The organism is Sphingomonas sp. CFBP 13603 (genome assembly GCF_014892665.1).
Classification (GTDB): Bacteria; Pseudomonadota; Alphaproteobacteria; order Sphingomonadales; family Sphingomonadaceae; genus Sphingomonas.
On the sequence record NZ_JADBIA010000004.1, the window covers coordinates 230,686 to 287,696 of the forward strand.

General features: G+C 65.3%; 54 protein-coding genes, 1 riboswitch and 1 other annotated feature (2 of these 56 only partly in view). Of the genes, 21 read left to right on the top strand and 33 right to left on the bottom strand.

Annotation, left to right across the window (positions count from 1 at the left end):
• A protein-coding gene (locus tag IFR23_RS08785) for a hypothetical protein (protein WP_107962443.1) crosses the window boundary here: on the top strand, window positions 1-317 show its 3' portion. The gene continues 22 nt to the left of window position 1, outside the view; only the last 317 of its 339 coding nucleotides appear in the window; its start codon lies beyond the left edge, outside the window; the stop codon is at window positions 315-317.
• Between the two features lie 22 nt (window positions 318-339).
• Here IFR23_RS08785 and IFR23_RS08790 read toward each other — a convergent pair whose 3' ends face one another.
• The gene (locus IFR23_RS08790; RefSeq protein WP_192975540.1) at window positions 340-1,824 is read right to left on the bottom strand and encodes a SulP family inorganic anion transporter; all 1,485 of its coding nucleotides are present in this window, start codon (window positions 1,822-1,824) and stop codon (window positions 340-342) included.
• Window positions 1,825-1,895: 71 nt separating this feature from the next.
• Window positions 1,896-1,951, bottom strand: a sequence feature (sul1 is cis-regulatory element that is thought to sense ions involved in sulfur or methionine metabolism; They are found in Alphaproteobacteria).
• Between the two features lie 117 nt (window positions 1,952-2,068).
• Window positions 2,069-2,464, bottom strand: coding sequence for a DUF488 domain-containing protein (locus IFR23_RS08795; RefSeq protein ID WP_244655537.1), 396 nt, complete (start codon window positions 2,462-2,464; stop codon window positions 2,069-2,071).
• 106 nt (window positions 2,465-2,570) lie between these two features.
• Here IFR23_RS08795 and trmFO point away from each other — a divergent pair, with 106 nt between their 5' ends.
• On the top strand, window positions 2,571-3,938 hold the full coding sequence (gene trmFO / locus IFR23_RS08800) for a methylenetetrahydrofolate--tRNA-(uracil(54)-C(5))-methyltransferase (FADH(2)-oxidizing) TrmFO (RefSeq protein ID WP_192975542.1): 1,368 nt from the start codon (window positions 2,571-2,573) through the stop codon (window positions 3,936-3,938).
• Here trmFO and IFR23_RS08805 read toward each other — a convergent pair.
• Both IFR23_RS08805 and IFR23_RS08810 read right to left on the bottom strand, forming a co-directional pair.
• Window positions 3,874-4,341 carry an EF-hand domain-containing protein gene (locus tag IFR23_RS08805; RefSeq protein WP_192975543.1) on the bottom strand — a complete coding sequence of 156 codons (468 nt, stop codon included), beginning with the start codon at window positions 4,339-4,341 and terminating at the stop codon, window positions 3,874-3,876. The two genes, trmFO and IFR23_RS08805, sit on opposite strands and share 65 nt — an antisense overlap.
• A 63-nt stretch (window positions 4,342-4,404) precedes the next feature.
• Entirely contained in the window at window positions 4,405-5,061 is a 657-nt protein-coding gene (locus IFR23_RS08810; RefSeq protein ID WP_192975544.1) for a squalene/phytoene synthase family protein, read from the bottom strand.
• A 151-nt stretch (window positions 5,062-5,212) separates the two neighbouring features.
• Here IFR23_RS08810 and IFR23_RS08815 point away from each other — a divergent pair, with 151 nt between their 5' ends.
• The 3 genes from IFR23_RS08815 to IFR23_RS08825 are packed head-to-tail and all read left to right on the top strand — an operon-like array spanning window position 5,213 to window position 8,525.
• Window positions 5,213-7,147 carry a TadE/TadG family type IV pilus assembly protein gene (locus IFR23_RS08815; protein WP_244655538.1) on the top strand — a complete coding sequence of 645 codons (1,935 nt, stop codon included), beginning with the start codon at window positions 5,213-5,215 and terminating at the stop codon, window positions 7,145-7,147.
• Window positions 7,148-7,158: 11 nt separating this feature from the next.
• A complete protein-coding gene (locus IFR23_RS08820) occupies window positions 7,159-7,743 on the top strand; it encodes a TadE/TadG family type IV pilus assembly protein (protein WP_107962447.1) in 585 nt (194 codons plus the stop codon).
• 20 nt (window positions 7,744-7,763) lie between these two features.
• Window positions 7,764-8,525 (top strand): TadE/TadG family type IV pilus assembly protein, encoded by a 762-nt coding sequence (locus IFR23_RS08825; protein WP_244655539.1) that lies wholly within the window; start codon window positions 7,764-7,766, stop codon window positions 8,523-8,525.
• A 39-nt stretch (window positions 8,526-8,564) separates the two neighbouring features.
• Here IFR23_RS08825 and IFR23_RS08830 read toward each other — a convergent pair whose 3' ends face one another.
• A complete protein-coding gene (locus tag IFR23_RS08830; protein ID WP_192975546.1) occupies window positions 8,565-9,995 on the bottom strand; it encodes a pyruvate dehydrogenase complex E1 component subunit beta in 1,431 nt (476 codons plus the stop codon).
• Window positions 9,995-11,047 carry a pyruvate dehydrogenase (acetyl-transferring) E1 component subunit alpha gene (gene pdhA / locus IFR23_RS08835; protein ID WP_056481968.1) on the bottom strand — a complete coding sequence of 351 codons (1,053 nt, stop codon included), beginning with the start codon at window positions 11,045-11,047 and terminating at the stop codon, window positions 9,995-9,997. The genes IFR23_RS08830 and pdhA overlap by 1 nt, the downstream gene beginning before the upstream one ends.
• Window positions 11,048-11,326: 279 nt before the next feature.
• On the opposite strand from pdhA, the gene IFR23_RS08840 reads away from it, so the two are divergent.
• The 3 genes from IFR23_RS08840 to IFR23_RS08850 are packed head-to-tail and all read left to right on the top strand — an operon-like array spanning window position 11,327 to window position 14,915.
• Window positions 11,327-12,679, top strand: a complete 1,353-nt coding sequence (locus IFR23_RS08840; protein ID WP_192975547.1) for an MFS transporter — start codon at window positions 11,327-11,329, stop codon at window positions 12,677-12,679.
• On the top strand, window positions 12,676-13,596 hold the full coding sequence (gene cysK, locus IFR23_RS08845; protein ID WP_192975548.1) for a cysteine synthase A: 921 nt from the start codon (window positions 12,676-12,678) through the stop codon (window positions 13,594-13,596). Before IFR23_RS08840 ends, cysK begins: the two co-directional genes overlap by 4 nt.
• Window positions 13,593-14,915 carry a cell wall hydrolase gene (locus IFR23_RS08850; RefSeq protein ID WP_342344907.1) on the top strand — a complete coding sequence of 441 codons (1,323 nt, stop codon included), beginning with the start codon at window positions 13,593-13,595 and terminating at the stop codon, window positions 14,913-14,915. Before cysK ends, IFR23_RS08850 begins: the two co-directional genes overlap by 4 nt.
• 205 nt (window positions 14,916-15,120) lie before the next feature.
• Here the strand turns inward: IFR23_RS08850 and IFR23_RS08855 are convergent, their stop codons facing one another.
• The 4 genes from IFR23_RS08855 to hisI are packed head-to-tail and all read right to left on the bottom strand — an operon-like array spanning window position 15,121 to window position 18,256.
• Window positions 15,121-16,923 (bottom strand): acyl-CoA dehydrogenase C-terminal domain-containing protein, encoded by a 1,803-nt coding sequence (locus IFR23_RS08855; protein ID WP_192975549.1) that lies wholly within the window; start codon window positions 16,921-16,923, stop codon window positions 15,121-15,123.
• A 3-nt stretch (window positions 16,924-16,926) separates the two neighbouring features.
• A complete protein-coding gene (locus tag IFR23_RS08860) occupies window positions 16,927-17,379 on the bottom strand; it encodes a MerR family transcriptional regulator (RefSeq protein ID WP_192975550.1) in 453 nt (150 codons plus the stop codon).
• Window positions 17,380-17,411: 32 nt separating this feature from the next.
• Entirely contained in the window at window positions 17,412-17,897 is a 486-nt protein-coding gene (locus IFR23_RS08865) for a hypothetical protein (protein WP_192975551.1), read from the bottom strand.
• Entirely contained in the window at window positions 17,894-18,256 is a 363-nt protein-coding gene (gene hisI, locus IFR23_RS08870) for a phosphoribosyl-AMP cyclohydrolase (protein WP_192144636.1), read from the bottom strand. Before hisI ends, IFR23_RS08865 begins: the two co-directional genes overlap by 4 nt.
• Before the next feature lie 120 nt (window positions 18,257-18,376).
• Here hisI and purF point away from each other — a divergent pair, with 120 nt between their 5' ends.
• Complete coding sequence (gene purF, locus IFR23_RS08875) at window positions 18,377-19,834, top strand: amidophosphoribosyltransferase (RefSeq protein ID WP_192975552.1); 1,458 nt, start codon at window positions 18,377-18,379, stop codon at window positions 19,832-19,834.
• Window positions 19,835-19,850: 16 nt separating this feature from the next.
• Window positions 19,851-20,561 carry an SDR family NAD(P)-dependent oxidoreductase gene (locus IFR23_RS08880; protein ID WP_192975553.1) on the top strand — a complete coding sequence of 237 codons (711 nt, stop codon included), beginning with the start codon at window positions 19,851-19,853 and terminating at the stop codon, window positions 20,559-20,561.
• Window positions 20,562-20,642: 81 nt separating this feature from the next.
• Here IFR23_RS08880 and IFR23_RS08885 read toward each other — a convergent pair whose 3' ends face one another.
• The 3 genes from IFR23_RS08885 to IFR23_RS08895 form a co-directional block, all read right to left on the bottom strand.
• The gene (locus IFR23_RS08885; protein WP_192975554.1) at window positions 20,643-21,887 is read right to left on the bottom strand and encodes an SAM-dependent methyltransferase; all 1,245 of its coding nucleotides are present in this window, start codon (window positions 21,885-21,887) and stop codon (window positions 20,643-20,645) included.
• Between the two features lie 124 nt (window positions 21,888-22,011).
• Complete coding sequence (locus tag IFR23_RS08890) at window positions 22,012-23,373, bottom strand: cryptochrome/photolyase family protein (RefSeq protein WP_192975555.1); 1,362 nt, start codon at window positions 23,371-23,373, stop codon at window positions 22,012-22,014.
• 33 nt (window positions 23,374-23,406) lie between these two features.
• The gene (locus IFR23_RS08895) at window positions 23,407-24,309 is read right to left on the bottom strand and encodes a histone deacetylase family protein (protein ID WP_192975556.1); all 903 of its coding nucleotides are present in this window, start codon (window positions 24,307-24,309) and stop codon (window positions 23,407-23,409) included.
• A gap of 74 nt (window positions 24,310-24,383) precedes the next feature.
• Between IFR23_RS08895 and IFR23_RS08900 the strand changes: the two genes are divergently transcribed.
• From IFR23_RS08900 to IFR23_RS08920, 5 genes are all read left to right on the top strand, one after another.
• Entirely contained in the window at window positions 24,384-24,878 is a 495-nt protein-coding gene (locus tag IFR23_RS08900) for an RNA pyrophosphohydrolase (protein ID WP_192975557.1), read from the top strand.
• 39 nt (window positions 24,879-24,917) lie between these two features.
• The gene (locus tag IFR23_RS08905) at window positions 24,918-25,820 is read left to right on the top strand and encodes a DUF481 domain-containing protein (protein WP_342344909.1); all 903 of its coding nucleotides are present in this window, start codon (window positions 24,918-24,920) and stop codon (window positions 25,818-25,820) included.
• Window positions 25,821-25,860: 40 nt separating this feature from the next.
• Window positions 25,861-27,066, top strand: coding sequence for a hydrolase (locus IFR23_RS08910; RefSeq protein ID WP_192975558.1), 1,206 nt, complete (start codon window positions 25,861-25,863; stop codon window positions 27,064-27,066).
• Complete coding sequence (locus IFR23_RS08915) at window positions 27,063-28,079, top strand: arginine N-succinyltransferase (protein WP_192975559.1); 1,017 nt, start codon at window positions 27,063-27,065, stop codon at window positions 28,077-28,079. The genes IFR23_RS08910 and IFR23_RS08915 overlap by 4 nt, the downstream gene beginning before the upstream one ends.
• 95 nt (window positions 28,080-28,174) lie before the next feature.
• Complete coding sequence (locus tag IFR23_RS08920) at window positions 28,175-28,393, top strand: hypothetical protein (RefSeq protein ID WP_192975560.1); 219 nt, start codon at window positions 28,175-28,177, stop codon at window positions 28,391-28,393.
• An 8-nt stretch (window positions 28,394-28,401) separates the two neighbouring features.
• On the opposite strand, the gene IFR23_RS08925 is transcribed toward IFR23_RS08920, so the two are convergent.
• The 3 genes from IFR23_RS08925 to cobU form a co-directional block, all read right to left on the bottom strand.
• Window positions 28,402-29,283, bottom strand: coding sequence for a Crp/Fnr family transcriptional regulator (locus tag IFR23_RS08925; RefSeq protein ID WP_244655540.1), 882 nt, complete (start codon window positions 29,281-29,283; stop codon window positions 28,402-28,404).
• A gap of 294 nt (window positions 29,284-29,577) precedes the next feature.
• Complete coding sequence (locus tag IFR23_RS08930) at window positions 29,578-29,811, bottom strand: hypothetical protein (RefSeq protein WP_192975561.1); 234 nt, start codon at window positions 29,809-29,811, stop codon at window positions 29,578-29,580.
• Between the two features lie 102 nt (window positions 29,812-29,913).
• Entirely contained in the window at window positions 29,914-30,471 is a 558-nt protein-coding gene (cobU, locus tag IFR23_RS08935; RefSeq protein ID WP_192975562.1) for a bifunctional adenosylcobinamide kinase/adenosylcobinamide-phosphate guanylyltransferase, read from the bottom strand.
• Window positions 30,472-30,551: 80 nt separating this feature from the next.
• Between cobU and IFR23_RS08940 the strand changes: the two genes are divergently transcribed.
• Genes IFR23_RS08940 through IFR23_RS08950 form a run of 3 tightly spaced genes read left to right on the top strand, consistent with a single transcriptional unit; the run spans window position 30,552 to window position 33,929 of the window.
• Entirely contained in the window at window positions 30,552-31,538 is a 987-nt protein-coding gene (locus IFR23_RS08940) for a threonine-phosphate decarboxylase (protein WP_342344910.1), read from the top strand.
• Window positions 31,531-32,469, top strand: coding sequence for an adenosylcobinamide-phosphate synthase CbiB (gene cbiB / locus IFR23_RS08945; RefSeq protein ID WP_192975563.1), 939 nt, complete (start codon window positions 31,531-31,533; stop codon window positions 32,467-32,469). The genes IFR23_RS08940 and cbiB overlap by 8 nt, the downstream gene beginning before the upstream one ends.
• Entirely contained in the window at window positions 32,457-33,929 is a 1,473-nt protein-coding gene (locus IFR23_RS08950; RefSeq protein WP_192975564.1) for a cobyric acid synthase, read from the top strand. Before cbiB ends, IFR23_RS08950 begins: the two co-directional genes overlap by 13 nt.
• Here IFR23_RS08950 and cobS read toward each other — a convergent pair.
• The 5 genes from cobS to cobO form a co-directional block, all read right to left on the bottom strand.
• Complete coding sequence (gene cobS / locus IFR23_RS08955; protein WP_192975565.1) at window positions 33,891-34,622, bottom strand: adenosylcobinamide-GDP ribazoletransferase; 732 nt, start codon at window positions 34,620-34,622, stop codon at window positions 33,891-33,893. The genes IFR23_RS08950 and cobS overlap by 39 nt on opposite strands.
• Window positions 34,619-35,191, bottom strand: coding sequence for a histidine phosphatase family protein (locus tag IFR23_RS08960; protein WP_446740897.1), 573 nt, complete (start codon window positions 35,189-35,191; stop codon window positions 34,619-34,621). The genes cobS and IFR23_RS08960 overlap by 4 nt, the downstream gene beginning before the upstream one ends.
• On the bottom strand, window positions 35,188-36,201 hold the full coding sequence (gene cobT / locus IFR23_RS08965; RefSeq protein WP_192975566.1) for a nicotinate-nucleotide--dimethylbenzimidazole phosphoribosyltransferase: 1,014 nt from the start codon (window positions 36,199-36,201) through the stop codon (window positions 35,188-35,190). The genes IFR23_RS08960 and cobT overlap by 4 nt, the downstream gene beginning before the upstream one ends.
• Entirely contained in the window at window positions 36,198-36,605 is a 408-nt protein-coding gene (locus IFR23_RS08970) for a DUF1636 domain-containing protein (protein ID WP_121903134.1), read from the bottom strand. The genes cobT and IFR23_RS08970 overlap by 4 nt, the downstream gene beginning before the upstream one ends.
• Window positions 36,606-36,776: 171 nt before the next feature.
• A riboswitch (cobalamin riboswitch) is annotated at window positions 36,777-36,970 on the bottom strand.
• A gap of 191 nt (window positions 36,971-37,161) precedes the next feature.
• Complete coding sequence (gene cobO, locus IFR23_RS08975) at window positions 37,162-37,761, bottom strand: cob(I)yrinic acid a,c-diamide adenosyltransferase (RefSeq protein ID WP_446740898.1); 600 nt, start codon at window positions 37,759-37,761, stop codon at window positions 37,162-37,164.
• A gap of 60 nt (window positions 37,762-37,821) precedes the next feature.
• Here cobO and IFR23_RS08980 point away from each other — a divergent pair, with 60 nt between their 5' ends.
• Window positions 37,822-39,438: an NAD(P)/FAD-dependent oxidoreductase gene (locus tag IFR23_RS08980; protein ID WP_192975568.1), complete on the top strand. Its 1,617-nt coding sequence runs from the start codon at window positions 37,822-37,824 to the stop codon at window positions 39,436-39,438.
• A 363-nt stretch (window positions 39,439-39,801) separates the two neighbouring features.
• Here the strand turns inward: IFR23_RS08980 and IFR23_RS08985 are convergent, their stop codons facing one another.
• From IFR23_RS08985 to IFR23_RS09020, 8 genes are all read right to left on the bottom strand, one after another.
• Complete coding sequence (locus tag IFR23_RS08985; protein WP_244655541.1) at window positions 39,802-40,479, bottom strand: peptidylprolyl isomerase; 678 nt, start codon at window positions 40,477-40,479, stop codon at window positions 39,802-39,804.
• Between the two features lie 394 nt (window positions 40,480-40,873).
• Window positions 40,874-41,179 carry a UBP-type zinc finger domain-containing protein gene (locus IFR23_RS08990; protein ID WP_192975570.1) on the bottom strand — a complete coding sequence of 102 codons (306 nt, stop codon included), beginning with the start codon at window positions 41,177-41,179 and terminating at the stop codon, window positions 40,874-40,876.
• Window positions 41,176-42,834, bottom strand: a complete 1,659-nt coding sequence (locus tag IFR23_RS08995) for an FAD-dependent oxidoreductase (RefSeq protein WP_192975571.1) — start codon at window positions 42,832-42,834, stop codon at window positions 41,176-41,178. The genes IFR23_RS08990 and IFR23_RS08995 overlap by 4 nt, the downstream gene beginning before the upstream one ends.
• Complete coding sequence (locus tag IFR23_RS09000; protein ID WP_192975706.1) at window positions 42,831-44,213, bottom strand: FAD-containing oxidoreductase; 1,383 nt, start codon at window positions 44,211-44,213, stop codon at window positions 42,831-42,833. Before IFR23_RS09000 ends, IFR23_RS08995 begins: the two co-directional genes overlap by 4 nt.
• Complete coding sequence (locus IFR23_RS09005; protein WP_192975572.1) at window positions 44,210-44,689, bottom strand: DUF4126 domain-containing protein; 480 nt, start codon at window positions 44,687-44,689, stop codon at window positions 44,210-44,212. The genes IFR23_RS09000 and IFR23_RS09005 overlap by 4 nt, the downstream gene beginning before the upstream one ends.
• A gap of 170 nt (window positions 44,690-44,859) precedes the next feature.
• The gene (locus tag IFR23_RS09010; RefSeq protein ID WP_107962488.1) at window positions 44,860-45,378 is read right to left on the bottom strand and encodes a RidA family protein; all 519 of its coding nucleotides are present in this window, start codon (window positions 45,376-45,378) and stop codon (window positions 44,860-44,862) included.
• 53 nt (window positions 45,379-45,431) lie between these two features.
• A complete protein-coding gene (locus tag IFR23_RS09015; RefSeq protein ID WP_192975573.1) occupies window positions 45,432-47,999 on the bottom strand; it encodes a TonB-dependent receptor plug domain-containing protein in 2,568 nt (855 codons plus the stop codon).
• Between the two features lie 262 nt (window positions 48,000-48,261).
• Window positions 48,262-49,914 carry a flavin monoamine oxidase family protein gene (locus tag IFR23_RS09020; RefSeq protein ID WP_192975574.1) on the bottom strand — a complete coding sequence of 551 codons (1,653 nt, stop codon included), beginning with the start codon at window positions 49,912-49,914 and terminating at the stop codon, window positions 48,262-48,264.
• Between the two features lie 530 nt (window positions 49,915-50,444).
• On the opposite strand from IFR23_RS09020, the gene htpG reads away from it, so the two are divergent.
• Window positions 50,445-52,265, top strand: a complete 1,821-nt coding sequence (gene htpG, locus IFR23_RS09025; RefSeq protein WP_244655566.1) for a molecular chaperone HtpG — start codon at window positions 50,445-50,447, stop codon at window positions 52,263-52,265.
• 251 nt (window positions 52,266-52,516) lie between these two features.
• Here htpG and IFR23_RS09030 read toward each other — a convergent pair whose 3' ends face one another.
• The 3 genes from IFR23_RS09030 to modA are packed head-to-tail and all read right to left on the bottom strand — an operon-like array spanning window position 52,517 to window position 54,557.
• Entirely contained in the window at window positions 52,517-53,116 is a 600-nt protein-coding gene (locus IFR23_RS09030; protein WP_192975576.1) for an ATP-binding cassette domain-containing protein, read from the bottom strand.
• Window positions 53,106-53,795, bottom strand: a complete 690-nt coding sequence (gene modB / locus IFR23_RS09035) for a molybdate ABC transporter permease subunit (protein ID WP_192975577.1) — start codon at window positions 53,793-53,795, stop codon at window positions 53,106-53,108. The genes IFR23_RS09030 and modB overlap by 11 nt, the downstream gene beginning before the upstream one ends.
• Window positions 53,796-54,557 carry a molybdate ABC transporter substrate-binding protein gene (modA, locus tag IFR23_RS09040; RefSeq protein ID WP_192975578.1) on the bottom strand — a complete coding sequence of 254 codons (762 nt, stop codon included), beginning with the start codon at window positions 54,555-54,557 and terminating at the stop codon, window positions 53,796-53,798.
• Between the two features lie 113 nt (window positions 54,558-54,670).
• Here modA and IFR23_RS09045 point away from each other — a divergent pair, with 113 nt between their 5' ends.
• Entirely contained in the window at window positions 54,671-55,963 is a 1,293-nt protein-coding gene (locus IFR23_RS09045) for an alginate export family protein (protein ID WP_192975579.1), read from the top strand.
• Here IFR23_RS09045 and IFR23_RS09050 read toward each other — a convergent pair.
• A protein-coding gene (locus IFR23_RS09050; RefSeq protein WP_192975580.1) for a polysaccharide deacetylase family protein crosses the window boundary here: on the bottom strand, window positions 55,960-57,011 show its 3' portion. The gene runs 2,317 nt beyond the window's last position; only the last 1,052 of its 3,369 coding nucleotides appear in the window; the start codon falls outside the window, past its right edge; its stop codon occupies window positions 55,960-55,962. The genes IFR23_RS09045 and IFR23_RS09050 overlap by 4 nt on opposite strands.

The following is a 57,011-nucleotide window of genomic DNA, read 5'->3' on the forward strand; positions in this document are numbered from 1 at the left end:
GAACCGCCATTGCCGGCGGTCTGCTCGCCGCCATGGCGCTGGCCGGCTGCTCGCGCTCCGAACCGGAGCAGCCGCCGACGGACACCAACATGGTCGAGGACACCGGCGTGACCGAGTCCGAGGCAGCGGCGCCGGCTCCAGTCGAAGCCGCTCCCGTCGAGGCGGCACCGCCTGCCCCGGCCGTGGTCGAGCCGCCGCGTGAAAAGCCGGTCGCGCCGGACGAGCAGATGCTCGATGACGCCGACGCTACCGGCATGACGTCACGCGTGACGCGCGACGAAGCGCCGACCGAGAACGAGGACGCGCCTCAGCAGTGAGGGGATCGGATCCGGTCGGCGGTCATCCTCCGATCGGATCCGCTACGCCGGGCGCGTGACGATCGACGAGCATCTCGCTCGCGCGGTTGAGCCCGATGACTTCGACGATCCTGCCGTTGCTGCGGAGCTTGGCGACCACGTCCTCCAGCGCGCCGACGGCCGTCACATCCCACAGATGCGCACCGGTCAAGTCGATGCGGATGACGCGTGCGGTGTCGCGCAGGTCGAAATTCTCGGTGAACATGTCGGCACTGGCGAAGAAAATCTGCCCACGAACCCGGTAGATACGCGTGTCGCTTGCGACGTCGTGTTCGGTAGCGACGTCCGTCAGGCGCCCGACCTTCCATGCGAAGAACACGCCGCTCAGCAATACGCCGACGCCGACGCCCAGCGACAGGTCATGCGTCACGACGGTGACGACGACGGTCGCGACCATCACCACGCTCGATACCTTGGGATGACGCACCACGTCGTTGAGTGAGCCCCAGGAGAAGGTGCTGATCGACACCATGATCATGATCGCGACCAGCGCCGCGACGGGCACCTGCGCAACCCATGGCCTGAGCGGCACCATTACGACCAGCAGGAACACGCCGGCGACGAGCGTCGACAGCCGTCCTCGCCCGCCATAGCGGACGTTGCCGACAGTCTGGCCGATCATCCCGCAACCGGCGATCCCGCCGAATGCGCCCGCGGCGATGTTGGCGAGCCCCAGCCCGGTGCACTCGCGCGCCTTCGAACTGATCGTCTCAGTCAATTCGTCGACCACGCTTGCGGTCATCATCGATTCGAGCAACCCGACCGCGGCCATTGCGAGCGCATAGGGGGCGACGATCCGCAACGTATCCCAGGTGAAGGGCACGTCCGGCAGGCCGAACGACGGCAAGGTCGACGGCAACCGCCCGAGATCGCCGACCGTCTTCAGGGGCATCGGCACCCACATCGCGATCGCAGTGAGCACGACGATACAGATCAGCGGCGACGGGATGGCGTTCGAGATGCGCGGCATGAGGTAGATGATCGCGAGACCGCCGGCGATCATGGCATAGGCCTGCCAACTGACGCCGACCATCTGCGGCACCTGCGCGGAGAAGATCAGGATCGCGAGCGCGTTGACGAACCCGGTGCGGACCGACTTCGAGACGAACCGCATCAGCACGTCGAGCTTGGCGAGCCCGAACGCGATCTGGAGCAGACCTGCGAGCATCGTCGCGACCAGCAGGTATTGCAGGCCTTGGGCGTGGACCAGCGCAGCGGCGACCAGCGCGACGGAGCCGGCGGCGCCGGAGATCATCGCGGGGCGCCCGCCCGCAAAGGCGATGACGATGCCGATCACGAACGACGCGAACAGGCCGACTTCAGGGTCTATGCCCGCGACGAACGAGAAGGCGATGACCTCGGGAATCAGCGCGAAGGTGCCGACCATCCCGGCGAGGATGTCGCGGCGCGCGGCGGTTGCGCCGCTGAACCATTCGGCTCGGTAACGAGAAAAAGATAAGGATGTCATGGATGTATCCGCATAGGACGCACGAACCGCGGCGCTGTCTTGGCAGGCGGTTCACTTCAGAGGCGTCGTTGCGTTGTCCGGCGGATCGGCGGCCGGAATAGCCACCCGGAATTGCACCGGGTCCAGGCGAATGGGTGATCGTTAGCGGTGCGTGAGGCTCAATGCAACATTCGGCCATGAACCCCCGCGCGTCATCCTGACGAAAGTCAGGATGACGGAGCGTTTGCAGCGAGTTTGACCTCTCTTAAGTAAACAGATCCACCACTTCGGCCCCCTCGCCTACCGCCTGCAGCAGCAAGGTCCGGTGGCAATGGCACGGGTCGCGCTCATAACACAGCAGCGCGCTCGGCTTCTCGGCCGCCAGCCCGAGCATGATCGCTGCGGCCGCCTGCGCCTCGGGAAGCTCGAGCTGTTCGTCATAGACAGCTGTCAGGGTCGCGACGTCGCCCTTCTTGGCCGCATCGCGTCCGCGCTTCGGCGTTCCCAGCGCCTTTAGATGCACGTAATCGATCTCGACCTCGCGCAGCGACGCGGCGAGTGAGGTCTTGGAGAACCCTGGTCGCCGCGACAGCGGGAGAGCGCGGACATCGATCACTCGCTCCACCCCCGCCGCCTTCAACGCCGCGAGAAAATCGGCCATCGTCGTGGCCTCATAACCAATCGTGAAGATCTTCGTCGGGTTTGTCATGCAGGCGAAGTGGTATTGCGGGCCTGACACGGCAAGCGTCCGACGCTATCTGACCCGAATGACCCACGATATACATGTCATCGGCGGCGGGCTCGCCGGTTCCGAAGCCGCCTGGCAACTCGCCGAAGCCGGCCTCAAGGTCCGCCTGTCCGAAATGCGCGGCAGCGGCGAAGAGACGCCCGCGCACCAGACCGACGGCCTCGCCGAACTCGTCTGCTCGAACAGTTTTCGGTCGGACGATGCCGAAGCCAACGCGGTCGGGCTGCTCCATCAGGAACTGCGCACGCTCGGCTCGCTGATCATGCGGCAGGCGGACATCCACCGCGTCCCCGCAGGCTCCGCGCTCGCCGTCGACCGCGACAATTTCTCGGCCAGCGTGACGGAGGCGATCGACCAGCATCCGAACATCACGCTCGTTCGCGAACGCATCGACGCATTGCCCGACGGTCCGACGATCATTGCCACCGGTCCGCTTACCGCCGCCTCGCTGGCGGCGGGAATCGGTGCCGAGACCGGCCGCGAGGCGCTGGCCTTTTTCGACGCGCTCGCGCCGATCGTCCACCGCGATTCGATCGACATGGACACCGCTTGGTTCGCGTCGCGCTGGGACAAGGGTGAGGGCAAGGACTACATCAACTGCCCGATGGACAAGGACCAGTATCTGGCCTTCCACCAGGGCCTGATCGATGGCGAAAAGACCCCGTTCAAGGAATGGGAGAAGGACACGCCGTATTTCGACGGCTGCATGCCGATCGAGGTGATGGCGGAGCGCGGCGTCGATACGCTGCGCTATGGCCCGATGAAGCCGGTCGGGCTCGACAACCCGAAGACCGGGCGCTGGCCGCACGCCGTCGTCCAGCTTCGCCAGGACAATGCGCAGGGCACGCTGTGGAACATCGTCGGCTTCCAGACCAAGATGAAGCACGCCGACCAAGTCCGCCTGTTCCGGACGATCCCCGGGCTGGAGAATGCCGAGTTCGCGCGACTGGGCGGCCTGCACCGCAACACGTTCATCCGCTCGCCGGAACTGCTCGACGAGACGCTGCGGTTGAAGTCGCGCCCGAACATCCGCTTCGCTGGCCAGATCACTGGCTGCGAAGGGTATATCGAGAGCTGCGGGATCGGCATGCTCGCGGGGCTGTTCGCGGCGGCCGAACTCACCGGCAAGACTCTGACGCCCCCGCCCTATGCGACCGCGCTCGGCGCTCTGCTTGGGCACATCACCGGTGGCGCAGAGGTCGAGACGTATCAGCCGATGAACGTGAACTTCGGGCTGTTCCCGCCGATCACGGGCCGCACCAAGAAGGCGGATCGCAAGCGGATGTATACTGATCGTGGTCGCGCGGCGCTCGCAGAGTGGCTCAACTCTCCTCGGCAACAGCCTGAACTGGTGGACAATTCGCCCGAGCTTGCCCCTTCCGCTTGACCGCCGTCGTGGCAAATTCGGGGGCGGTCATCGTTCCCGATTTGTCACGATCCGCGTCCGCGAACTTGGTCGTCGCCTTCACCGCCCATTCGTCGAACGACAGCTTACCGTCGCCGTCCACGTCCAGCCGCGCGTAAGCCTTGCGCCGCTGGACCAGATATTCCTCGCGCGTGATCTTTTCATCGCGGTCCTTATCGTAGCGATCGAACCGCTTCTGCTCGCGCGTTCTGTCGGTCGCCTCTGGCGCGGCATCGGGCAACGGTTCGGACTCAGTGACTCTGTTGGTCTGGGCAACGGGTTGCCGGGGTAGCAGCGGTCTCGGCCTGGCATCACCGCTGAAGAACATGAATCCGGCAACGATCAAAGCGATCACCGCCGTACCGCCCGCCAGGTATCGCCACATCGCCCTGCTCCCACTTGCCACGTGGCAGCATAGGCTTTCAGACAATTGCTCCAACCCGATCGATCAGTATCCGGCCAATCTGTGCAGCATCAGCCGGGCGATCCGACGCGTCGGGCCTGGCGACTGCGATAAAGCCGCAACGTTCTCGAACCGCGCCAACAATGCCAGTGCGCCGAGTGATCGCGCCGCACGAGGCCATCTTCCGCGAAACGCGGCATCGAACCGCGTCGTCGCCAACGTCCGCGCATGGCCGGCGAGTATCGTATCGGTCAGCCCCCTTGCCAGATCGACGAGCGCCCAGCCCTCTCCCGCGAGACCTATCCTCCGATCGTCGATCCCCAGCATCCGGGCTGCTACTTCGAACAGCCGACCACCCCGATCGATCGCAAACGCCTCAAGCGTCGCCGTGTCGATCTCTGCCTGAAGCAAAATCTCCCACCCGTCGGTCATTGCAGCGAGCGACGAGCCCGACACGCCAGCGGTCAGCACCAGGCTTTTGATCGACTGCAATACCGGCTCCTGCGGCACAGGTGCGGTCTGGAGCCGGGTCAGCGCCTCGTGCCACCACGTCAGCCGCATCTGCCCGACCATCGGCTCGCGCGTCGAACGGACGATGGTGGCTAGCCTGTCGTCGAGCGCGAACAGAGCTTCCAGTCCGGCCCGCGTGGCTGGCGGGGCGTAGCTCAGGGCAAGGGCACGGCCCGGATCGATGGAAGTCATGTCCTGCCCCTAACGCACCCGGACGCATCGATCATCCCGGATCATTCGCCACAGTCAGCTTACTACGCGATTAACCATATCCTTTGAGCCCGGCTTACCGGGTCAGGGCGCATGACGCGGCTAGATCGATGATGATCCAGTCGGGATACCCATGACCACGAAGCACGGCATGCGAACGGAAAGAGCGACGACCGTCCTTGGTCGGCTGCGCCACGACGTACGCGGCAACACCATCGCGATCATGGCAGCGGCGATGATCCCGCTTGCCGGACTGGCCGGGTCGGCAATCGACATCGCGCGGCTGTACGTCGTGAAGGTTCGCCTCCAGCAGGCCTGCGATGCCGGTGCCCTTGCCGGACGCAAGTTCATGACGAGCAGCAACGACACGACGCTGGACAAGACTGCAAGCGACCAAGCTAGTGCGTTCTTCAAGAACAATTTCCGCCTTGGTTGGATGAACACCAAGACCGCGGTCTTCACCCCATCCAAGACGACCGATCAGCAGGTGGCCGGTGTCGCCAGTTCGCTGGTGCCGATGACGATCATGAAGATGTTCGGCGCCCCCGACGTGACGCTGACCGTGAAATGCGAGGCACGGTACGACGTGGCCGATGCGGATGTCATGTTCGTGCTCGACACGACCGGATCGATGGCCTGCACGACCGCCGATGGCACGGGCGGTTGCAGCCAGTCCGTGGTGTCCTACAAGCAGGATGACGGCAACACCGGCTATTATGTCACGGAAAAGAGCGGATCGAAGCTATCCGGCCTGCGCAGTGCGGTGCTCAATTTCTACGATACGCTGGCCGGCAACGTCGATCCGACCACGAACATTCGCTACGGGTTCGTCACCTATACGTCGACAGTCAACGCGGGTTACGCGCTGACCAGCCTGTCCACCGACAATCTCGTGAAGAACTGGAACTACGAAAGCCGCAGGATTATCGGCGACGCGAACAATGGCTCGGCCAGCACCACGACATACAAGAACATCACGCAATCGACCTGCAACGGGTATGCGGTACGATCTCCGTCCAATGGCTACACGACGTCGGGCACCGCAACGACCTCGACCGTGTCCTGGACGGGGAATACATCGACGTCGACCACGGGGACCTGCACCGTGACGTCGCAGCCGGTGAAGCCCAACTGGTTTTATACACAGGTCAACTACGACGTCAGCAAGTACATTACTGGGGTCGACGTTCCCGACCCAAGCAAGATCACCGGCACGACAGCAAAGTGGCAGGGCTGCATCGAGGAGCGCACCACGACCCCCGGCGCATCGTCCTTCAGCCAGAGCAACCTTCCCTACGACCTCGATCCCGATGTGCCGGCGACGAATGACGATACGCGCTGGCGGCCGATGTGGCCTGACGTCATATATTACCGCGGGACGAGCACGTCGGCGACCAACAACGGCGTTACCTATGCTGGTAACAGCACGACGCCCTATGGCGATTATTACGTCAACACGAACGATCAGCAGTTGACTGCCTATACCAACATGATCGCCAACCCGAATCCGGCTTGGAACAAGAACATCTCGCTCGGTTACGTGTCTTGCGGGAAGAAGGTGCAACGCCTGACGAAACTTTCGCGTGACGAGGTCAGCAATTATGTCAACGCCAAGGACTTCAAGGCGCAAGGCGGCACCTATCACGACACCGGCATGATCTGGGGTACGCGAATGATTTCGCCGACCGGTATCTTCGCGGCAGATACCGCGCCGTGGCCGGGTCGGTCCGCGCCCAACCGCTACATCGTGTTCATGACCGATGGCGACATGACCCCGAACTACGAGCTCTATGGCATGTATGGCATCGAACGCTACGACAAGCGGGTCACTGGCGGAGACTCTTCGGATCAGTTGGACGATCACAATGCGCGTTTCGTGGCTGAGTGTGCGGCGGCGAAGGCACGCAACATCAAGGTCTTCGTCGTTGGATTCGGCCAGACATTGACCACGCAGCTGACCGCGTGCGCATCGCCCGGCCAGGCCTATTATGCCAGCGACAATGATTCGCTGCAGACGGCGTTCAAGTCGATCGCCAACCAGGTCGCCATGCTGCGGATCTCGAAGTGAGGAAGGCGGCCATGTTCCGTCGTATCCACCGCGACAGACGCGGCGTGACGGTGATCGAATTCGCCATGATCCTGCCTGTCATGCTGGGCATGATCATGGGGTTGGGCGAGTTGATCTATCAGGTTTACGCACAATCGATTCTTGAAGGCGCGATCCAGAAGGCGGGTCGCGATTCGGCGATCCAGGGCGGTGCGGACAATGCCGCGGCGATCGACCAGGCCGTACTCGACATGGTGAAGACGATCTCGTTCCGCGCAAGCTTCGTCGGAACGCCCACCCGAACGAACTATGAGACGTTCGCTTCGGCCAAGCCCGAGCCGTTCACGGATACGAACGGCAATGGCGTACGCGACGCCAAGGAGTGCTTCGACGACATCAATGGGAACGGCGCCTATGATACGGATCCCGGCACGTCGGGTCAGGGCGGGGCCAACGATGTCACGTTGTACACCGTCAGGATCAGCTATCCGCGCCTGTTTCCCGTCGCGAGCTTCTTCGGCGCGCCGCCGACGCAGACGATCGTCGCCAAGACGTTCCTGAAAAACCAGCCTTATGCCTCGCAGTCCGTCGTCACGGTGAAGAACTTATGCACCTGATCTCTGGATATGCCCGTACCTTGGCCTTCGCCCGCCGCTTTCGCGACGATCGATCGGGCCTCGCGCTCCTCGAATTTGCGTTCACCGCGCCGCTGGTCGTGGCGCTCGGGCTATGGGGTGTCGAGACGGCAAATCTCGCGCTCGCCAATCTGCGTGTCAGCCAGATCGCGCTCAATCTCGCGGATAATGCGTCACGCGTTGGCGCTCAGAGTTCGCTGGTGACTCAGCAACTTCGCGAAGTGGATATCAACGACATTTTCGCCGCTGCCAAGACGCAAGGGTTCGCATGGGACCTTGCCACGCGCGGACGCATCACCCTTTCCAGCCTGGAGGCGGACAAGGATGGCAAACAGACGATCCATTGGCAAAGGTGCCTCGGCACGAAATCCGGCGCCGGCTATGACTCGAGCTATGGTCGAACGACAATTTCCGGTGGGACGCCTGCCGCTGCCGATAGTACCACGGCGCCCTATGATCCGACTGCTGGTGTCAACACCAGCACCTCCGGCAGCGACAATTCGGCGTCTCATCCGGGTAGCGTCATCATCGGCGGTATGGGCGAAACAGGTGCGAAAATCGTAGCCCCCAACAATTCGGGCGTGATGTTCGTCGAGATCAATTACGACTACAAGCCGGTCGTCGGCACCGGCTGGCTACCGAACGGGGCAGCGAAGATTCGCTATATCGCATCGTTCATCGTCCGAGACCGACGCGATTTCGGCCAAGTCTACAACCCATCGCCGACGGCCGCACTGATGACCTGCAACAAGTATACGAGTTGAGGTGCAGTCGCCGCGCAAGGCAGCGACTGCACCATCCGATCACTTCTTGTACGTGACCTTCTTCACCGCCTTCACGACCTTCGCGACATCGACCAACATCAGCTTTTCGAGGTTTGCCGCGTAGGGCATCGGCACGTCTTCGTTGGTCACGCGCAACACCGGCGCGTCGAGGTCGTCGAAGCCGTGTTCCATCACCACCGACACGATCTCCGAAGCGATCGAGCAGGTTGCCCAATTCTCCTCGACGATGATCATGCGGTTGGTCTTGGCGAGGCTCTTCAGGACCGTCTCGGTGTCGAGCGGGCGCAGCGTGCGGAGGTCGATGACCTCCGCGTCGATGCCCTCTTCGGCGAGCTTCTCGGCGGCTTCGAGCGAAATGCCGACGCCGATCGAGTAGCTGACGATCGTCACGTCCTTGCCCTCGCGGACGATCCGCGCCTTGCCGATCGGCAGGACGTGGTTGTCGAGCTTGGGGACGTCGAAGCTGCGGCCGTACATCAGCTCGTTCTCGAGGAACACGACCGGATCCTCGGTGCGGATCGCGGCCTTGAGCAGGCCCTTCGCGTCCGCCGCGTCATACGGCGCGATCACGATCAGGCCGGGGACACTCGCATACCATGCCGCGAAGTTGTGCGAATGCTGTGCACCCACGCGCGACGCCGCGCCGTTCGGACCACGGAACACGATCGGGCAGCGCATCTGGCCACCCGACATGTAGTTGGTCTTGGCCGCCGAATTGATGATGTGGTCGATCGCCTGCAACGCGAAGTTGAAGGTCATGAACTCGACGATCGGGCGGAGGCCCCCCATCGCTGCGCCTGCGCCGATGCCGGCAAAGCCGTATTCGGTGATCGGCGTGTCGATGACGCGACGGTCGCCGAACTCGTCGAGCAGGCCCTGGGTTACCTTGTACGCACCCTGATACTGCGCGACTTCCTCGCCCATCACGAAGACGCGGTCGTCCTCGCGCATTTCCTCGGCCATCGCATCGCGCAGGGCTTCGCGGACGGTCGTCTTGACCATCTCGGTGCCCTCGGGAATCGCCGGGTCGGAGATACCGACCTTCTCCGCCGACGCGACGAGCTGCTGCGTGCCGCTCTCGGCCTTGGCGGGCGAGGCACCTTCGGGCACCGGCGGTGCCTTGTCGTCCGACGGCGCTTCCTTCGGCGCGGCGTTGGCCGCATCGCCGGAGCGTGCCTCGGTCGGCTTGGCGTCGCTCGCGCTCTCGCCCTCTTCGAGGATCGTCGCGATGACGGTGCCAACCTTCACGTTGTCGGTACCCTCGGCGACGGCGATCGAGCCGATCGTGCCTTCGTCGATCGCCTCGAACTCCATCGTCGCCTTGTCGGTCTCGATCTCGGCGAGGATGTCGCCGGACTTGACGCTGTCGCCTTCCTTGACGAGCCACTTGGCCAGCGTGCCCTCTTCCATCGTCGGGGAGAGCGCGGGCATCTTGATCTCGATCGCCATCAGTACTTCTCCACCAGAACGTCGGTGTAGAGCTCGGCGGGATCCGGCTCCGGGGTCTGCTCGGCGAAATCGGCGGCTTCGTTCACGATTTTCCTGATTTCCTGTTCAAGGGACTTGAGGTCCGCCTCGGTCACGCCCTGCGCGTCGAGCAGCTTCTTCATGTGATCGATCGGATCCGACTTGTCGCGGACCGCCTGGACTTCGTCACGCGTACGGTATTTGGCCGGATCGGACATCGAGTGGCCGCGGTAACGATAGGTCTTCATCTCGAGGATGACCGGGCCCTTGCCCGCGCGGACCCACGCCAGCGCTTCCTCGGCGGCACCGCGGCAGGCCAGCACGTCCATGCCGTCGACTTGGATACCGGGAATGCGGAAGCTCTCGCCGCGGCGATACAGCTGGTCCTCGGCGGAGGCGCGATTGACGCTGGTGCCCATCGCGTACTGGTTGTTCTCGATCACGAAGATGATCGGGAGCTTCCACAGCTCGGCCATGTTGAAGCTCTCGTACACCTGGCCCTGGTTTGCGGCGCCATCGCCGAAATAGGCCATGCAGATGCCGCCGTCGTTCGAGTATTTATGCTTGAACGCGAGGCCGGTGCCGAGCGACACCTGCGCACCGACGATGCCGTGGCCGCCGTAGAACTTATGCTCGGTCGAGAACATGTGCATCGACCCGCCCTTGCCCTTCGAGATCCCCGAATTGCGTCCGGTCAACTCGGCCATGATCACCTTGGGGTCGATCCCGTAGGCAAGCATATGGCCATGATCGCGGTAGCCGGTGATCACCGAATCGGTTTCGCCGTTGAGCGCGGACTGCAGGCCGACAGCGACCGCTTCCTGGCCAATGTAGAGATGGCAGAAGCCACCGATCAGGCCCAAGCCATAGAGCTGGCCCGCTTTTTCCTCAAAACGGCGGATCAGCAGCATCTGCCGATACATTTCGAGCAGTTCGTCCTTCGACGCCTCGTACGGCTTTGGTTCGGCCGGTCGTTCGCGGTTCGTAATCGGCGGTTCGGCGATTGCGCGTGCTGGTGGGGGGGTCTTGGCCACGATGTGGGAAACCTCGTTTTCCGTAGGGGAGTTGAGGGAGCCTATAGGCGCGGACGGGGCGGAACATCAATTCCCGTCTGGGGTATGTCGGTTCTCTCTCCCGTCATCCTGACGAAAGTCAGGATCCAGGATACCCAGATGCGGCCCTTCTGGGCTCTGGATCCTGACTTTCGTCAGGATGACGGCGTACGGAGGCGACGGTTCCGCCACTTCACTATCCTCAGCCCAAGCAAAGCTCCGGTTGCCCTTCCCGTTCGCCCACGCCTAAAGCCAATCGCAATGGACTCCACCGCAGACCCACACCAGCATCCCTTACGGATCGCCAATTTCCGCGCCTATTGGCTGTCCCGCTTCACCGGCACGATTGCCGTCAGCGCGATGTCGATCGTGATCGGGTGGCAGGTCTACAACATCGCCCGCGAGACGATGGACATCCGCCAGGCCGCCTTCATGCTCGGGATGATCGGGTTCGCGCAGTTCGTGCCGCTGTTCCTGCTGACCCCGATCACCGGCCTAGTCGCGGACAGCTTCGACCGGCGGTGGATCGTGCGGGGTACGACGACGCTGTTAGTGCTCACCGCCGCGACGTTGTGGTTGCTGACCTGGACGGGCCACCTCACGCTCGGTGTGCTGTTCGTCGCCGCCGTTGCGTTCGGCGTGGCGCGTGCCTTCTCGGGCCCGGCCTACTCAGCACTCGCCCCCAACCTCGTCCCCCGCGCCGTCCTCCCGACCGCGATCGCGATCAGTTCAATCGCTTGGCAGGTCGGCACGATCGCGGGCCCCAGCGTCGGTGGCCTCCTCTACGCGATCCACCCGGAGGTCGCCTACGGCGTCGCGACGATCCTGTTCGTCGTCGCGCTCCTCTTCATGTTCCTGATCGGCCCGGTGCCGCAGCCCGCGGCGCAGACCGACCACCGCCCGCTCGCCCGCATCATCGAGGGCTTCACCTATGTCCGTCGCAACCGTCTGGTCCTGGCGACGATCACGCTCGACCTGTTCGCGGTACTCCTCGCCGGCGCGACGTCGCTGCTGCCGGTCTATTCGCGCGATATCCTCCACGTCGGCTCGCAGGGGCTCGGCGTTCTCGCGGCGGGCATGGGCATCGGCGCGGCAGTGACCGCGATCTGGTTCTCGTTCCGCCCGATGAGCACCAATGTCGGCGTCAAGATGCTGATCGCCGTCGTCGTGTTCGGCCTCGCGATCCTCACCTTCGGCATCGCCACGCCGATCGTAAACCTGCTCGGCATCGCGCCCGGCACGATCGGCGGCATCCCCGTCCAGCCCGCCTTCGTCCTCAGCCTCGTCGCGCTGATCGTCGCGGGCGGCGCGGACATGATCTCCGTCTATGTCCGCCAGTCGCTGATCCAGCTGCATACGCCAGACGCGATGCGCGGCCGCGTCAGCGCGGTGTCGCAGCTCACCATCTCGGCCTCGAACGAACTGGGCGAATTCGAGAGCGGCGTGATGGCGTCGCTGCTCGGCCCGGTCGGCTCAGTGGTGTTCGGCGGCGTCGGTGCTATTGCGATCACGATCGGCTGGGCGCGACTGTTCCCGGAACTAGGCCGCGCGAAAACCTTTGATCCCCCAGAGATCCTAGAGACCGAACCCGAACACGGAGAAGCCAAGCCATGAAGGCCAACTCGATCCTCGATACGATCGGCAACACGCCGCACGTCCGCCTGTCGAAGCTGTTCCCCGAATCCGAAGTCTGGGTGAAGTCCGAGCGCTCGAACCCCGGCGGCTCGATCAAGGACCGCATCGCGCTCGCGATGATCGAGGCTGCCGAGAAGGACGGCCACCTCCAGCCCGGGGGCACGATCATCGAGCCGACCAGCGGCAACACCGGCATCGGCTTGGCGCTGGTCGCCGCGGTAAAGGGGTACAAGATCGTCCTCGTCATGCCCGAGAGCATGTCGATCGAACGCCGCCGCCTGATGCTGGCCTATGGCGCGACGTTCGACCTGACCCCGCGCGAGAAGGGCATGAAGGGCGCGATCGAGCGCGCGAAGGAACTAGTCGAGCAGACGCCCGGCTCATGGATGCCGCAGCAGTTCGAAAATCCTGCGAACATCGCCGTGCATGTCGCTACGACCGCACAGGAAATCCTCGCCGACTTCCGCGAAACGCCGATCGACGTGATAATCACCGGCGTCGGCACCGGCGGCCACATCACCGGCGTCGCCGAGGCGCTGAAGAAGGAATGGCCGTCGCTCAAGGTCTACGCGGTCGAGCCCGCCGCCTCGCCGGTGATCGCCGGCGGCCAGCCCGGCCCGCACCCGATCCAGGGCATTGGCGCTGGGTTCATCCCGGTCAATCTGCACACGCAGGCGCTCGACGGCGTGATCGAGGTCGACGCTGCGGTGGCCAAGGATATGGCGCGTCGATCGGCGACCGAAGAGGGCATGCTGGTCGGTATCAGCTCGGGCGCGACGCTCGCAGCGATCCTTCAGAAGCTGCCCGATCTGCCTGACAACGTTCGGGTTCTCGGGTTCAACTACGATACCGGCGAGCGCTATCTGTCGGTCCCGGACTTCCTGCCCGAACAGTGACAACAGAGCTTTCTGCGCGCGGCACGACGGTGCTGCGCGCCACTCTCGTCGGCATCTCCGCGCTGGCGATCGTCGGGCCTGCGCTGGTCGTCGCCAACCCGCCCACGATCGTCCACGCCTCGAAGCGGGTGAAGCTGCCCGTGGGCCGGGTCGTGCCGCAAGCCGAAGTGCCTGAGGTCGAGCCCGTCAAGTTCGTCGATCTCAGCCCCGAAGACGCGCGTGCGTTCAACGCGACCGTGCCGTTCTCGACCGATCCCAACCCGGCGGCGCGGCCGTTCCGCTTTGCCGGCGGGCCGGAGGATCTGGCGCGCGCGACGGACTGCATGGCGGCGGGGATCCTCTACGAAGCGGGCGACGACACGCTTGGCGAGCGCGCGGTCGCGCAGGTCGTGCTCAACCGTCTGCGCCACCCGGCCTTCCCGAAGACCGTATGCGGGGTCGTGTTCGAGGGGCAGGACCGTTCGACCGGCTGCCAGTTCAGCTTCAGCTGCGACGGTGCGCTAACTCGCTGGCATCCGACCGACGACGCTTGGCGCCGCGCGCGCGAAGTGGCTGCGGCGTCGTTGTCCGGGGCGGTGTTCAAGCAGGTCGGCTATGCCACGCATTACCATACCGACTGGGTGGTGCCGTACTGGCAGTCGAGCCTCGACAAGATCACCGCGGTGAACACGCATCTGTTCTTCCGCTGGTCGGGCTGGTGGGGCACGCCGCCGGCGTTCGGGCGTCACCCGGAGACCGTCGAGCCCGTGATCGCGCAGCTCGCCGAGCTGTCGGACGCGCACAAGACCGACGCTGCGTTGGCTGAGGCGGATGCGGCGCTGGCGGAAGCCTCGATCGCGATGGGGTTTGGACCGGTTACCGAGACGACACCTGCTCCCGCGGAGCCAGTCGATGGCGATACGATCCTCGTGGCTCTGCCCCGAGGCCGGACCGCCGACGGACTTACTGCGCTCGCGGCGCAGGCGTGCGGGGACAAGCTGTTCTGCCGGTACATGGCATGGACCGACGGCAGCAAGGCAGCGACATCGCTCCCGTTGGCCCCGGCACAGACGGCGGCGCTCAGTTTCAGTTATCTGCGGGATCGGGCCAGCGGCTACGAGAAGTCGCTCTGGAACTGCCGCCAGTTCAAGCGCACCGACCCAGCTCAGTGCGTGAAGGTCCAGGCGACGTTGACTGCGGTGCCGGTACCGGTTGTTGCCCCGCCGGGCTCGGTTCCCGCGACGGCCGAACTGAACGGCGTACGGCGCAAGCCCACCGCAACCACTTCGCCTCCTATGACTACGGTTGCGCAGACGCCAGCCACCGCTGGGCTCAAATAGCCGCTAAGCCCCGTTCGTGCCGAGTAGAGACCGAGTAGCCCGCAGGGCGTATCGGGAGCTCATATCGAGGTACAATCACCGCCCGGTCATGTCCTTCGATACGCGCTCTCTACAAGCTCGATCGCTACTCGGGACGAACGGGTGGGTTTGGTAGTGCTTATTCGGGATAGGCGGCGGACCGCTCCGACAATCCGCCCCCATCCAATCAGGCGGCCATGAACATCTCGGGCGGCAGCGCCATCAGCGACTCCGCACCACCCTCGATCTTCCGGCGCAGCGCACCCGCATCCGGCAGGATCCGCTCGGCGTAGAAGCGCGCGGTCACCAGCTTGGCGTCGAGGAACGCAGCCTCGCCCTCGCCCGCCGCCTTCAGCTTGGTCGCAGCGACCGCCATCCGCAGCCACATCGTGCCGACCGCGACGATGCCCATCAGGTGCATGTAGCTGACCGCACCCGCGCCGACGTTCTCGGGGTTCTTCATGCCGTTCGCCATGAACCACATCGTCGCCGCCTGAAGCTGGCCGTTGGCCTTCTCCAGCGCCTCGGCAAACGTCGCCGTCGCCTGCTCGCCCTTCGCCGCCGCGACGTCGTCGGCCACCAGCTTGAAGAACGCCTGGATCCCGCGCCCGCCATTCTGCGCGAGCTTGCGCCCGACCAGATCCATCGCCTGCACGCCGTTGGTGCCCTCGTAGATCATCGCGATCCGCGCATCGCGGACATACTGCTCCATGCCCCACTCGGCGATATAGCCATGGCCGCCGTAAACCTGCTGCGCGTTGGTCGCGATCGCATAGCCCATGTCGGTGCCATAGCCCTTGATGACCGGGGTCAGCAGGCTGATGATGTCGCCTGCCAGCTGACGCTCTTCCTCGGTCTCGGCATGATGCTCGAGATCGGCCTGAAGCGCGGTCCACAGGATCAGCGCCCTCAGGCCCTCGGTCAGCGACTTGCCCTCCATCAGCATGCGGCGGATGTCGGGATGGACGAACAGCGTGTCGGCCTTCTCCTGCGGCTCCTTCGGCCCGGTCAGCGCACGGCCCTGGCGACGATCCTGCGCATACTGGACGGCGTTCTGGTAGGCGACTTCCGCCACACCGAGACCCTGGAGGCCGACGCCGAGACGCGCGGCGTTCATCATGATGAACATCGCGGCGAGGCCCTTCATCTCCTCGCCGACCAGCCAGCCAGTCGCCGAATCATAGTTCATCACGCAGGTCGAATTCGCGTGGATGCCCATCTTGTGCTCGATCGACCCACAGGTGACGCCATTGCGCGCACCGAGCGAACCGTCTTCGTTCACCAGGAACTTCGGCACTACGAACAGCGAAATGCCCTTCGAGCTGTCCGGCGCGCCCGGCGTCTTGGCCAGCACGAGGTGGATGATGTTCTCGGTCAGGTCATGCTCGCCTGACGAAATGAAGATCTTCGTACCGGTGATCGCGTACGAGCCATCCGCCTGCGGCTCGGCCTTGGTGCGGATCAGGCCCAGATCGGTGCCGCACTGCGGCTCGGTCAGGTTCATCGTCCCGCCCCATTCGCCCGACACCATCTTCGGCACGTACATCGCCTTCTGCGCGTCCGAACCCTTTGCGATCAGCGCGGCGATCGCGCCGTGCGTGAGCCCTGGATACATCGCGAACGCCATGTTCGACGAGATCATGTATTCCTGGAACGCGGTCGACACGACGTGCGGCATACCCTGCCCGCCATATTCCGGCTGGTTGCCAAGCGTCGCCCAGCCGCTCTCGACATACTGCTTATACGCTTCCTTGAAGCCGTCCGGCGTCGTCACCGAGCCGTCCTCGTGCCGCGTGCAACCCTGCTGGTCGCCCGACAGGTTGAGCGGGAACAACACTTCGGCGACGAACTTGCCGCCTTCTTCGAGCACCGCGTCGACGACGTCGGGCGAGGCCGCATCGAAGCCGGGGAGATTATTATAGCGATCGAGGCCGACGACATGCTCGAGGACGAAACGCGTGTCGCGGACGGGGGGCGTATACTGAGGCATGGTTTATCCTTGGTTGTCCTGGGCGCGGCTCACTTGGAGGAGGGCCACGAAACTAGTGAGTTCGTCGATGGCGAGATCGATGTCGCGCTTCTGTGCGGTCAGCAGCGCGATCCGCGCCTGGCTGCGCTCGATCACGACCTGGCGCTGCGCACGCCGACCATCGCCGAGATCGTAGAGGTCGATCATCTCGCGGATTTCGCCGAGGCTGAACCCGACGCGCTTGCCGCGCAGGATCCAGGCGAGACGCGCGCGGTCGCGGTGCGAATAGATGCGCTGCGTGCCGCGACGCTCGGGCGCGATCAGGCCCTCGTCCTCGTAGAACCGCAACGCCCGCGCGGTGACGTCGAACTCGGCGGAGAGGTCGGAGATCGTGAAGCTCTCGCGATCATGCCGCGGCTCGATCACCGCGTAGGACTGCGGGGTCGCCTGCAATCGAGGGGATGCTTGTGTCGCCATCCCCGGAGAAATAACTCTCGTTTACGTCAACGTCAATTCCCGCACAGCAACTTTCCCTTCGTCGACCGTAGCGTCGCAGCCTCCGATCGCGATTCGCTCTGGCGGTCGACGGTCAGCGCCGCGAGCGAGGCACGGCCGGTGCAGAGCGACTCGCAGGCTTCGGGGACTTCGGCGGGAAACACGATCCGATCGCCGTCGAAGCGCGCGTCGAACTTGCAGATGCCGAACGCGAGTTTCAGCGCATCGCCCGACCGCTCGACGGTCCCCGACGCCGCGCACGCCTGGTCCTCGCCATAGTCGACGCTGACGCCGACCCGCGCGATCTTCTCTGTACCGACGACACAGACGCGGTCCGTATCGCGCGCCCACGATCCTTGCAGCGGCGCGTTCGGGTCAGGTACGATTCCCGCAGTCTCCGCCGCAGCTTCGAGCCGAGCCCCCGCGCTGTCCGCCACAGCAGTCGTCGGCTCGCGCCCACACCCCCCGAGCATGAGCGCGAGCAACAACACCCGCTTCATTCGGCCGGCACCAGCTTGCCCCCTTCGATCCGCCGGAAGAAGCAGGTGCGCTCACCGGTATGGCATGCCGGCCCTGCCGCATCGACGATCACCCATACCGCATCCTGGTCGCAATCGATCCGCAGTTCGGCGACACGCAGCACGTTCCCCGACGTCTCGCCTTTCTTCCAGAGCTTTTCGCGGCTCCGCGACCAGAAATGCGCCTCGCCGGTCGCCTGCGTCTCCGCCAGTGCCTCGGCATTCATATGCGCGACCATCAGCACGTCGCCCGATACGCGATCGGTGACCACCGCGGTCAGGAGCCCGGCGGAATCGAATTTCGGATCGAGCGTCAGGCCCGTGTCGCGGCTGTGTGTCATGGCCCGGATATACCCGAAACCCGGCCCGATGCGACCAGCAGCACGCAATGTTATTACAAACAGGCGACAAGCCCGCGAACCGCTCGTATAGGGCGGCTTCCGCACGACGTGAGATCCGGCATGCTGACGACCAATCCTTTCGATGACGACAAACTCCGCGAAGAATGCGGGGTGTTCGGCGTCTCCGCCACCGATGGCGCAGCCGCGCTCGTAGCCCTGGGGCTGCACGCGCTGCAGCACCGCGGTCAGGAAGCCGCCGGCATCACGACCTTCGACGGCGCGCATTTCCACACGCACCGCGCGATGGGTCACGTCGCCGGCAACTTCGACCGCGACGACGTGATCCGGTCGCTGCCGGGCACCGTCGCCTGCGGGCATGTCCGCTATTCGACGACCGGCGAGACCGCGCTGCGCAACGTCCAGCCGCTCTATGCCGAGCTGTCGACCGGCGGCTTCGCGATCGCGCATAACGGCAACATCTCGAACGCGATGCGGCTGCGTCGCGAGCTCGTCCGCCGCGGTTCGATCTTCCAGTCGACCAGCGATACCGAGACGATCATCCACCTCGTCGCGACCTCGAACTACCGGACGTTGCTCGATCGCTTCATCGATGCGTTGAAGCAGATCGAAGGCGCGTATTCGCTGATCGTGATGACGCCCGAGGGCATGATCGCCTGCCGCGATCCGCTCGGTATTCGCCCCCTAGTGATGGGCAAGCTGGGCGATGCGGTGATCTTCGCCTCCGAGACGGTCGCGCTCGACGTCGTCGGCGCGACCTTCGTCCGCGCGATCGAGCCGGGCGAGCTGGTCATCGTCCAGGGCTCCGAGATCCGCTCGATCCGCCCGTTCGCGCCGATGGCAGCGCGGCCGTGCATCTTCGAGTGGGTGTATTTCTCGCGCCCCGATTCGATCGTCGACGATCACTCGATCTATTCGGTCCGCAAAGCGATCGGCGCGCAGCTCGCGATCGAATCGCCGGTCGATGCCGACCTCGTCATCCCGGTCCCCGATTCGGGCACGCCGGCAGCGATCGGCTATGCGCAGCAATCGGGCATCCCGTTCGAGCTCGGCATCATCCGCTCGCACTATGTCGGGCGCACGTTCATCTCGCCGGGCGACAAGGTCCGCCACCTCGGCGTGAAGCTCAAGCACAACGCCAACCGTGCGCTGATCAAGGGCAAGCGCGTCATCCTCGTCGACGATTCGATCGTCCGCGGCACGACGTCGCTGAAGATCGTCGAGATGATGCGCGAGGCCGGCGCGGCCGAAGTGCATATGCGGATTGCCAGCCCGCCGACGCGGCATTCGTGCTTCTACGGCGTCGACACGCCGGAGCGCGAGAAGCTGCTCGCCGCCAAGCTCGATCTCGGTGGCATGACCGGGTTCATCCATGCCGACAGCCTCAACTTCATCTCGATCGACGGCCTCTACAAGGCACTCGGCGAGGCGAAGCGCGCGGATGTTCGTCCGAAATATTGCGATGCGTGTTTCACCGGCGACTACCCGACGACGCTGACCGACCATGACGAAGGCTCGGAAGTCGATCAGTTCGCGATGCTCGCCGAACGCGTCATCTGATACTCGCGGAGCCTATATGACGGACAAGCCTCTCGAAGGCCGGCTGGCGCTGGTCACCGGTGCCAGCCGCGGCATCGGCGCTGCGACGGCGATCGCGCTGGCAGCAAAGGGCGCGCACGTCGTCCTGACGGCGCGCACGCCCGGTGGTCTCGAGGAGGTCGAGGCGACGATCCACGCCGCTGGTGGTTCGGCGACGATCGCCCCGCTCGATCTGGCCGAGAGCGAAGCCATCGCGCGGCTGGCGACGGCAATCGGCAACCGCTGGGATGCGCTCGACATTTTGGTGCTTAACGCTGGCATGCTGGGCTCGCTGTCGTCGGTCCCGGCGATCGATCCGAAGGAAATGGCGCAAGTTCTGACGCTCAACGTCAGCGCGCAGGCGGCCATGATCGCCGCGTTCGACACGATGCTGAAGAAGGCCAAGTCGGCCAGAGTGATCGGCGTGACCTCCAGCGTCGGCCGCAAGCCTCGCGCGTATTGGGGCCTCTACGGCGCTTCGAAGGCTGCATTCGAGACACTGCTTGGCGCATACGGTGACGAGATGGCGGAGATTAGCGCCATCCGCACCGCAATCGTCGATCCCGGCGCGACGCGGACGAAGATGCGCGCGCGCGCTTATCCGGGCGAAGATCCGAACTCGGTCAAGGAACCGACTGTCGTGGCCGACCGCATCGTAGCTTTGGCGATCGAAGGCTTCGAAGCCGGTCACTTCGAGCGGGTCGGCTAACCGTTCTCCTGCGCAAGCAGGAGCCCAGAATCACAACCGCCACCGCCTGTTACCCTGAATTCCTGCGTTCGCAGGAAAACACTACCGCTTCACCAGCGTAACCTGCGCGACGTCGATCCCGCCGCCGAGAAACCCGCCCTCGCAATACATCAGATAGTAGCGCCACAACGCCACGAACCGCGCATCGAACCGCGCCGGCAACCGCCCTTCCGCGACCGCGGCATCGAACGCAACCCGCCACCGTCGCAACGTCTCGGCATAGTGCAGTCCGAACCCGCGCCGGTCCTCCCACGCGAGCCCCCACGCCTCCGCAAGCGCGCGAAACCGAGGCTCCGACAACAGCATCCCGCCCGGAAACACGTAGCGCTGGATGAAGTCGACACTCCGCGAATAGGAATCGAAGATCGCATCGTCGATTGAGATATACTGCAACGCCGCTCGCCCGCCCGGCTTCAACGCGCGCGCGATCGCGTCGAGATAGACCGGCCAATATTCCTCGCCGACCGCCTCGACCATCTCGATACTCGCGACCGCATCATAGGTGCCGGTGACGTCGCGGTAATCGGTCAGCGCCACCCGCACGCCGTCGAGCCCCGCTGCGCTGATCCGGTCGTCGACCTGCCGCTTCTGCTCCGTCGACAGCGTCAGCGCATGAACGCCGACACCCGCGCGCGCTGCCATCTCGGCGAACGATCCCCAGCCGCAGCCGATCTCCAGGATAGTGTCGCCTGCCCGCGCCCCAGTCCGGTCGAGGATCGCACGCAGCTTGGTCGCCTGCGCCGCCTCATGTGGTTCGGCGTCGTCGAACGGCTCGGCAAAGATCGCGCTCGAATAGGTCAGGCTAGGATCGAGCCACGTCTCGTAGAAGTCGTTGCCGAGATCGTAATGCGCCGCGATGTTCTTGCGCGAGCCAGTCGGGTCGTTGCGCCGCATCCGGTGCCACGCCCGCGCCGCCAGCCGCACCACGCCGCCCGACCGTGCCGAACTCCCGAGCGAGCGGCGGTTCCGCATGAACAGGTCGAACAGCGGCACCGGATCGGGGCTCGACCAATCGCCTGCCGTCCAGCCTTCGTACCAGCCGACCGACCCCGCGGTCGCCAACCGCACCAGCGCGCGCCAGCGGTGCAAGGTCACGACGGCCAAGGGCCCCGGAGCCCGTCCGCCGATCAGCCGCCGCGTGCCGTCGGGCAAGTGCGCGTCTATGCCGCCGCTCTCCAGCCCCGCGTCGATCCGGTCGAGCAGACGGTGAAACACCGGCGCGACGAGGCGCGCGACCGTGGAACCTTGCGCGGCGGGCACATCATCGAAAGCGGGAACGGCAGTCATCGCGGCGCTCCATGCAACACGGGCGGCGGCTAGGAAAGAGGCAGGCGTCAAACACTCGAACATGAGGCCAGCCGCTCACCCCTCCCAAACCGTCATCCTGACGAAGTGCGATAGTGGCCGCTACTCAGCGTGCGTGCCGCCCAGCCTCGAGCGCCCGCTCGCGGCCTTCGCGGTGGCCGACGATCTTTGCTGGATACGCCTTCGGTCGACAACCGGACTCGTCAGGATCATGAATCGCTTCGCCGGTCACCTTCGCCAATTCCGGCACCCATTCGCGAATATAATCCCCCGCATCGAACTTCTCCGACTGCGTCAGTGGCGCCATAATCCGCCCGAACATGTTCGAATCCACCCCGGTCCCCGCCACCCACTGCCAGTTCACCGAATTATTCCCGTAATCCGCATCGACGAGGCAGTCCCAGAACCAGCGCTCGCCCTCGCGCCAGTCGATCAGCAAATGCTTCACCAGGAAGCTCGCCGTGATCATCCGCACGCGGTTGTGCATCCAGCCGGTCGCCCAGAGCTGACGCATCCCCGCATCGACGATCGGATAGCCGGTCTCGCCCTCCTGCCACGCCTTCAGGTCCGCCTCGGCCTCCTTACCAGACCGCCAGGGCAGCTTGTCGAACTTGGGCCGACCGTTCGTATCGCCGTAATCCGGCATCGTCAGCACGACGCCATCGGTGAAATCGCGCCACGCCAGTTCCTTGCGAAACGTGGTCGCATCGCCGTGACCATCGACCGCGTGCCACACTGCACGCGGCGAGATCTCGCCGAAATGCAGGTGCGGCGACAGGCGCGAGGTGCCCTCGATCGACGGCATGTTGCGATCGACGTCATACGCCTCGACGATCGGTGCCATCGCCTTCGCGTTCTTCAACGCCTGCGCCTCGCCCGGCGTCCAGTCGCCGAATCCGGTCGACCAGTCCGGCTTGGTCGGCAGGAGGTCCCAGTCCGCTAGCGTATCGCTCTTCGGCCATTTCGACGGCGCGGGGATCGTCCGCGGCGCAGGCTCGGGATCACCCGGCGGCATCATCTGGTTGAGCGCCTTCCAGAACGACGAATACACCTTGAACTGCCCGCCCGATCCCGTCTTCACATCCTCGACGCGGGCAAGATGGTTGCCGTCATGCAGGCACAGCCTATCGCCAAGCGCCGCCTCAGCCTTGCGCCACCAAGGCTCGTAGTGCCGGATCGCATGCACCTGCTCGGCGCCGGTCTCCTGCATCAGGGTCGTCAACACTTCGACCGCATCGCCGCGTCGCAAGACCAGCTTCGATCCCTTGCCCGCCAGCGACTTGGCAAACGAGTCGAGCGTGTGGTGCAGCCACCACCGCTGAGCGCCGCCCATCTTCCATTTGCCCGGCGCGTCGTCGTCAAGCACGTAGACCGGGATCACCGGTCCGGCATGCGCGGCGGCGATCAGCGCGGGGTGATCGTGAAGGCGGAGGTCCTGGCGCAGCCAGAGAAGAACAGGTGTCGTCATCGCATCCCCAACGCAGCAACCCGCGATCCAGCATCACGCCGCTGCGAAAGTTTCCCCCAGCGTCATGATTGCCGCCACGTGCCGCTCGGCGATCGCGAGCGCATCCTCGCCGTAACCACCGCCCACCGTGCTCGCGAGCGGCACGCCGCGCGCAATCGCAAGGCTAGCGACAAGCCGTTCTCGCCGGGCCAAGCCATCCAGGGTCAGCGCCAACCGCCCGAGCCGATCACCCTCGAATGGATCCACGCCCGCCTGATACAGGATCAGCTCAGGCCGAAACTCATCGAGCAACGGCACCAGGGTCGCCTCCAGCGTCGCCAGATACGCCTCATCGCCGACCTTGTCCGGCAACGGCACGTCGACCGTCGAGCGCGCCTTCCGCGCCGGAAAGTTCTTCTCCGCATGGATCGAATAGGTCGCGATCTCCGGCCGCCCCGCGAGCAGCGCCGCGGTCCCGTCGCCCTGATGCACATCGCAGTCGACGACTAGCACGCGCCCCACCCGCGCCTCGTCGATCAGCCGCGCCGCCGCCACCGCGAGATCGTTGAACACGCAGAACCCCGCGCCGGTGTTCGCCAGCGCATGATGGCTCCCGCCCGCCGTATTCGCCGCGAACCCGTGCTCCAGCGCAAGGCACGCCGCGAGCCACGTCCCGTGCGGCACGATCGCCGCGCGCGACGCCACCGCCGCCGTCACCGGGAACCCGATCCGTCGCTCCTTCTCCTTCGGCACGTCCGCCCGGAGCACCTCGGCGACGTAGTCCTCATCATGCACCGCCTCCAGCCACGCAGTCGGCGTCGTCTCGGCGCGGTGCCACGCGACTGCATCGCCCTTTTCGAGCAGCAGGTCGCGGATCAGCCCGTTCTTGTTCCAGCGATAGGTCGAGCGCGCCGGCGCGGGGGTGACATAGTCGGGATGGTGGACGACATGGATCATGCTCCGTAGGTAGGAGCGCGCCTGCCGACCCCCAAGTTGCCCGAGCCCCAAGCCCCTACGTTGCGGAGACTATTTTGACCGACGTTTCGACCCTGCCCTACCGTCCCTGCGCCGGCATCATGCTCGTGAACGCGGACGGCAAGATCTTCGTTGGCCAGCGCAACGATTCGCCGCTGGAGGCGTGGCAGATGCCGCAGGGTGGGATCGATCCGGGCGAGGATGCCGAAGCCGCCGCGCTGCGCGAACTCGGCGAAGAAACCGGCGTCATGCCCGACAAGGTCGAACTGATCGCCGAAGCGCCCGGCGAGTTCGTCTACGACCTTCCCCCCGAACTGCTGGGGAAAGTGTGGAAGGGCAAATGGCGCGGCCAGACGCAGCGGTGGTTCCTCTACCGGTTCCTTGGCACCGACGCCGACGTGAACATCGCCACCGACCACGAAGAATTCCGTGCATGGCGCTGGAGCGATCCCGCCGACCTGCCGCGGTTGATCGTGCCGTTCAAGAAGACGCTCTACGAACAGGTACTCGCCGCCTTCGCGCCACATCTCGGCGCAACCTCGACACGCTGAGCAGTTCCCAATCCGTCACCCTGCCGTTACGGAACGGCTGTGCGCCGCTTAGCCCCTCTCCTGCTCGCCCCATTGCTGCTGGCGAACGCGCCCGATCCGCAATCGGTGATGATCCCCGAGACGATCCGCGCGATGCTCGACGCGGCGCTGGAGGCGGGTAACGAGGCGGACGTCAACACGATCGCCAAATACGCGCGAGCTGCCGATCCGCTCAGCGGCGACGCGGTGCTGGCGATCGCCGAGAAGTGGAAGGCCGACCGCGCCGAACAACGGACGCAGGTCATTCGCCAAGCCAGTTTCCTTGATCTGTGGAGCGGCAGGGCGGAAGTCGGCGGCTATCTGACGACCGGCAATTCCGACACCGCCGGCGGCACCGCCGTGCTCGACCTCAACCGCGAGGGCCTTCGCTGGCGTCACAAATTCCATGCTCAGGCCGATTATCAGTCCAACCTGAACATCACGACGCGCGAGCATTACCTCGCCTCGTACGAACCCAACTACAAGGTCGACGACCGCGCCTATATCTACGGTGTCGCGCAATATGAGGGCGATCGGTTCCTCGGTTATTTCAATCGCTATTCGACCTCGGTCGGTGCCGGCTACAGCCTTATCAAGACCGCCGGCACCAAGCTCGATCTCGAACTCGGGCCGGCATACCGGCACACCGAGTTCACCGACGACACCACGCAGAGCAGCCTCGCGGCACGCGGTACCGCGAATTTCAGTATCCGCATCCTCAGCGGCCTGTCGGTCAGCCAGGTCGCGTCGGCCTATGTCCAGCGCTACAACAGTACGCTCAGCGGCACGACCTCGCTGAACGCCAAGCTGATCGGCCCGCTTTCGGCAGCGCTGTCGTACAGCGTCCAGTATGAAAGCGAGCCGCCGATCGGCTCGGTCTCGACCGACACCACCAGCCGCGCCTCGCTGGTCTACAGCTTCTGACGCTGTTCCCACGCGCGCCCGGCCTCGCTAGGGTCGCGCGATGAGGGGACTTTCAACGATAGAGCGCGATGCCGTCGACACTGCGGGCGCCGTTCCGATGTTGGCGCAGGTCGAAGCGTGGGCGGCCGTCAACAGCGGCACGCGCAACCTTGCCGGGCTGGCGACGATGGCCGGATTGCTGGGCGACGCGTTCGCGGTCCTGCCGGGCGAGATCGCGCTGGTCGAGTCGACCCCGGTCGACAACGTCGGTTCCGATGGCGTGGTTTCGGCGATCGAGCACGGCAAGCACCTGCACCTCGTCGTGCGCCCCGATGCGCCGGTTCGCATGCTGTTCACGGGCCATATGGACACCGTCTATCCGGTCGATCACGCGTTCCAATCGCTGCAATGGCTCGACGACGGCCGTCTGAACGGTCCCGGCGTCGCCGACATGAAGGGCGGGTTGGCGGTGATGCTCGCCGCGCTCCGGGCGGTCGAGGCCAGCCCCCTGGCTGCGCGGATCGGCTACGATGTCGTCATCAACTCCGACGAAGAAACCGGCTCCTTCTCGTCTGCCGCGTTGCTCGCCCGCGCCGCGCACGGCAAGGTGGCCGCGCTGACCTACGAACCCGCGCTTGCCGACGGGACTCTCGCCGGCGCACGCGGCGGTACGGGAAACTTCTCGATTATCGTCCATGGCCGCAGCGCGCATGCCGGCCGCAATCCCGAAGACGGTCGCAACGCGCTCGTTGCAGCCGCCGATATTGCAGTACGGCTATCGAAGGTCCGCGGCCCCCGGCTCGCGGTGAACCCGGCGCGTATCGAGGGCGGCGGCCCGAACAACGTCGTCCCCGACCTCGCCATCCTCCGTATCAACTTTCGCCCCGCGACGCTCGACGATATCGCGCGCGCCCAGTCGCACATCGACTCCGCGGTCGCGATGGTCGCCGCCGAGCACGACGTGCGCATCGAGGTCCATGGCAGCTTCAACCGCCCCCCCAAACCGATCGACGACGGCGCCGCGCGCCTGTTCGACCTCGTCAAAGCATCCGGCGCGGACCTTGGCCTCGACATCGCCTGGAAAGCGACCGGCGGCGTCTGCGACGGCAACAACATCGCCGCCGCCGGCGTGCCGGTGGTCGACACGATGGGCGTCCGCGGTGGCGCGATACATTCGACCGACGAGTTCATGATCCCCGACAGTCTCGCCGAGCGCGCGGCGCTGTCGGCAGTCACCATATTGCGTATCGCGGAGGGCCGCTTGTGAGTTTCAGGATCCGGGCCGCGGTCGACGACGACCTTCAGCATCTCTACGAGATGGCCAAGCTGACCGGCGGTGGTTTCACCAATCTGCCGCCCGATCGCCGCGCGCTCACCGCCAAGCTCGAACGCAGTCACGCGGCCTTCGCGCGCACCGACGGCCCGCTGCAAGACGAGCTGTTCGTGCTGATCCTCGAGAACATCGAGACCCGCGAAGTTCGTGGCACATGTCAGATCTTCACGCAGGTCGGCCAAAGCTACCCGTTCTACAGCTACCGGATCGGCCAGCTGACCCAGCACAGCAAGGAACTCAACCGCACCTTCCGCGCCGACATGCTGTCCCTCGCCACCGATCTCGAAGGCGCCAGCGAAGTCGGCGGGCTGTTCCTGCACCCTGGAGAGCGTGCCGGGGGACTTGGCCTGTTGCTAGCCCGCAGCCGCTACCTCTTCATAAAGATGCACCGCGCCCGCTTCGCCGACCGCATCCTCGCCGAGCTACGCGGCGTGATCGACGAGGCCGGCGGATCGCCGTTCTGGGATGGTCTAGCAGGACGCTTCTTCGGGATGAATTTCCAGGACGCGGATCAGTTCAATGCGATCAACGGGCATCAGTTCATCGCCGATCTGATGCCCAAGCACCCGATCTACACCGCGATGCTCACCGAGACCGCGCGCGCCGCGATTGGCTTGCCGCATCCCTCGGGGCGCGCGGCGATGCGGATGCTGGAGAACGAAGGCTTCGCGTTCGAGAACTATGTCGACATCTTCGACGGCGGCCCGACGATGACCGCGCGCACCGACCGCGTCCGGTCGATCGCCGATGCGCGTGAGGACGCTATCGTCGGGATCGAAGGCAACGGTGGAACGCAATCACTGGTGGCAACCGGCCAACTCGCAAACTTCCGCGCTGCGTTCGGTTGCGTTCGGGAGACGAGCGACGGTGTAATTCTGTCGGAAGATTGCGCGCGAACACTACGCGTCGACAAAGACGACCGCGTGGTCCACGTCCCCCGACTCTGAACGCTCACCGTCGGGTTAATTTACAATTAACCATCCTACGTGACACGGAAAACGCCGGTTTCCGCCGTTGGTACGCATCTTGCTGGGCGGCGGGAATGTGGAATCGATTTGCTCGCCTCTTCATCATCAAGACGAAGTTCGAGGCCTTTCTCGTGATTTACGGCCTCGGTCTCGGCGCGGTCGAACGCGGCCGCCATTATCTCGATCTCTATCCGGGATATGGCGGCTGGCTGTTGTTCGCGGCATGTCCGGTTGCCGTCTTCATGGCCGGCGGGCGGATCATCGACTCGCTCGATCACGCCCGCAACGGCTAGCTCGCACGCTAGTTCTTCTGCTGCGCCAGATGCAGGTACCGGCTCGAGAAGTCGGCTAGTTCGCGCAGCGCATCCCATTGCGGAAACCCGATGCGGCGGCGGTTACGGCTGATCAACCCGTCGGCTTCCAGCGACTTGATCGTCCGGTTGACGTGAACCGCCGTCAGACCGAGCGCGTCACCGAGCTGTTCCTGGCTCATCGGCAATTCATAGCCGTGCTCCCCCGTAAGCCCCTGCATATCCAGCCGGATGGCGAATTCGCAGAGAAAGTGCGCAAGCCGTGACCGTGCATCGCGTCGACCGATGTTGAGGATCCATTCGCGGAAGATCGAACCCTCGACCAGCGTATTGACGAAGATCGCGTTGCCGATGGACGCGCGTTCGCGAGCCAGTTCACGCAGCGCGGTGCGTGGAATCGTCGCGACCTCCGCGCGCGTCAGGGTCTGAACATTGTGGTCGGCAACGTCGAGAAACAGATGCTGGAAATCCAGCGCTTCACCCGGAATATGGAGCGACACGATCTGTCGCATTCCTGCTCCGGTCAGCTTCTGACGATAGGCGAACCCCGACAACAGTACCGCGCATTGTTCGGGCGCATCTCCCTCTCGCACCAGATACGAAGAAGGCTCGAACGTTTTCAGCGTGTAGGGAAGCGCGAACAATGCGGCGCGGTCGTCAGCGTCCAGAACGGCATGCGTTTCCAGCTTTCGGACCATCAGCGCCAAGGGGCTCGGCAAGCCGGCCATTAGTGTTCTCCCGCGATTATCGGGGCGGGAGCACATGCATCTCTCGGCCGTCAGTGCCCAAAATATCGCCTGACGATAAATCGTTTTAACATACCCGTGGTGGTTTTGTTTCAATATTTGTTGCGAGAACCGAACGAAACTCAATTAATTTCGTTCGCTCGGCAAATATAGGGGGATTAATACGATCGCAGGGCTTTGAAAGCAGCAAACGCCTGGCTAACTATTTAGGTAGATTATACGAGTCCAACGAACAAATGTTTTATCTAAGTTGCGATGTACTCTTGATTTCTGGCTTCCGCGCGCGAGTTTCAGTTCTCTACGCATCCTCCTCAACCGCGGAGTTAGGGCATGACGTTCGCGCGCAAGACCCTTTACGCCCGATGGCCTGGCTCGCTGGTCCGTGGAAAATCGCGCTGCGGCCCGTCCTGGCCGGCAACGTCAAATAGACAGCGGCGTCAGGTCTGTTTGCAGTGGAGATGCGCTCGTGTCGGAAACCGAGGCGGAGTTCGCCCCGTCATCGAGCTCTGTCAGCGCCGCATGAACGCAATCGATACAGTCGCTTAGCTTGGCACCAAGCATGGCATTGTCGCCTTCATCGGCAATCCGCAACGCCTCTTCGATCAGAAACGCCATGGATTTCAACCGTGCGATCGTCTGCGCTTCGCTATGCATCACGCCCCCGTTTTCTGCCGTGTCATCCTATGCTCGCCTACCACACAAAAGCCAACTGGAACGGATGGGAAACGATCGTTCGCGTCCTTCCGGCTCGCGGTATCATTCCGGGCGCGCTCCCTTCCAGCGCTGTGCGAGACCCGCCATGACCATATCGACGGAGTCGACTTGAGCGGCGATGCGCTGATGCAGCAGCCCTGCCGCGTCGCGAAAGCGGCGGGCCAGCGCGTTGTCGGGGACGATCCCCTGCCCGACTTCGTTCGAGACGAGAATGACACGCCCCTTCAACCCGGCGATCGCCTTCACCAGATCATCCGTTCGCGCCGCGATCGCCTCGTCGGCGAGCAGCAGGTTCGACACCCACAGCGTCAGGCAATCGACGAGCATGACCACGTCGCCACCGTCCTCCGTCGCCAACGTCGCGGCGAGGGCGATCGGTGCCTCGACCGTCTGCCAGCGCGCGTCGCGATCCGCGCGATGCCGGATGATCCGATCTTCCATCTCGCCATCGAACGCCTGCGCGGTCGCGACATAGACGAGCCGAGCGCCGGCCTGATCCGCCGCCGCTTCGGCAACTGCCTGCGCATGGCGGCTCTTGCCGGACCGCGCGCCCCCCAGCACGAACAGGCTTTTCCCGAACGGGGCCCCAACCGATTGCATCCCGCCATCTCCTTCGTGCTTGCGGCTCGCGACCGGAATGACGATGACGCCTGCAAGATCAAGCGAAAGCGCCCGATCGAGTGAAAGACCCTATGAACGCGCTGCGCATCCACGGCGGACGGATCGATATCGCCGCCGCTCTTTATCCCGACGCGCCGCGCCCCTGGCTCGATCTGTCGACCGGGATCAATCCGTGCGCCTGGACCGCCGCCCCCCTGCCCGCGGTCGATCTTCATAGCCTGCCCTCGCCCGCCGACCTGCAGACGCTGGAAGCGACCGCTGCCGCAGTGTTTAGCACGAGCGCGGACCGTGTCGTCGCGTTGCCCGGCAGCGAGGTTGGTTTGCGGCTGCTGTCCCAGCTCGATCTGCCCGCGCCCGTCCGGTTCGTGACGCCAAGCTACGCCACGCATGCCGACGCTATCCCCGGCGCAATGCCGATCGCCCGCGCCGGAATCGATACGGTCGACGATGGCACGCTGTTGCTGGCCAACCCCAATAATCCGGACGGCCTGCTCGACGCGCCCGATCGGCTGGTGGCAGTTGCGCGCAAGGGCGTGTGGCTGGTGGTAGACGAAGCCTTTGCGGACGTTGCGCCGGATACGAGCATCGTCCCCCTGCTTTCGCGCGACGATCGCGCCATCGTGTTCCGGTCTTTCGGTAAGTTCTTCGGCCTGCCGGGCATCAGGTTGGGCTTCATGATCGCGCCACCGTTGCAGGCGGCCCAGATGCGCCGACAGTGGGGAAGCTGGCCGGTATCCGCGCATGCCGTCGCCTATGGCAACGCCGCGTACCGTGACACCAACTGGATCGCGCAGGCCCGCGGGTCGATCCTGGACCGTGCTGCGCGGCTCGATGCCTTGCTGTCCGATCACGGTCTGCGGGCCAGTGGTGGTTGCGCGCTGTTTCGCCTGATCGACACCGACGATGCCGAGGCGCTGTTCGTGCGGCTCGCACGCGCTGGCATCCTCACGCGAACCTTCGACCATTCGCCGCGCTGGCTCCGTATGGGCGTGCCGGGGGACGAAGCAGCGTTTGAGCGGCTGGACCGAGCGCTCTCGCATGGCTGAACCCATCGCAGCGCTTGCGATCATCGTCGACATTGCAATCGGCTGGCCTGCGGCGCTCTACGCCAAGGTCGGGCACCCGGTCGGCGGGTTCGCACGGTTGATCGGCTGGGCGGAAACGCGCTGGAACCGTGCCGTTTCTTCAAGCGCGACCCGCCGTGCTGCCGGCGTCCTGACGATCGCGTTGGTCATCGCAGTAGCCGCAGGTGGCGCGTGGCTGCTCGCCGAGCTTGCCCAGATCGCGCTCGGCCACGCCGCATGGATAGCCATCGGCCTGATGGCCGCCCCCGGCCTCGCGATCCGGAGCCTCTACGACCACGTCGTGCCGATCGCTCGCGCATTGCAAGGCGCCGATCTCGAAACGGCGCGCGCGCGCGTCGCGATGATCGTGGGACGGGACGTCGCGACGCTCGACGAAGCTGGAGTCGCCCGCGCCGCAATCGAGAGCCTCGCGGAGAGTGTCTGCGACGGCGTGGTCGCACCGCTGTTCTGGTTGTTGGTCGCCGGCGTGCCCGGCCTCTGGGCGTACAAGGCGATCAACACCGCCGACAGCCTGATCGGGCACCGCGAGGACCGCTGGCGTGCGTTCGGCTGGGCGGCGGCACGCACCGACGATATCGCCAATCTGATCCCTGCACGGATCAGTGGCGCGCTGCTCTGCATCGCCGCCGGTGGCGGCTGGCGAACGATGCTGCGGGACGCGTCGAAGCATGCCTCGCCCAATGCCGGCTGGCCCGAGGCAGCGATGGCGGGCGCGCTCGACCTGCGCCTGGCTGGGCCGATCGCCTATGATGGCCTCGTCGCCGACAAGCCCTATATCGGCGACGGCCGCGTCGACGTATCGGTGGTGGACCTCAACGACGCGCTCGGCATCTATCGCCGAGCCTGCATCCTTCTCCTCTTTATCGCCGGAGCGATCGCATGGCTGCTCTGATGTTGCAGGGAACCGGCTCGGACGTCGGCAAGTCGGTGCTGGTCGCGGGACTCTGCCGTGCGTTCGCCAATCGCGGGCTGTCGGTCCGCCCGTTCAAGCCGCAGAACATGTCGAACAACGCCGCCGTCACCGCGGATGGCGGCGAGATCGGCCGGGCGCAGGCCACCCAGGCGATCGCGTGCCGGGTTCAACCGAGCGTCGACATGAACCCGGTGCTGCTGAAGCCGCAGGGCGACCGCACCTCGCAACTTATCGTCCGTGGGCAGGTCCGGGGCACGCTCGCCGCGGCACGCTGGCGAGAAGGCCGGGCCGGCTTGCTGGTCGACGTCCTCGACAGCTTCGAACGCCTGTCGACAGGCTGCGATCTGGTCGTCGTCGAGGGCGCGGGCAGCCCCGCCGAGATCAACCTGCGCGACGGCGATATCGCCAATATGGGTTTCGCGCGCGCCGCCGACGTCCCCGTCATCCTGGTCGGCGACATCGATCGTGGCGGCGTCATCGCGTCGCTGGTCGGTACGCGCGCGGTGATCGATCCAGCCGACGCGGCGATGATCCACGGCTTTCTCGTCAACAAGTTCCGCGGCGATCCTGCGCTCTTCGACGACGGCTACCGCGCGATCGAGGCGCGCAGCGGGTGGCGCGGCTACGGCGTCGTGCCGTGGCTCGCCGACGCCGGCCGGTTGCCGAGCGAGGATGCAGTAATCCTCGAACGCCCCGCCGCGTCAGCCGCACGGCGAGTGACGATCGCCTGCCCGATCACGCCACGGATAGCCAATTTCGACGATCTCGATCCGCTCCGGCTCGAACCCGGCGTATCGCTGCTGATGATACCGCCCGGCACTGCGATCCCCGATGTCGACATGATCATCCTCGCCGGATCGAAGGCGACGATCCCCGATCTCGCTTTCGTGCACGCGCAGGGCTGGGACATCGACATCCGCGGGCATCATCGTCGCGGCAAGCCGGTGCTCGGGCTCTGCGGCGGCTATCAGATGCTCGGACGCAGTATCGCCGACCCGCACGGGATCGAGGGCCCGGCGGGCACCGTCGAAGGGCTCGGATTACTGGACATCGACACGATCCTAACCGCGACGAAGACGCTCGAACGCGTCGAGGGCATCGCGGGCGGTGCGCGGTTCGCAGGCTATGAGATGCACATGGGCGAAACCCACGGCGCCGGCTTGGCCCAGCCCGTTGGCCATCGCGCGGACGGCAGCCCGGAAGGTGCGATCAGCGCGGACGGGCTCGTCGCCGGCAGCTACGTCCACGGCCTGCTGGCGCTTGCCGAACAGCGGGCGGTCTGGCTCGCGCGGATCGGCGTCGATGCGGTCGGGCCCGATCACGGCGCCTCGATCGACGCGGCGCTCGACGCGATCGCGGCAACGCTCGAACGCCACCTCGATCTCGACGCGATGCTGGCTTTAGCGCAGCGTGCCGGTCATGACGCCACCAACGGCTAGCGCGAGCAGCACCCCGGTCTCGGCGATCTCGATCCCGGCACCATAGGCATCGCCGGTCACGCCGCCGAGCGTCCGCCGCAACCACGCCGCCACGCCGAGCAACAGGAACGGAACGATCACCAGCGCCGGAGCCATCACCGCCGCCAACGCCAGCACCAGTCCCCAGCCGATGAGGTCCTGCCGCCGCACCGCACCCGCGATCGCCGCCCCCAGGCCGCCCGCCCGGATCGGCGGCAACATCCTGGCCCAGGCGAGCGGCCCCATCCGCGCCGCAAACGGCACGAGGATGACGACCCACCAGCCTGCCATCCCGACCGCATGCAGCAGCACCAGCTTGGCGATCATCTGGCTGACGATCGCGACGACGCCGAAGCTGCCGATATGCGGATCCGCCATCACGGCGAGTAACCGCGTCCGATCGCCGTGCGCCGCGCCCAGGCCGTCGGCGAGGTCAGCCAGCCCGTCGAGATGCAGAGCGCCGGTGATCGCGACCCACGTCAGTAGCGCAGCGCAGGCGCCCGTCCACGGATCGATCAGCGCGCCAAGCCATCCGGCCACCGCGACCATCACGCCGACTGCCAACCCGACGATCGGGTAGAAGCGTATCGCCTCGGCAAAACCGCTCGGCCCGACGGTCACGCGCGGCATCGGCAGGCGCGTCAGGAAGCCGAACGCTACGATCAGCCGCCTCATGTCGCGAGCCCGACGATCTGGACGGTCCGCTCGTCTCCAGGCCAGATCCGCAGCGACACGAGCGACGCATAGGGCAGGTCGAACGCCCAGATCTGTCGTCGATCGAACCCGCACAGATCCGCGAGCGCCGCGCGGATCGCGCCGCCATGCGTGACGATTAGCGTCGCCGCCGGGGGCACATCGGCAAGCGCATCGTGCACGCGGCCTTGGAGCGCAGACCAGCGCTCCCCGCCCGGTGGAGGCGCCGCGTCTGGATCGTCATAAAACTGCGCCAACGCCGTCGGATCGACCTCCGCGGGCTCGAGCCCATCCCAGGCCCCGAAATCGAGCTCGCGCCACCGCGGGTCGACATCGACCTCGATCGCCCGAGAGGCGGCGATCGCCCGCGCACAGTCGCGTGTCCGGGCAAGGTCCGACGTCACGATGCGCGCGACGTCGAGCGTCGCCGCCCGTGCCAGACAGGCGGCAATGCCCTGAACCGTCACCGATGCGTCGGTCCGTCCGAGCAGCAGCCCTTCTCGTGTCGGTGCGCCATGCCGCATCAGGTACAGCATGTGCGAGCCGGTCACGCGACCGAGACCCCCGCCTCGGCAAATGTCGCCATCTCGTCATGCGCCGCCAGCGCCGCGCGAACGAGCAACGTCGCAGTCGCCGCGCCGCTTCCCTCGCCGAGCCGCATGCCCAGCGACAACAGGGGATCGAGACCCAATGCCCGCAACAGGCGCGCATGACCCGGCTCGGCCGACACGTGGCCGGCAAGACAGTGTGCGAGGATATCCGGGCACGCAGCGGCGATCGGCGCGACCGCGGCACAGCATATGAAGCCATCGAACATGACGGGTACGCCAGCGAGGCGCGCCGCGAGGACCGCGCCTGCGATCGCCGCAAGTTCGCGACCGCCAAGCCTGCGTAGCGTCTCGAACGGGGTGGTCAGTGCGTCCCGGTGCAGCGCCAGCCCGGCCTCCACGGTCGCGATCTTGCGGGCCATGCCGTCGTCGTCGACTCCCGTACCGGGCCCGACCCAGTCGCGTGCCGATCCATCGAAGCTGGCGAGGCACAGCGCGGCGGCCGAGGTCGAGTTGCCGATCCCCATTTCGCCGAGCACGATCAGGTCGGGCGCATCCGCAACGACGGCGGCGCCCGCGTTGATCGCGGCGAGACATTCCTCCTCCGACATCGCCGGGGCGACGGTGAAATCGATCGTCGGCCGGTCGAGGTCGAGCGGGACGACTCTGAGATCGAGCCCCGCCGCGCGCGACAGCGCGTTGATCGCCGCGCCGCCATGCTCGAAATTGGCCACCATCTGCGCCGTGACGGAGGCCGGAAACGCACTGACGCCGCGATCGACGATGCCGTGATTACCCGCAAAGATCACCACCCGGCCGCGATCGAGCCGCGGGCGTTCATGGCCCTGCCAGCCGGCCATGAAGACGGCAATCTCTTCCAACCGCCCGAGCGAACCCGGCGGTTTGGTGAGTTGCCCCTGACGCGCCACCGCCGCCGATCGGGCGGCTTCGTCCGGCTGCGGCAACGCGCGCAAGGATGACAGAAATGCTCCGGCCGTCGAAAAGAAGGTCATTCCACGACGAACCCGGCGGGCGGCGTGCGCGTGATGAAGTGGCCCTTCACCCCCTGCGGCCATTGCTTGAACGGCACCTGCCCGAACGCGCTCTCGCCGTAGAGCCGCGCGTAATCGAGGATCGCACGCGCGGCGTCTTCGGTCGGCTCGAATCTGCCGAGCACATAGCCAACCTTGGCGGGCGCGCGGAGGTGGATCGTGCAGAAATCCTGGCACGCGAACAGGCACGGCATCTCCTGCACCGCGACGTCGGCATAAGCCGGATCGCTCGCCTGCACCGCCTTCAGCGCGCTGACCAGCCGCGCGCCGCCGCGTTGGCCGTGCTCGTCGTCGCGCGCATCGGTGGAATGGCGGCACGTATTGCACGCGACTACCGCGACGCCGTCTTCGACCGGCTTCAGCATGTCCGTTCCCGGACGATCTCGGAACGATGTGAACTTGGCATAGAAACCCCTTCGGACAGTCGGTCTCGCACGACGCGAAGGGCGAAGGTGCATGCCTCCAGCCTCCGCGCAACGCGAAGCGATGTCGTCGCTCGGGGTGTTACCCGTCCGTTCGGCGCACCCTGGCCGGACGAAAGACGACCGCGACGGGCAGGTCTCCTGGCTCGCGGGTCAACGCCGTCCGCGCCGCCTTCTCGGGAACATCCCAATGGCATGAGGCACGATGGCTCGCCGCGTACAGTTGCAGGGGCAGCCGGGTGTTTCCCGTTCCCATTTTCATCCCCCTCCGCGCGAGCATCGGGGGAACCTGTCGCGGGGGCAGCGATAGGCGGGAGGTGGAGACGACGCAAGACACGGCTACGTCGGTTAGAAGTCCGCCAGCCATCCCCACGCGCTCCCGTCATCCTGACGAAAGTCAGGATCCAGGGTAACGGGAGGTGGCCTTCGTGGCTCTGGATCCTGACTTTCGTCAGGATGACGGACGGTGGTTTCATTGGGTCGTAGAGTACGAAGCCGCCTAGAACTCCACGCCCGCCTGCGCCTTCACCCCCGACCGGAACGGATGCTTCACCTGCGTCATCTCGGTTACCAGGTCCGCCATCTCGATCAGCGCGTCCGGCGCGTTCCGCCCGGTCACCACGACATGCGTCATCTCGGGCTTCTCGGCTAACACGGCCAGCACCTCGTCGACCAGCAGATACTCATACCGCAACACGATATTGAGTTCATCCGCGACCACCATCGCGTACGACGGGTCGGCAATCATCCGCCTGACCTCGTCCCACGCCTCGCGCGCCACCGCGATGTCGCGCGCGCGATCCTGCGTGTCCCAGGTAAAGCCCTCCCCCATCGGCTTGAACTCGCATAGGTCCGGGAACGCATCGAAAACCGCCTTCTCGCCGGTCGTCATCGCGCCCTTGACGAACTGTACCACGCCAACCTTGCGCCCATGTCCGATCATCCGCACCGCCATGCCGAACGCGGCGGTCGACTTGCCCTTGCCCTTGCCGGTGTGGACGATGATCAGGCCCTTCTCGATCGTCTTGCTCGCGACGATCCGGTCGTGGACCTCCTTGCGCTTGGCGCTCTTGGCATTCTGCTCGTCGTCGGTCCGCATGATCAAGTCCTCTCGTCCTCCCGATGGCGGATCGCGCCGCGCGGCGCTAGAGCGACCGACATGCTCCGCCTCACCGACCTCAAGCTCCCGCTCAACCACGCCGACGAAGCGCTGCCCGCCGCGATCCGCGATCGCCTGCGCGTCACCCCGCGCGACCTGATCCGCTACACCATCGCGAGGCGCGCGCACGATGCCCGCGACAAGATGGACATCCAGCTCGTCTATTCGGTCGACGTCACGCTGAAAAACGAGGACGCCGTCCTCACGCGTTTCCGCAAGGATCGCCACGTCCAGCGCACCCCCGACACGGGATATCGCTTCGTCACCAAGGGCGGCACGAGCTATACCGGCCCCCGACCGGTGGTCGTCGGCGCAGGGCCATGTGGCCTGTTCGCCGGCCTGATCCTAGCGCAGATGGGCTTCCGCCCGATCATCCTCGACCGCGGCAAGGTCGTCCGCGAACGCACCAAGGACACCTGGGGCTTGTGGCGCAAAAGCGTCCTCAACCCCGAATCCAACGTTCAGTTCGGCGAGGGCGGCGCCGGCACCTTCTCCGACGGCAAGCTCTGGAGCCAGATCAAGGACCCGCGCCATCTTGGCCGCAAAGTCCTGACCGAGTTCGTAAAAGCCGGTGCGCCGCCCGAAATCCTGACCGAAGCGCACCCGCATATCGGCACCTTCCGCCTCGTCACGATGGTCGAGAGCATGCGCGAGACGATCGAGGCGCTCGGCGGCGAATACCGCTTCTCGACGCGCGTCGATGGTCTCGACATCGTCGACGAGGCCGGCACCCGCCAACTCCGCGGGCTTCACCTGAGCACCGGCGACTATCTCGAAGCCAACCACGTCGTCTTCGCGGTCGGCCACAGCGCCCGCGACACGTTCGAGATGCTCCATGCCAAGGGTGTCCACGTCGAAGCGAAGCCGTTCTCGATCGGTGTCCGCATCGAGCATCCGCAGTCGTGGATCGACGAAGCCCGGTTCGGCCCCTGCGCCGGTCACCCGGATCTCGGCGCGGCGGCGTACAGCCTGTCGCATCACTGCAAGAACGGGCGAACCGTCTATAGCTTCTGCATGTGCCCAGGCGGCACCGTCGTCGCCGCGACCTCCGAGGAAGGCCGCGTCGCGACCAACGGGATGAGCCAATATTCGCGCAACGAACGCAACGCGAACTCGGGGATCGTCATCGGCATCGACCCCGAGCGCGACTATCCCGGCCACCCGCTCGCCGGGATCGAACTGCAACGCTACTGGGAATCGCGGGCGTATGTGGCCGGGGGTTCGAACTACAAGGCACCCGCGCAACGCATCGGCGACCTGCTCGCTGGGCGGGCGTCGACTGCGCTCGGCTCGGTGATCCCGTCGTACAAGCCGGGCGTGCACATGACCGACCTGTCGGAATGCCTGCCCGAGTTCGCAATCACCGCGCTGCGGGAAGCTTTGCCCGCGTTCGGGCGCGAGATTCCCGGCTACGATCATCCCGACGCAGTGCTGACCGGGGTCGAGACGCGGACCTCGTCGCCGGTGAGGATCACACGGGGCGACGATTTCGTGAGCCTCAATACGGCGGGGCTTTTCCCGGCTGGCGAAGGCGCTGGCTATGCGGGGGGTATTCTTTCCGCGGCGGTCGACGGGATCAAGGTCGCGGAAGCGGTTGCGTTGAGCCTCACTGCTTAAGCCGTTTCGTTCCCCCGCGAAGGCGGGGGTCCAGGAGCCAAGAATACCTGCGTTCGTTACCCTGGGCTCCCACCTTCGCGGGAGAACAGAGGGTTGTGACAACTGATTCAGGGGTCTGCGGGGACCAGTTTCCACAACACCACCCCGGCGGAGGCCGGGGCCCGGTTGGGGGACGTTACTGACCTAAAGGCAAACTGCCATCATTTTGAGCTTTCCAATTGAACCCCGGCTTTCGCCGGGGTGGTGCAAAACTCGATGGCGACTACCTTTGCGCCATAAGCGTATGAGGGAAACGCCACTACCCTGACCAAACTGACAAACGTTCGAAGCAACATTAGTCGATGTGCAGCCCCCTCCAGCCCCTCACCTCCGCCGTTGCGGCCCAGTTTCGATCAACCACGCCCGCGGCAGCCCGGTCGGCTTCGCCACCCCGTCCAGACGCCGCGCACTCACCAGAGCGACCCGCTTCAGGATCATCTGGTCCTTGAACGCATCCATCCCGCCACCAGTCGGCTTGGCGAGGATGCGCTTCACCACGTCCATCCCTGCGACGACATGCCCGAACGCGGCATAGCCCGGATACCCCGCGCGCGCGTCCATCGCCGGCGCCGGCCCGATCGTGATAAAGAAATTCCCCCCAGCCGACGCCGGCGTCATCCCGCGCGCCATCGAGATCGTGCCATCGAGATGCTTGATGCCGGTCATCGCGGTGGTCTCGAGCGGAAACGGCGGTAGTATCCGCCGCGCGTCGGTGCGGATGCCCGCCTGGATAAAGCCGAGCTTCGGCCCGGACTTCTGGCGGCTCGCGCGGTAGAAATCGGTGCCGTCGAACCGACCGTCATCGACATAGGCGAGGAAATTAGCGGTCGTCTTCGGTGCGTGGCGGGCGTCGAGCGCCAGCAGGATCGGCCCCTCGGAGGTGACGATGCGGACGCGGACAAGGCCGGGCTTCGGTCCCGGTTCAGCACGCTGAACCTGCCGCCTTGCCGGCTGCGCCGTTCCCGCGGACGCCAAGGCCGCAATAGCTACGAAGCCGATCATCAAACGCCGCATTTCGATCACTCACGCCTTTACCGATTGGCGGCGGCTACCTGTCCGCCTGCGGAGAGGCAAGCGTGGAGGGGTGTCTAGTGACGTGGAGTAGACCGGTGATCACCGTTGGTACCAACGTCAGTTTTGCACCGCTCAGCATGCACCAGCGAGCGCTTCGGCCTAGTTCCATTCTTCCGAGTAGGCACCACCCCGGCGGAGGCCGGGGGCCAGTTGGGGAACGTCGGTGATGTAGGTTTGCGTTTTGTCACTCAGGCCATGCCAACTGGGCCCCGGCCTCCGCCGGGGAGGTGTGTTGGTGGAGGTCGTCAGGTCTCGCCCGCACGGCTTGAGGACGCCAAGTCGTACCTATCGGCATAGTTGAGAGAGCGGCATTCCCGCCCCCTCAAACATAACGCGGGATCGGCCCAACCTGCGGCGTCTGGTCCGGCAGGTCCACCATCGTTTCGTCCACGAAGCACCAGCCCCAGCCTTCCGGCGGGTCATAGCCCTCGATAATCGGATGCCGTGTCGCGTGGAAGTGTCCGGTCGCGTGGCGGTGCGGGGAGTCGTCGCAACAGCCGACATGACCGCATTCCCGGCACAGCCGCAGATGCACCCATTCGCTGCCGATCCGGAGGCACTCCTCGCATCCCTTCGCGCTCGGCGTTACGTCGCGGATCGTCTCCATGTGCGTGCAGCCGTAGCTCATTCCGCGTGCCTTTCCGCCATGTCGGCCAAAACCGTGTGGATCTGCGCGACCACCGCCGCGCCTTCGCCGACCGCCGCCGCGACGCGCTTGGTCGATCCGGCCCGTACGTCACCGATCGCGAACACGCCCGCGCGGCTCGTCTGCAACGGCAGTTCGGCGGCACCGGTGACGATGAACCCCTTCTCGTCGGTATCGACACAGCCCTTCAGCCACCCCGCATTGGGGTCCGCGCCGATGAACAGGAACAGGTGTCGCATCGCGCACCGCGTCTCCACGCCGTCGCTGCGTTGGCGGAAGATCGCCGCCGTCAGTCCAGTCGCGCGCTCGCCCTCCAGCCCGACGATCTCGGTGCCGACGCGGATCGTCACGTTGGGCAGCGCGGCGATCCGGTCGATCAAATATTTCGACATCGTCGCGGCCAACGGGCGTCGTACGATCAAGTGCAAATGCTTCACGCGCGGCGCGAGGAACACCACCGCCTGCCCGGCCGAGTTGCCGCCGCCGACCAGCGCGACCTCTTCGCCCTCGCACAACCGCGCCTCGATCGGCGACGCCCAATAGGACACGCCGGCGCCCTCGAACTCCGCCAGGTCCGGGATGTCCGGTCGCCGATACCGCGCGCCCGACGCGACGATCACCGTTCGCGACTGAACGCGTCGATCGCCCGGCAGTTCGAGCGCCAGCGGGTCACCCGCGGGCCGATCCTCCTCGCATTCGAGATGCTCGACGGTCAGCGGGATCGCGATCTCCGCGCCGAACTTGAGCGCCTGGTTGAATGCACGCCCGGCCAGCGCCTGCCCCGAAATGCCGGTCGGGAAGCCCAGGTAGTTCTCGATCCTAGCCGACGCCCCCGCCTGTCCGCCGATCGCACGCTCGTCGAGCACGATCACCGACAGTCCCTCCGACGCCGCATACACCGCCGCCGCCAGCCCCGCCGGCCCCGCGCCGACGATCGCGACGTCGTACACGGTGTCCGGATCAAGCTCGGGCGTGATGCCTAGACAAGCCGCAACCTCGATATCTGACGGCCTTTTGAGCACCGTACCATTCGGGCAGACTACGAGCGGCAGATCGCTCGACGCGACACCGGTCCGCTCGACCAGTGCACGCCCCTCGTCATCGGATGCCGCATCGAGGACGATGTTCGGATAGCCCGATCGCGTGAGAAACCCCTGTAGCCGGACGACGTCTGGACTGTCCGGCAGGCCGACGATGACCGTCCCCCCGCTGCCCTGCTCGATCAACCCGACCCGCCGGAGGATCAGCGCGCGCATCACGATCTCGCCGACGTCGGCCGAGCCGACCATCAGCGCGCGCAGATGCGCCGGATCGAACGGCAGCGCGGTACAGCCTTGGGGGCCAGCCGTGCCTCCAGCGATCGTCGGGCGCCCGGCAAGCTGGTTGACCTCGCCCGTCAATTGCCCCGGGCCGTGCGTGGTGATCGGTGCCTCGTGACTCAATCCGTCGCGACGGACGACGTCGATCGTTCCTTCGAGCACGAGCCATGCCGCGACGCCTTGGTCACCGATCGCATAGACCTGCTCGCCCGCGGCAAAGACGCGCGCCGGACCGCTTGCAAAGCGCTTTGCCGTCTGAAGTTGCTCTGCGTTGAGCACCGGGAACATCTGGTGGTCGCGCGCGCCGAGATCGCTCATGTCTGCGCCACCGGTTCGAGCCCGAGCAGCAGCGTCGGGATCAGCTCCGACACGGTCGGGTGAATGGGCACCGCCCAGCGCAGCGCGGACACCGGCTGATCGGCGTTCATCATGTCGAGGATCCCGTGGATCGCCTCGTCGCCGCCGGTGCCGAGGATTGCCGCCCCCAGGATCCGTTGTGTTTCCGCATCCGCCACGATCTTCATGAACCCCTTGGTCTCGCCCTTTTCGACGGCGCGCCCGACGCGGGTCATCGGCCGCTTCGAGACCAGTATCGGCCGCCCCGTCTTCTCCGCTTGCGCCTGCGTCATCCCCACGCGGCCAAGCGGCGGATCGGTATAGAGCGCGTAGCCGACCAGCCGCTGGCTCAGCGTCCGATCGTCATGATCGAGCAGGTTCGCCGCGACGATCTCGAAATCGTTGTACGCGGTATGCGTGAACGCGCCGCGCCCGTTGCAATCGCCCAGCGCCCATACGCCCGGCACGTTGGTCTGCAGCATGTCGTCGACGGTGACATAACCCTTCTCGTCCGTTGCGATCCCGGCGAGATCGAGCCCGAGGTCGTTGGTATTGGGGCGCCGGCCGACCGCGAGCAACACGTGGCTGCCGATCACCTCGGGATCGCCCGCGTGGCAATCGACCGATACCGCGACGCCGTCCGCATGGCGCGAGAACGCGATGCAGTTCGCGCCCGTCCGCACCGTGATCCCTTCGTCCTCCAATATGCCGCGCACAGCATCGGACACGTCGGCATCCTCGTGCCCGATCAGCCGTTCGCCACGCTCGACCACGGTCACCGCCGCGCCGAACCTTCGATACATCTGCGCGAACTCAAGCCCGACATAGCTTCCGCCGACGACGACGAGATGCTTGGGGACCTGCTCCAGCGCGACCATGTCGGTATTATCGAGATGCGGCACGTCGTCGACGCCCGGCATATCCGGCACGCTCGCGCGCCCACCGACGTTGAGGAAGATGCCCGGCGCGGTCATCTCCACGCCGTCGATGGCGATCGTCCTCGGTCCGGTGAAGCGGGCGTGACCGCGCAGGAAGGTAAGGCCCGCCATCCCCTCCAGCCAGCGCTCGTTGCCCGATCGTGCGTCCATCACGACCTTGCGCGCGCGTGCTGCGACGGCGGGCATGTCGACCGTGACGTCGCCGGTCGCGATCCCGAAATCCGCTGAACGTCGTGCGAGGTGTGCGGCATAGGCGCTCGCCACCAGCGTCTTGGTCGGCATGCAGCCGGTGTTGACGCAGGTTCCGCCGACCAGCTTCCGCTCGATCAGCGCGACCGTCATGCCCGCGGCGGTGAGGCGGCCTGCCAGCGGTGGTCCGGCCTGCCCGGCGCCGACGATGATCGCGTCGAAATTCCGCATCAGATCGACAGCACCACCAGCACCGCCAGCAGGATCGCAATCGCATCCTCGATCAGCGCGGCCGGCCGGTCGTTACCGAACGCCGTCGCCAGTCGCGCGCGAAGCGCCGCGCCGCCATAGATCCCGACGACCGCCCCGACGATGCCGAGAACGATCCCCTGCAAGGGCACGCCGATGCCGTATCCGATCGCCGCGCCCGACAGGCCGCCGGTGAGCAGGCGCGCGGCGAACTGCGGCGGCACCTTGCGGCTGGGCGTCGAAGGCAGCTGATCGGTGACGAGTTCGGTGGCAGCGAGCAGCGTGAAGATCCACGGCGTGAACCGGTAGCCGAGGAACGCCAGCCACGTCCCCTGCAACGGCAGCACCCCCTTGCTCGCGGCCCAGGCTACCGCGGCGGGCGCCAGCATCGCGCGCAACCCCGCGACGATACCGATGACGAAGGCTAGGATCAGTCCATTGACGAGCGGGGGGACGAGCATGGCGGTCTCCGATCCGGTGTGTCCAACATCGTCCCACGCACCGCCCCGAGCGTCAATTCGTTACGCACCCGATCTGGCCTCGATCCCGTCGCACATCATCCTCAGCTAACCACCCGACCAGACCAAGCACCTGATATCGAAAGCGAACACGAGGTCGCCTTCGCCCGAATTTATTTCGCCGCCGTCGCCTCGATCTCGACCAGGAACGCCGGCCCCGCCAACGCTGCGACCTGAACGGTCGATCGCGCAACGGTGTTCGGGTTTTCCGCCGTCCCGAAATACATCTTGAACGCGTCGTTCATGCCGGCAAAGTCCATCTTGCCGCCGAGCTTCGGATCGCCCGCGACGAACACGGTCAGCTTGATGATATCGCTCATCGCATAGCCCTGCGCGGCCAGGATCGTCTTGATCTTGGTGAACACGCTGATCGTCTGCGTCTTGGTGTCGCCGAAATCGGCGATCGTCAGCTGCGCGGGCGGCGTCTTGTTTGCGGGATCGATCGGAGCCGCCAGTTGCCCGCTAAGATACAGCATCTTTGCACCCGCCGGTACCGTCACGCCCTGAAGGATCAGCCCCGGTGGCGTATTGGTATGACGGACGATGCCGGATTTGGGGGCCTGCGCACCGGCAACCGACGCGCCTGCCAGCGCCGCGAACAGGGCAAGCGATCGAACAAAGATCTTCGTCATAGATATCCTCTCGGAGAAACCGGGCGCCGGATGTTTCCGGCGCCCGGCAGACATTAGAAACTGACGTTCATGCGCGCATAATAATAGCCGCCGTTGATGCCGTACGGGCTGAACGTCAGCGGTGCATCGAGCTGGTTGCCGCCGCCCACCAGGGTCGCATTGGTCGTACCCGGCACCAGGCCGAGCGTCGGCGACTTCTTGTTGAAGACGTTGTTCGCACCGATCGACAGTTCGAGGTCGTCGGTCGCCTTGAAGTTCAGTTCGACGTCGCCGATGAATGCGGTCCCGATCGTCTGCTTGTAGAAGGTGCCGCCGTCCGGGCTGTAGCGGGCAGAGCTCTTGCCGTAGACCGTACCGCGCAGGGTCATCGAGAATTTCTCGATCGAATAGAAGGTCGATCCGATGACCTTCACGCGCGGCGATGCGGTTTCGATATTGGCGCGGGCGCCCTCGTCGAACAACGGCACCGTGATCGTCTGCCCGAGCACGTTGACCAGCGGTGGTGCCGCCATCACCTTGGTGATCTTGGTCTGGTTGTAGTTGCCCGACAGTGTCCAGGTCGCCTTGCCATACTCGCCGAAATCACTCGCATAGCTGGCGACGAGATCGACGCCACGCGTCCGGGTATCCGCGCCATTCGTGAAGATGTTGATGCCGGTCTGAACCACCGTCGGATCGAGGACGTTGCCGTTCGCGCGGATCGCCGCGGTCACCGCGGGGAAGTTGACGTTGACCGGCAAGGTCGCGCCGCCGCCGCCGAACAGCGAGCCCGTCCCGAGAATGCGGTCCTCGATCTTTACCTGATACGCATCGATCGTGATCGTCAGTCGCGGCACCGGCCGAATGACCGTGCCGAGGCTGTAGTTGGTCGACTTTTCGGGCTTCAGATTGTTGAAGCCGATCAGCTTTGCTGCGGCGGAGTTGGCCGGCAGCTGCACGAAAGCGGAGGTCGGCGAGACGTTCGTCGCGGAGTAGAACGACTCCGCCAGCGTCGGGGCGCGGAACCCCGTCGAGAAGGTGCCGCGCAACGCGAACGCATCCGAGAAGTCGTAACGGCTGGTACCCTTGTAGATGAACTTGCTGCCGAAATCGGAGTAATGCTCGTACCGGCCGGCGACGTCGACCTTGAGGCCCTCGACCGGCATCAGCGCGACATCGACATACGCCGCCTGGGCATTGCGCCCGTTGACGCCGGCATCCGAATTGCGGAAGCCCGGATAGGACTGGCCGCCTTCCTTGTAGGTCGAGGCGGCATCGCCTGCGCCGATCTCGTAGACGTTCTTGCGATATTCGCCACCGAAGGCGAGGTTGATCGGGGCCGCCATGCCGGCTTCGATCTCGTGTGTGAAGTCGGCGTTGGCGGTGAACTCGCTCGACTTGAAGAAGCCGTTGTAGAAGGTGGTCGGCGTAAAGCCGGTATCCGCGTAGAGCGACGCGTTGGCGGAATTGACGGTGTAGATCTCGTTCTTGTCCTGACCGAACGTCGTCGACAGGTCGTAATGGAACCCGCTCACGTCGCCGCGCAGACCGCCGGTGAACGCCATGTCCTCCTCGCGGATCTTCTCGCGCGGGGAAAAGCCGTTGACCGGGCTGTCGCCTTCGGGATCGAAATAGGTCGTCACGCCACCCACGGTGCGCGACACGCGGGTCGGCACGCGGACATTCTCGTAAGCGCTGGCGACACGCCGCGAAAACGTACCGAAGCTGTAGGCCTCGACTCCGCCGAAATCATAGGCCGAATTATATTGCAGATTGATCAGGCGCGATTGCGCGTCGCCGCTGATCTTGTTGACGTAGGGAAAATCCGACATCCCGGGATAGAGCGTTTGCTGAAGCGGCGTGATCGACGGCGTGGTCGTGTTGCTCAGCAGGTTGCCGTTGATGTCGGTGACGCGGCGATCGAGTCCACCGACCTGCGTGAAATCGTGATAGCGGTAGAAGCCCGTGACGTTGATGAAGCCCTCTTCGCCGAGCTTGGTCGCGAGATGCAACGTGCCCGCATAGGTGCGGCCGCCGGTGTCGTAATTCTCACCCGCCGTGGCGTAGCCGTCGCCGCCTTCCTTGTCGTCCTTGAGGATGATGTTGATGACGCCGGCGATCGCATCTGAGCCATATTGCGCGGCGGCACCGTCTTCCAGCACCTCGATGCGCTTGATCGCGGAGGGCGAGATCAGGTCGAGATCGGCGGTTGCGGCACCCTGGTACGGTCCGCCAAGGACGGCAAGATTCGAGGTCCCGTGTCGTCGTTTGCCGTTGATCAGCACGAGCGTGTGGTTCGGGCTCAGCCCGCGAAGCCGCGCGGACAGCGTGAGATTGGCCGTGTCGCCACCGAACGCCTGCGCGGTGAACGACGGCACGAGCTGTGTCAGAACCTGGTTCAAATTGGGCTGGCCCACATGGCTCATCAGGTCGGCATCGAGCACCTTGATCGGTGCCGCGCTCTCGGCGGCGGTAATCCCGGTAGCGCGCGTACCGGTGACGATGATGTCGTCGCCGGGCAGACTGGCTTGCGCGGACGCCTGGCCGGCAGCTTCGATGACTTGTGCATGCGCGGCAACGGTCGACAGGCTTGCAAGCGCTACGATCAGTGCGCCGCGTGAAATGCTGGTAACGGTCTTCATAAGGACTCCCCCCTTATTGATGATCGCCTCCAGCCATCCCCTCATTATTCACCGATGATCTAACGCCATCCTGACATGTATATCCCGTTCGCAAAAAATGTGCTTTGCTGACTAGGTTTTCAGGCTGATGTCTTTATCAACTTGAACATGGTTGTTCGTATCGAGGTATTAAACAACCGATTCGGGTACTTCGCTTTTTTTGATCGAAGGCTATTCTTGAAGATGTAACTTATATGCAACGCCGTCGCACGGAAATCTGCCGTTATGCAGCCCGCTGCGATCTGTTCGACAGGGTTGCAGCCTGTCCCGAGACCCGCCTCGCCAGCGCCATCACCTGTCCTTGCGCAGACTGTATGCCACCCTCCTGCCAGCCCGGCGTCTGGCTGAGCGCGGCGGACGCGAAATAGACGCGGCCGTCGGGCTTTTGCAGCAGGCGGAATTCAGGCGTGTCGATATGCCCCTCCTGCCGGCCGTTCGCGCTACCCGCGTTCCAGTCCGGCCACGGGCCGAGGCTGTACGGAATCTTGTGCCAGTTGACCGCCAACCCATTGACCAGGTCGGCCCCATGCCCGGGGTGCAGCCGATCGATCACCCCGCGCGAGAATGCGATCTGTTCGGCGATCGGTCGCTTGGCGAACTCCGCCGCGTTCGGCCCCGACGAATAGCAGCCGAGCAGCATGCCCCGCTCCGAATGCAACCCGGCCGACGGATACCAGATGAGCGTGGTCGGCCCGCCGACGAACGAGATCCCGCCATAGATCTGCTCGCGTTCCCAAAAGCGTGGGCTCTCGAAGGCGACCTTGTTCGAATGATCGTACACCACGCCCGCAATCGTCTTTTTCAATGCGGGTGAGAAATCCGTATCGATCGTCGCGAGCACCGGGAACGGGATCGTGCAGATGATGTAGTCCGCCTTCACCGTGTCGACGACGTCGCTCGCCTTGTCGCGGTACACCACGTCGACGCCGCGCGCGGTGTGACGGATGCGAGTCACCTCGGCACCGCGGATCGCTGGCCGCCGCAAATTGCAATCGAACCCTGCGTGGATCCGGTCCATCCCGCCGACCGGTTCGAACATCGTCGCCTGCATGTAGAGATTGTCTTCGAACAGAGTCATCGGCAGCCGTTCGTTCGCCAGCAACTGGTCGAGCGGCACCGCGCTGCCCGCTGACGAGAAGGTGACGCCCGCGCCCGGCGCGGCGCCGAAGCCCGATCGCTCGGTTCCCGCGAACGCGTAGTCGGTGCCGAGATCGCCATAAGCCTTCAGGAACGGCATCAGCTTCTGCTTGTCCGCCGCCGTGACCGACTGATCGAGCGCACCCTGGTTGATCGCCTTCGCCAGCAGTTCGGCGATGTGGCCGCGCATGTCGTTGATCGCGGTCCGCATCCGGATCTTGCTGCCGTTCTCGCCCATCACATAGGCGGAGCGGCTCGAGTTGACCTCGACCTCCAGCGGTACGTCGAACTTCTTCGCGTAGCCGATCAGGCCCTGGTGAAAGCTCGGGATGCGCGCCGGCCCCGCGTTGAAATAGATCCCGTCGGAGAATTTGGCGGTCTGGGTCTGCTCGCCGATCATCTCGATCTTGTCACCGTCGCGCACCGTCCAGGCGCGGCCGCCGACCCGGTCGCGCGCTTCGAGCAAGGTGACCTGGAACCCCGCCTGCTCGAGTTCGTAGGCCGCGGTCAGCCCCGCGATCCCTGCGCCCAGCACGACGACGTGAATGCCCTTACCCAGCGTCGGCGTGAGCGTCGCGAGCGCTTCGGCGTGCGACGTTCCGATCAATCCGCCCGTCAGCCCCAAGGCCTGCATCGCGCCGAGCGTCGCGCCCAGCCCTCCGATCAGGCCAAGTCGTCCCAGTATCGTCCTGCGTGTAATCGCCGTCCCGCTGGTATCCGGTGTATCGCGTAAAATCATCGAGGCCCCCGAAAGCGGCACCCCTCCCCAGGGTTTGCCGAAGATCAGAAACACCGTCGGGTTTAACCCGTCGGTGGCCTCGCAGGATCATCATCCCCCGATTAGCCATGATGGACGACAGACTATGAGCGAAAAAGAACACATCGTTCCTTTCCACGCGACATCTCGACACGTTGCATCTTTTGACTAACCGATTCGGATTGAACATTGCTTCAGGGTGTAACGCAAATGAAATCTTTCTCGATCCATTGCGCGTAGGCCCGATCGACCGTTGCCGGATGGCCGACACTTGAATTCAATCGTCCCTCCAGCCAACTCTTGCGACGACCGTTCCTTCAAGAGACATGCTAGCGCTTATGACCACAGAAACCCCGCCCGCATCCGACACACATGCTTTCGACCCATCCGCGCCCGTGACGCCGACTTCCGAGACGCTTGCCGCTGAAACGCCCGCTACTGAACCGTCTGCTGCTGAAACGCCGGGTGCCGAGACGCACGCCTTCGAGGCGGACGTCTCGCGGTTGCTGCACATGATGGTGCACTCGGTGTACTCCGATAAGACGGTGTTCCTGCGCGAGTTGATCTCGAACGCCGCCGATGCTTGCGAGAAGCTGCGTTACGAGGCGTTGAGCGCTCCCGAGCTTCTCGGCGACGAAACCCGCACGCAGATCGCTATCACACTCGATCCCGATGCACGCACGCTGACGATCGAGGACAACGGCATCGGCATGACCGCCGACGACATGGGCGAGGCGCTCGGCACGATTGCGCGCTCCGGCTCCAAGGCGTTCATGGACCGCATCGCCGCGGCGAACGGAAGCGAAGGCGCGCAGTTGATCGGGCAGTTCGGAGTCGGCTTCTATTCCGCGTTCATGGTCGCATCGAAGGTCGACGTGATCTCGCGTCGCGCAGGCGCGGACACCGCCTCGATCTGGTCGTCGGATGGCCTCGGCACCTACACCATCGCCGACATCGCGACCGCCGATGCACCCGCCCGCGGCACCCGCGTGGTGCTTCACCTGCTGGAGGATGCGACTTCGTACACCGACCGGTTCACGGTCGAACGCCTGATCAAGGATCAGTCGGGCCACGTTCCCGTCCCGATCACGCTCCGCGAGAGGCCCGATGCCGAGCCCGTCGACATCGCCGATGGCGCCGCGCTCTGGACCAAGCCCAAGTCCGAAATCAGTACCGAAGACTATGCCGACTTCTACCGCGGCGTCTCCGGTCAGTTCGACGAGCCCGCGCTGACACTCCATTACCGCGCGGAAGGGCTGCACGAGTATTCGGTGCTCGCTTTCGTGCCGGGCGCCAAGCCGTTCGACCTGTTCGATCCCGATCGCAACGGCCGCATGAAACTGTACGTCAAGCGCGTCTTCATCACCGACGATGCCGAGGTCCTGCCGCGCTACCTCCGCTTCATGCGCGGGCTGGTGGACTCGTCCGACCTTCCGCTGAACGTCTCGCGCGAGATGATCCAGGAGAGCCCGATGCTCGCCGCGATCCGCAAGGGCGTGACCGGGCGCGTGCTGTCCGAACTCGACAAGCTCGCGACGCGCGATCCTGAGGCCTATGCGAAGATCTGGGACAATTTCGGCGCGGTCCTGAAGGAAGGATTGTACGAGGATTTCGAGCGGCATGAGGCGCTGCTGAAACTCGCCCGGTTCAAGACCACGACGTCGGCCGGCGCATGGCGCTCGGTTGCCGACTATGTCGCGGCGATGAAGGACAATCAGACCGCGATCTATTACGCGGTCGGCACCGATCTCGATCGCCTCGAAGCGTCGCCGCAGCTCGAAGGGTTCCGCGCGCGCGGGATCGAGGTGCTGTTGCTGCCGGACTCGGTCGACGGGTTCTGGGTGACGGCGGGCATCGATCACGACGGCAAGCCGTTCAAGTCGGTCACGCAGGGCGCGGCCGATCTCGGGCTGATCCCGTTGGTCGATGGTGCCGAGCAGCCCAAGTCCGACGCGGCACCCGAGGTCGCCGACTTCATCGCGTTCGTGAAGGCGACGCTCGCCGATGCTGTGTCTGACGTGCGCGCGTCCGAACGCCTGACCGACAGCGCGGTCTGCCTCGTCGCGGCGGACAGCGGCATGGATCGCCAGCTCGAGCGCATCCTCGCCATGAGCGGCCAGGCGCCCCCTGCGGCGAAGCCCGTACTGGAGATCAATCCGACCAACCCGCTGGTCGCCAAGCTGGCGGCGCTTGGTGACGCCGATGCGACGTTGCGCGAGGATGCGGCGCATCTGCTGTTCGACGAAGCCCAGATCGCCGACGGCGAGCGCCCGGTCGACGCCCGTGCCTTCTCCGCGCGCCTCGCCCGCCTGTTCGCGCGCGCGCTGGGGTAAGCCTGCCATCACCACGGTTCCGCGCGACACACGTCGGTTTGCGGAACCGTGGGCCCGGGGTGATCCTGCGCCGGACGTGATGGAGCACGCCATGTACTCGGCGAGGGCGCTACGTGCCGCAAAGCGCGAGGACCTGTCGCTTCCGGGATGGCGACGATCCGGCCATCGAGCCTCCGATGTCCAGCCGGGGTCCCGACGGGCTCTGAACTCGTCGAAAACTTGTTCTCCCGCAACGCAGGAGCCGAGTATCTTTACATCCGTACGACGCGGGTTCCGATCCGCTCGGCCTCGGCCGGATCGTGCGTGACCATCAGGATCGGCAAGCGCAGCACGTCGCGGACATGTTCGATAGCGACCATGATTTCTTCGCGCCGCGCTCGATCCAGCGACGACAGCGGCTCGTCGAGCAGCAGGAACCGCGGACGGCTCAGCAGTGCGCGTCCGATCGCGACGCGCTGCGCCTCGCCGCCCGACAGCGTCCGCGGCCAACGGTCGAGCAGATGACCGATGCCGAGAAAACCCAGTATGTCCTCGAACCGCTCGGCCTCGCCGCGAACCCCGTAGAGGAGGTTCGCACGCACCCGCATATGCGGAAACAACCGTGCTTCCTGAAAGACATAGCCCGCGCTCCTGCGCTCGGGTGGCACGTTCACGCCGTCCCCGAACAGTATCTCCCCATCGACGGCGATGCGCCCACGATCGGGGCGCATCAGCCCGGCCACCATATTCAGTACGCTCGATTTGCCGACACCCGACGGACCGAACAACACCGTCGCGCCTTCCCCGGCCTCCAGCGTGAGCGACACCCGTGTATCGCCGAGCCGCTTCTCGACATCGATTTCAAAGGACATGCAGCCCCCGTCCCGCACGCCGCGTCAGCAGTTCGGAAGCGATCAAAGCAATCAGCGACAACCCCACGGAAACGGCCGACAATCGCCAGACAAGCGCATCTGCCCCTGGCTGCTGCAACGCCGAGTAGATCGCCAGCGGCAAGGTCTGCGTTTCGCCCGGTACGTTCGAAACGAACGTGATCGTCGCCCCGAACTCGCCGATCGACCGCGCGAACCCGAGCACCGCGCCGGCCAGTACGCCCGGCACGCTCAGCGGCAGCGTCAGCGTCCAGAATACACGCCAAGGCCCCGCCCCTAGCGTTCGCGCGGCGTTCTCCAGCCGTCGGTCGACCGCCTCGATCGAGATCCGCATCGCCCGCACCATCAAGGGCAGCGCCATGACGCCCGCCGCGATCGCCGCGCCGGTCCACCGGAACAATACCGTCACCCCGAACCAGTCCCGAAGCCAGTCGCCGATCGGGCCATTGGGTCCGAACGCGAGCAACAGCAGCCATCCCGTCACGACCGGCGGCACGACCAGGGGCAGATGGATGGCCGCATCGATGACGACCTTACCTGGAAAACGGACACGCGCGAGCATCCATGCCAGCGCAAACGCGATGGGCAAGGTGACGGCCATCGCCACGCCGCCGACCTTCAGCGACAGCCCGACGATGGCCCATTCCGCAGCGTCGAGCATCTAGCGCGCTGAAAACCCGTATCGAACGAAGATCGCCTTGCCCGCACGCGATACGAGGAACCGCCGGAACGCCTCCGCTTCGGGATTGGTCGATGTCTTCAGGCGGGCGATCGGATAGGTGATCGCCGGATGCGTGTTCTCGGGAAAGACGCCTGCGATCCGCACCTTGGCAGACGCCTTTGCGTCGGTGGCATAGACGATCCCCAGCGGCGCTGCGCCGCGCTCGACCAGCGCCAGCGTCGCGCGCACATTCTCCGCGCGCACGACTTTGGGTGAGACCTGAGCCCACACGCCGAGCTTCTCCAACGACGCCTGCCCGTACTTCCCCGCCGGCACCGCGGTATCCGCCATGGCCAGCGGCCCCGCGGTCAGGACGCGTACCAGCGCTGCGGGCGGCCGAACGGGGATACGGACCTTGCTGCCTGCTGGTGCCGCGACCACCAGCCGGTTGCCGAGGAAGGTCACGCGCGTCGATGCGACGATCAGGGTCTTCGCCGCGAGTTCGTTCATCCAGTCCTCGTCCGCGGAGACGAACAGGTCGGCGGGCGCGCCGGACTCGACCTGGCGCGCGAGGGCCGAAGATGCCGCGAACGAAATCGTCGGCTTCGCATGCCCCTGCTTGGCCCAGGCATCGGCTGCCGCAGTAAGCGATTCCTGCAACGATGCGGCGGCCAGCACCAGCGGCGCCCGCTGCTGGGCTTGCGCCGCGCCGGAACTGCCGAGCGCCGACAACGCCAAAACCAGCGGCAAAGAATGTTTCACTTTTGTGACTCCTCGAACCCGTAACCACCGCTATAGGGCGCGACGAAGACGTCGCGCTACCGCGAAACGGAGTTACGATCCTGCCCCCGAACTCGTTCCGGTGCGCCGCGTTGGTGCTGGGCACTCTTGCCTCCCCCGCAATCGCGCAAGAGCAGGGGCTCGACGTTACCGGCAGCGTCCGGGTCCGCGGCGAGGCGCTCGACGGACAACCGCGCATCGGCATAACGAGCGACGACCACGCCGTCTTCATCAGGGTAAGGCTGGGCGCGACCTACACGAGCGGCCCGTTCGCGATCGGTGGCGAGGTGATCGACTCCCGCGCGTATCTCGAGCCCCGGGAATCGACCGTCAGCGCCAGCGAAGTCGACGCACTCGAACCCGTCCAGGCCTGGATTCAGATCGCGCCGACCAGGAACGCCAAGCTCCGCCTCGGTCGGTTCACGATGAACCTCGGTTCCGGACGGCTCATCGTCGATGAGAATTTCCGCAACACGACCAATGGCTTCACGGGCGCAAGGTTCGACTGGAGCAACACGGCCGGCGACGCGCTGACGGCATTCTGGACGATGCCGCAACAGCGCCTGCCCGACGACGATGCCGGGATCCGCGCGGACAGGCTCGTTCGCGACCGAGAACGCACCGCGCTGCAATTCTACGGTGCGATCGCCACCAAGGCCGGTGTATTCGGCGGCGAACTCGAGGGGTATGCGTTTCGCCTTCAGGAACGCGATGCGCCCGACTTCCTGACGCGCAACCGGCGTCTCTGGACGCTTGGCGCACGGCTTGCGAACACGGCTGCTCCCGGTCGAACGGACTATGAGCTCGAAGCGGTGTGGCAATCGGGCACCGCCCGGCTCTCGTCCGCTGCCGCCGACACGACGGACCGGCGCGTCTCGGCAGTCTTCGTACACGGCGGGCTCGGCTACACGCTGCCGGGCAGTTGGAAACCGCGACTGCGGTTCGCCGCCGATTACGCCAGCGGCAACGGCCGAGGCGACGACCAGATCGGCCGGTTCGACACGCTCTACGGCGCACGCAGTTTCGAATTCGCGCCCAGCGGACTGTACGGCGAGGTCGCGCGTGCAAACCTGATCAGCATCGAGACACGACTGGAGCTTGTCCCGGCCAAGCGGACCGATGCCTATTTCGCGGTCCGTCCGCTCTGGCTCGCCGATGCGACCGACAGCTTCGGCCAGACCGGCGTGCGCGATCCCAGCGGCGCATCGGGTCTCACGGCGGGGACGCAGTTCGAAACCCGCGTACGCTGGTGGGCGGTTCCGGAACGCGTCCGCATGGCCGCGGGCGGGGTCTATCTCGCCAAGGGTCGCTTCCTCCGCGTCGCGCCCAACGCACCCGCAACGGGGGATACGCGCTACGCTTATGCGGAAGTGACCTACAGCTTCTAGTTCGCCGTGACCCGCCCGGTCCGCGCCAGCTTGCCCCAGCCGACCAGCGGCCCGCGGAGCGCCTGCGCGATCGCCTTCAGCACGACGTAATACATGACCTGCCGATAGCCGATCCGCTGCGGGATCAGCAGCCAGAGCAATCGCCAGCGTTCCTTGCGCTCGAGCGCGAACGCGATCGTCGCGGCGAGAAGGTCGATCGCGGTGAAGATCAGCCAATAGGCGAGCATCGTATACACGTCGTGGCTGGTCTGCTCCCAGCCATGCGCCTGCACCGAGAGATAGGTCGAAGCGAAGCTGATCAGCAGCGCGAGATCGATGATCGGCGAGATCGACGCGAGGATGATCTGGAACACGATCGCCTGCGGCAACCCGACCCAGCCAAGCCCGCGCGGATGCGACCGGCCGATCGCCGAGCGATGCTTGTAGAGGCATTGCAACGTCCCGAACGCCCAGCGGAACCGCTGTTTGGCGAGCGCGCGCATCGTCTCGGGCGCCTCGGTCCAGGCGATCGCGAACTGGTCGTACTGGACCTTCCAACCGCGACGCTGGATCGCGATCGTCAGGTCCTGGTCCTCGGCGAGCGTGTCGTCAGGATAGCCGCCGACGCTGCGGATCGCCTCCAGCCGCCACGCACCGACCGCGCCCGGCACGACCGTCATCGCGTTCAACCGCGCCAGCGCGCGGCGTTCGAGATTTTGCGCGGTGATGTATTCGAGCGCCTGCCATTTGGTGATCAGGTTGACGCGGTTGCCGACCTTCGCGTTACCCGCGACCGCGCCGAGCTTCGGATCGACGAACCACCGTGCGAGGCGGGCGATCGTCATCGGTTCGAACTGCGTATCGGCATCGAGCGCGATCACGATCTCGCCGCGCGCCAGTTCGAGCCCGCGGTTGAGCGCACGCGCCTTGCCGCCGTTCTCCAGCGTTAGCAGGCGGACACGGTCGTCGCCGGCGAACGCCTCGGCGACGACGCGGCTGGTGCCGTCGCTCGATCCGTCGTCGATCACGATGACCTCGATCGCGACATCGTTCGAGGCCAGCACGCCCT

Coding starts and splice junctions, on each gene's coding strand:
- IFR23_RS08970 (WP_121903134.1), bottom strand. CDS start 36,605: ATGCTGAAGCCGGTCGAAGACGGCGTCGCGGTAGTCGCGTGCAATACG.
- IFR23_RS08980 (WP_192975568.1), top strand. CDS start 37,822: ATGCTCCGCCTCACCGACCTCAAGCTCCCGCTCAACCACGCCGACGAA.
- IFR23_RS08855 (WP_192975549.1), bottom strand. CDS start 16,923: ATGCCTCAGTATACGCCCCCCGTCCGCGACACGCGTTTCGTCCTCGAG.
- cobU (WP_192975562.1), bottom strand. CDS start 30,471: ATGCAATCGGTTGGGGCCCCGTTCGGGAAAAGCCTGTTCGTGCTGGGG.
- IFR23_RS09030 (WP_192975576.1), bottom strand. CDS start 53,116: ATGTCCTTTGAAATCGATGTCGAGAAGCGGCTCGGCGATACACGGGTG.
- IFR23_RS08910 (WP_192975558.1), top strand. CDS start 25,861: ATGAGGGGACTTTCAACGATAGAGCGCGATGCCGTCGACACTGCGGGC.
- IFR23_RS08860 (WP_192975550.1), bottom strand. CDS start 17,379: ATGGCGACACAAGCATCCCCTCGATTGCAGGCGACCCCGCAGTCCTAC.
- IFR23_RS09010 (WP_107962488.1), bottom strand. CDS start 45,378: ATGACGAAGATCTTTGTTCGATCGCTTGCCCTGTTCGCGGCGCTGGCA.
- cbiB (WP_192975563.1), top strand. CDS start 31,531: ATGGCTGAACCCATCGCAGCGCTTGCGATCATCGTCGACATTGCAATC.
- IFR23_RS08895 (WP_192975556.1), bottom strand. CDS start 24,309: ATGATCCATGTCGTCCACCATCCCGACTATGTCACCCCCGCGCCGGCG.
- trmFO (WP_192975542.1), top strand. CDS start 2,571: ATGACCCACGATATACATGTCATCGGCGGCGGGCTCGCCGGTTCCGAA.
- IFR23_RS08820 (WP_107962447.1), top strand. CDS start 7,159: ATGTTCCGTCGTATCCACCGCGACAGACGCGGCGTGACGGTGATCGAA.
- IFR23_RS08805 (WP_192975543.1), bottom strand. CDS start 4,341: ATGTGGCGATACCTGGCGGGCGGTACGGCGGTGATCGCTTTGATCGTT.
- purF (WP_192975552.1), top strand. CDS start 18,377: ATGCTGACGACCAATCCTTTCGATGACGACAAACTCCGCGAAGAATGC.
- IFR23_RS08865 (WP_192975551.1), bottom strand. CDS start 17,897: ATGAAGCGGGTGTTGTTGCTCGCGCTCATGCTCGGGGGGTGTGGGCGC.
- IFR23_RS08930 (WP_192975561.1), bottom strand. CDS start 29,811: ATGCATAGCGAAGCGCAGACGATCGCACGGTTGAAATCCATGGCGTTT.
- IFR23_RS08790 (WP_192975540.1), bottom strand. CDS start 1,824: ATGACATCCTTATCTTTTTCTCGTTACCGAGCCGAATGGTTCAGCGGC.
- IFR23_RS08920 (WP_192975560.1), top strand. CDS start 28,175: ATGTGGAATCGATTTGCTCGCCTCTTCATCATCAAGACGAAGTTCGAG.
- hisI (WP_192144636.1), bottom strand. CDS start 18,256: ATGACACACAGCCGCGACACGGGCCTGACGCTCGATCCGAAATTCGAT.
- IFR23_RS08950 (WP_192975564.1), top strand. CDS start 32,457: ATGGCTGCTCTGATGTTGCAGGGAACCGGCTCGGACGTCGGCAAGTCG.
- IFR23_RS08815 (WP_244655538.1), top strand. CDS start 5,213: ATGACCACGAAGCACGGCATGCGAACGGAAAGAGCGACGACCGTCCTT.
- IFR23_RS08885 (WP_192975554.1), bottom strand. CDS start 21,887: ATGACTGCCGTTCCCGCTTTCGATGATGTGCCCGCCGCGCAAGGTTCC.
- IFR23_RS08880 (WP_192975553.1), top strand. CDS start 19,851: ATGACGGACAAGCCTCTCGAAGGCCGGCTGGCGCTGGTCACCGGTGCC.
- IFR23_RS09015 (WP_192975573.1), bottom strand. CDS start 47,999: ATGAAGACCGTTACCAGCATTTCACGCGGCGCACTGATCGTAGCGCTT.
- IFR23_RS08840 (WP_192975547.1), top strand. CDS start 11,327: ATGGACTCCACCGCAGACCCACACCAGCATCCCTTACGGATCGCCAAT.
- htpG (WP_244655566.1), top strand. CDS start 50,445: ATGATGGTGCACTCGGTGTACTCCGATAAGACGGTGTTCCTGCGCGAG.
- IFR23_RS08810 (WP_192975544.1), bottom strand. CDS start 5,061: ATGACTTCCATCGATCCGGGCCGTGCCCTTGCCCTGAGCTACGCCCCG.
- IFR23_RS09005 (WP_192975572.1), bottom strand. CDS start 44,689: ATGCTCGTCCCCCCGCTCGTCAATGGACTGATCCTAGCCTTCGTCATC.
- IFR23_RS08890 (WP_192975555.1), bottom strand. CDS start 23,373: ATGACGACACCTGTTCTTCTCTGGCTGCGCCAGGACCTCCGCCTTCAC.
- IFR23_RS08795 (WP_244655537.1), bottom strand. CDS start 2,464: ATGGCCGATTTTCTCGCGGCGTTGAAGGCGGCGGGGGTGGAGCGAGTG.
- cobS (WP_192975565.1), bottom strand. CDS start 34,622: ATGAGGCGGCTGATCGTAGCGTTCGGCTTCCTGACGCGCCTGCCGATG.
- IFR23_RS09020 (WP_192975574.1), bottom strand. CDS start 49,914: ATGATTTTACGCGATACACCGGATACCAGCGGGACGGCGATTACACGC.
- cobO (WP_446740898.1), bottom strand. CDS start 37,761: ATGCGGACCGACGACGAGCAGAATGCCAAGAGCGCCAAGCGCAAGGAG.
- cobT (WP_192975566.1), bottom strand. CDS start 36,201: ATGACCTTCTTTTCGACGGCCGGAGCATTTCTGTCATCCTTGCGCGCG.
- IFR23_RS08995 (WP_192975571.1), bottom strand. CDS start 42,834: ATGAGCGATCTCGGCGCGCGCGACCACCAGATGTTCCCGGTGCTCAAC.
- IFR23_RS08830 (WP_192975546.1), bottom strand. CDS start 9,995: ATGGCGATCGAGATCAAGATGCCCGCGCTCTCCCCGACGATGGAAGAG.
- cysK (WP_192975548.1), top strand. CDS start 12,676: ATGAAGGCCAACTCGATCCTCGATACGATCGGCAACACGCCGCACGTC.
- IFR23_RS08990 (WP_192975570.1), bottom strand. CDS start 41,179: ATGAGCTACGGCTGCACGCACATGGAGACGATCCGCGACGTAACGCCG.
- modB (WP_192975577.1), bottom strand. CDS start 53,795: ATGCTCGACGCTGCGGAATGGGCCATCGTCGGGCTGTCGCTGAAGGTC.
- IFR23_RS08985 (WP_244655541.1), bottom strand. CDS start 40,479: ATGATCGGCTTCGTAGCTATTGCGGCCTTGGCGTCCGCGGGAACGGCG.